We start from the raw sequence: 57,671 nt of genomic DNA on the forward strand, positions 1-57,671 counted from the left end.
GAACACCCCGCCCGCCCCCGCCGAACTTGCCCACGTGATTGAAACTCATCCCGTGCCGCTGCATCTGATTGCCTGTCTGAGCGAAAACCGCATGCCCGATTTTCCTTTGTCCAATGCACCGACCGAGTTGGAAGGTCGTCTGAAAACCCGCCTCGACCAAGCCGTAAAATGCCTTCAGTTCAACAACGTCAACTTTCTGGAAAACCTGCTGCCCGACATACATCTCTGGCTTGTCCCGCCGCACCGCGCCGACAGCCTGCACGAACATTTCGACCGTATCGAATGGCAGACCGAAGCCGTACCTCAAGCCGCGCCCAAGCCCGTCAAACCTTGGTTCAGACGACCTCAAGCCACCACTCCGCCCGAACACGCGCTGATTATCGGCGCGGGCATAGCCGGCGCCGCGACCGCGCGCAAACTGGCGGAACACGGCGTGCGCGTTACCGTTTTGGAAGCGGGCAAAGCGGCGCAAGGCGGCAGCGGCAACCGCCAAGGGCTGCTCTACGCCAAAATCTCGCCGCACGACACCGAGCAGACCGAACTGCTGTTGGCAGGCTACGGCTACACCCGCCGCCTGCTGCAAGACCTGTTGCCCGATTCCGACGCATGGGGCGGCGACGGCGTGTTGCACCTCAATTTCGACGAAGCCGAACGCAAACGCAATCAGGCATTGGGTTTGCAGCAACATCACGCCCACCTTTACCGCAGCGTGTCCGCCGACAAAGCCGCGCAAATCGCAGGCATAAACGTCTTTTCAGACGGCCTCTACTGGCCGCAGGGCGTATGGCTGAACCCGCCCGCCGTCGTCCGCGCCTTGCTGAATCATCCGCTGATTACGTTGCACGAAGACACGCCCTTATCCTCCGCCGAATACGACGGCGCAAACTGGACGGCACACACGCCGCGCGGCAGCTTCAGCGCACGCTGCATCATTTACTGCATGGGCGCGCACAGCCCGAACGCCGCCGACGCCAACGTCTCCGCCCTGCCGTTCCGCCAAATCCGCGGGCAAACCGGCGTAGCGGCGGCAAGCGGTTTTTCCAAACGCCTGCGCTGCGCCCTATCCGGCGAAAGCTACATCAGCCCGAGCTGGCAAGGGCAACACTGCTACGGCGCAACCTTCGTCCTCAACAGCGACGACGACGCTTGGCACCCGCACGAAGAAACCGCCAACCGCGCCGCCCTGCAACAACTCAACCCGCCATTGGCGCAATCATTGTTTGAGCAAAACCCGCTTCGCTCGGTTTCAGACGACCTCTCTGCACCGCCGCAAGGCCATGCCACCCTGCGCTGCGACAGTCCCGACCACCTGCCCGTCGTCGGCGCGCTTGGCAACATCGCCGCCATGCAGACCGCCTACGCCAAACTCGCGTTGGACAAAAACTACCGCCTCGACAACATCCCCTGTCCCTACCTGCCGAACGCCTACATCAACACCGCCCACGGCACGCGCGGTCTCGCCACCGCCCCCGTCTGCGCCGCCGCCATTGCCGCCGACATCCTTGGTTTGCCCCAGCCGCTGTCCCAACGCCTGCGTACCGCCCTGCACCCCAACCGCGCCGTCATCCGCGCCATCGTGCGGCAGCAGCCTTTGCTTTGATGCGCAAGAGGTCGTCTGAAAGCGGATAAAGCACGTTCGCCCAAACATGAAGACGAGTTTTCAGACGACCCCGGCACGACAACAACAAAGCACCCATAAAATCATAAAAATATTAACAACCTGTTTTCAAAAATATCTTTCTTAACTTTAAAACCCAAAATTTACATATAAATATCAACCTCTCCCCTTGTTCATTTATATATTTCGTTTAAAATACCGACCTAAACAACCACTATTCTATATAGATAAAATGCGTCATTACGGAACCATCATCCGCTGGAACGACAACCGGAGGTTCGGAGCCATCCGGGAAGAAAACATGGGCAAGGAAATATTCGCCCCGCTCTCCGCCTTCACCACGCTGCCGCACCCGCCCGCCGAAGGCCAGCGCGTATCATTTGAAATTATCAAAGGCAGACGCGGACGCGATGAAGCGGAAAACATCTGCTTCGCTTCCGACTGCATCGGCGAAGCCGACTTTTTCGGCCCCGAGCCCGAGCCTTTTAAAGCAGCCTTTTCCAAACTCCTGTGGATCATCCCCGTCATTGCCCTCTTTGCCGCAGGCGGATGGTTCGGCTGGAACTATTGGCAGGAATACCGCCGTCAGGCACAGGAAGCAACAGCGGCTGCACCGGTTACAATGGTGTCCGAAGTTGCCGAAAAGATGAAAGCCGAACGCAAGGCATGGAAAGACGCGGCAAGCGGGCGTACTGCTTTCAAACACGGTTCAACTGCTTCAACCGGCTCCGCTGCTACCACTGGCACTACCACTGCATTCAAATGCGACGGCCGTCAGCACTGTTCTCAAATGAATTCTTTGGAAGAGGCAGAATTTTTTATCAAAAACTGCCCAAATACCAAAATGGACGGTGATCATGACGGTATTCCGTGTGAAAACGACAGCCGTTGGCATTAATCGCCCACAATGCAAAAAGGTCGTCTGAAAATGTTTTTCAGACGACCTTTTTAAATCGGCTACAATATCGCGCAATACAAACCTACCCTACCACCATGTCCAAAAAAATCCTCATCATCACCCCAAGCTGGATCGGCGACTGCGTCATGACCCAGCCGCTTTACCGCCGCCTGCACGAACTCCATCCCGGCTGCACCATAGACGCATTCGCGCCCCAATGGTCGATGGCGGTATTCGAGCGTATGCCCGAAATCAGCCGCGTTATTGAAAACCCGTTCGGACACGGCGCGTTGGAACTGAAAAAACGCTGGCGAATCGGGCGCGAACTGGGCAAACAAGGTTACGACCAAGTCATCGTTCTGCCCGGCTCGCTCAAATCCGCCCTCATCGCCTTCGCCACCGGCATCAAACAACGCACCGGCTACGTCGGCGAATCACGCTATCTGCTGCTCAACGACATTCGCAAGCTCGACAAAGCCGCCCTACCCCTGATGGTTGACCGCTACACCGCCCTCGCCCATCCGACGCAGGCGGATTTCAACGGACATTCCGATAACCCGCGTTTCACCATTTCCCCCGAAAGCCGCGCCGCCGCCCTTGCCAAATACGGCTTGAACACTGACAAACCCGTTCTCGCATTCTGTCCGGGCGCGGAATACGGCCCCGCCAAACGCTGGCCCGCACGCCATTTCGCCGAACTCGGCAACCGCTATCTGGCAGAAGGCTGGCAGGTTTGGCTCTTTGGTTCGCAAAAAGATTTCGACATCGCCGAAGAAATCAACCGACTTTCAGACGGCCTCTGCACCAACCTCTGCGGCAAAACCAACCTTTCCGAAGCGATTGACCTGCTTTCCTGCGCCGACACCGTCGTCTGCAACGACAGCGGCCTGATGCACCTCGCCGCCGCACTCGACCGCAAACTTGTCGCCGCCTACGGCTCCTCCAGCCCCGACCACACCCCGCCCTTGAGCCAAAAAGCCAAAATCGTCAGCCTGCACCTCGAATGCTCGCCCTGCTTCAAACGCGAATGCCCGTTAGGACACACCGACTGCCTGAACAAACTCACGCCGGACATGGTTCAAAAAGCGGCGGAGGAATTGGCGGAAACGGAATCCAAGTAAATACGGCAAAAGGCCGTCTGAAACCTGCTTCCCAAAGCAGATTAAAATAAATGGCAATACCCATGCCGTCATTCCCGCGCAGGCGGGAATCCAGACCTTGATTTTTAGGAATGTTTAAAGATTGGTAAGGCTTGAAATCTCTGGATTCCCGCCTGCGCGGGAATGACGGCATAGAGGCTTCTTATTTTCCTTCATCCTATCTTTTCAAACAGAAGTAGCGTGGGCTTTGCCCACGAAATCTACCCATTCCCGATACGTTGTTTATCCACCATCGTTATTCCCGTCCCTGCCTATGCGGAAGTCTGAATAAATGCCCGACTAACTGTCTCCTGAAACCCACTTCCAAATTTTCAGACGACCTTTCCACCATTGACCTCGAAACTCCATACTGCCGTGAAACAAACCGCAAGTTAGCCGCCTCCACCCTGTTTTGTATTGAATTCCCGTTCAGACGACCTTATCATCAACCCATTCCCACTTTCCCCGCAGAAATACCATGCAAAACATTCAAGACTATGTCCGCCGCACTGCGTCCGCCGCCAAGCAGGCTTCCTATACTGTCGCTGCCGCCGAAACCGCGCAAAAAAACGCTGCGCTCCTGCGCACCGCCGAACTCATCAGACACCATCAAACCGCCATCCTCGCCGCCAACGCCCAAGACATGGAACAGGCCGCGCAGAAAGGTTTAAACGACGCCCTGCTCGACCGCCTGCGGCTGACCGAAAAAACCATAGACGCCATGTGCGAAGGTTTGCGCCAGATTGCCGCCCTACCCGACCCCGTCGGTGAAATGGACGAATTCCGCACCCGCGAAAACGGCCTGCAAATCGGCAAAATGCGCGTCCCGCTGGGCGTTGTCGGCATCATTTACGAATCCCGCCCCAACGTAACCGTCGATGCCGCCGCCCTCTGCCTCAAGTCCGGCAACGCCTGTGTCCTGCGCGGCGGCAGCGAAGCCTTCAACAGCAATATGGCGCTCTCCAAACTGATTACGCAGGCATTAGTTGAAAACGGCCTGCCCGCAGCAGCCGTCAGCCTGATTGAAAACACCGACCGCGAAAGCGTCGGCGCCATGCTGCAAAGTCCCAAGTTTATCGACGTCGTCATTCCGCGCGGCGGCAAGTCGCTGGTTTCCCGCATCGCTGCCGAAGCCCGTGTACCCGTTATCAAACACCTCGACGGCATCTGCCACGTCTATATCGACCGCGCCGCCGACACCGACAAAGCCGTCAACATCGCCTTCAACGCCAAAACCTCGCGCTACGGCACCTGCAACACCATGGAAACCCTGCTCGTCCACCAAAGCCGAGCCGCCGAAATCCTGCCCGTATTGGCAGAAAAATACGCCACCCGCAACGTCGAGCTGCGCGGCTGCCCGCGTACCCTGTCCATCCTGCCCCACATTCAGACGGCCTCCGAAGAAGACTGGGACACCGAATACCTCGCCCCCATCCTCTCCGTCAAAATCGTTGACAGCCTCGAAGAAGCCGTCGCCCACATCAACACCCACGGCAGCCACCACACCGACAGCATCGTAACCGAATCCTACTCCGACGCCCGCACCTTCCTGCGCACGGTCGACAGCGCCAGCGTCATGGTCAATGCCTCCACCCGCTTCGCCGACGGCTTCGAATACGGCCTCGGCGCGGAAATCGGCATTTCCACCGACAAAATCCACGTCCGCGGCCCCGTCGGTCTGCACGGGCTGACTTCGCAGAAATGGATAGTGTTGGGCGACGGGCAGGTACGTTCGTAATCCATCACTTTCTTGAGTGATAAAACGACAAAAGGTCGTCTGAAAAACAGTTTTCAGACGACCTTTTCAGTTTTACTTTCCCTATTATCGGCACACCAAATGTTTCACCTAATTATTTCTAATTTTAAATTAACATATTAAACAATATATTAAATTATTACATCTTCTCCGTTATTGTTTTCCCCGATACAATCGACATCATGCCATATAAGAAAAATCTATTTAATGTCAAATAGATATAAATTTATTATTCACTCTTCCCATCCATTTTTCCACAGGAGAACTATTATGGCTGATACATTGCTTTCTTTAAAAAACAACCAATCCGTCGTTATTACCGGTACGGACCGTAATGATACTTTATATGGTAGTACGGGACATACCATATTCTACGGTGGTTTAGGGAACGATACTTATTACAGTAAAAATGCGGGCGATACCATCATTGAGCGTGAAAACGAAGGTCGCGATCTAATCTATAGCAGCACCGACTTTACCTTACCGGAACATGTCGAAGATCTGGAGTTACAGGGCAACAGTATGTTAGGTATCGGCAATGATGCAGACAATGTTATATGGGGCAATTCCAACGGCAACCGTCTATATGGCAAAGGCGGCAATGATCTGATGCTTAGTGGAAATGGCAACGATTATCTATGGGGTGACGATGGTGATGACCGACTTGACGGACTAGGCGGCAACGACGTTCTGAATGGTGGAAGCGGAAACGATTTTCTATCTGGGCATGACGGGGAAGATATCTTATATGGCGGTACGGGTATCGACACCATGCTCGGAGGAAAGGGAAACGATACTTTCTATGTAGATAATGTAAAAGATACAGTCGTCGAAGACGCAGATGCAGGCTACGATACGATATACAGCAGTGTTACCTATACATTACCGAACCAAGTTGAAAAACTGATTTTAGAAGGTAAAGACAATATCTTCGGCTTTGGCAACAATGCCGATAACAGCCTTATCGGCAACAGCGGCAATAATCGCTTGAGCGGCGGGCGCGGTAGCGACACACTCTATGGCATGGAAGGTAACGACCTATTAATGGGTGGTGATGATCGCGACGAACTTTACGGCGGACAAGGTGATGACATCCTGCGCGGCGATGCAGGCAACGACCTGCTCGACGGAGGCTATGGCAACGATACTTTAGACGGCGGCAGCGGTGCAGACACTATGGCCGGCGGCTTGGGAAATGATGTCTATCATGTTGATAATGTAAACGATACGGTTATTGAGGAAACGAACGGCGGTATCGACACGATTTATAGCAGTGTTACCTATACCGCACCAACCCACGTTGAAAACCTAACGCTGACAGGCAACGACAATACCTTCGCATTCGGCAACAACGCCGATAATATTCTGACGGGAAACAGCGGCAATAACCGATTAAGCGGAGGACGCGGCAGCGACACGCTATACGGCAATGAAGGCAACGACCTGCTGATGGGTGGGGATGGTAACGACCATCTCTACGGCGGTAGCGGAGCTGACACCATGCGTGGCGATGATGGTCATGATAATTATTATGTGGACAATATCAATGATAAAGTGATTGAACGCTGGGGAGAAGGTGTCGATACGATATATAGTAGTGTTTCCTACACAATCCCAACCTACGTCGAACACCTGACCCTGACCGGCAGCAACAACACTTTCGGCATCGGCAATTACGACGACAATACCATTACCGGCAACAGCGGCCACAATCAATTAAACGGGGATGGCGGCAATGATACCCTTTACGGCATGAGTGGAGACGACCTGTTGTCGGGCGGCAGCGGAAACGACTATCTCTACGGCGGCGACGGGGATGACAGGCTGAATGGAGGAGACGGGATCGATTACCTCCACGGCGGCGACGGCAACGACTACCTCACAGGTGGTTCGGGCAGCGATACCATCGTTACAGGTGCAGGCAAAGATACCGTCGCTTTCTCCACCTCAGACATTCGCTACGGCAGTATAGACCGTATTACCGACTTCAACCCTTATATGGACAAGCTTGACCTGTCCGGTATGCGTTCCCTGCTAAGCGGCAGCGAAGCAAATGTGAGCTGGTCTGAACTGTTCGTCAAAAATCCTTATTATTACGACACCGGCCGTTCTTACCTCGTCTTCGACTCTGTATCTCAAACCCTCGCCTACCGAGCGGCAGGTGCAAGCAGCAATACCGTGTTCGCCAAATTTGACGACAGTCAGGCTGCTTGGCTGAGTGCATCTAATATCATTGGCTAAAAATTCACAGGGTAGAACTGAAAATTTGAAACAAATCTGCTTCTGAAACTCAAAGTAAAGATTCAAGATAAAATGCAAAATTTAAAATTTTCTATTATTTTCAATGGATTGAGTTATTTTTTTGACAAAATAAGACACCGCTGTTATTAACAGTGCAGTCTATCCTGAATTAACTTAATAAAACGTCGTCTGAAACCTTATTGCAGTTTTCAGACGACGTTTTCGTATTGTTTTATCTGGAATTTCTCTTAGTATAGTGGATTAACTTTAAACCAGTAGGCGTTGCCTCGCCTTGCCGTACTATTTGTACTGTCTGCGGCTTCGTCGCCTTGTCCTGATTTAAATTTAATCCACTATAAAATAGGCTTTAGCCTATGAAAAAACTTACAGCTTAAGCTGACTCATATTAAGACAACAACTGCCTTATATTTAGTAACCATGACTTACATGCTATTGAGCAACTATTCTCTAAACGTCGTCTGAAAAACTCTGCTTCGGTTTTTCAGACGACCTCTTCAATTCAAGATGCCCTTGTTTCAAATTTCAAAACTGTCCGCTTGGTCAGTTTTGCGTATCATGCCTGCGGCGACGGTGTGGTTGGTGGCTTCGTCTATCAGGATGAACGCGCCGAGTGCATGGTTTTCTTCGTAGGGCGCGGCGGCGATCGGCTGCTGGGTTTTGAGGCTGACGCTGCCGATGTCGTTGAGTTTGAGCGTGTCGGCGGATTCGACTCGGCTGAGGGTGTTCACGTCCCAAACGTAGGAAATCGCGCTGATTTTGACGGGGGTGGTTTGGGTGGTGTGTTTCAGCAGGTATTTGCGGCGCAGGTTGAGCGGGATCTCGTCGAACCAGCACAGCGCAGCTTGGAACTGCTGTTCGGGCGCGAAGGGGCTGTCGGCGGCGGCGATGCTGTTGCCGCGCGAGATGTCGAGGTCGGTGTCGAGCGCGACGGTCAGCACTTCGCCTGCTTCGGCAGATTCGGTTTTGCCGTTTGGATTGTAGATTTCGGCGATTTTGGCGGTGTGTCCGCTAGGCAGGACTTTGATTTCGTCTCCGGTTTTCAGACGACCTGCTTCCAGCCTGCCTTGATAGCCGCGGAAGTCGTCGCTGCTGCTGCCGTCTTGCCGTGCGACGCGCTGCACAGGGAAATGGGCGGCTTGGTCGGCGGCGTTTTGGCGGTTGACGGGCAGGTTTTCGAGCAGGGGTAACAGCGGTAAACCTTGATACCACGGGGTTTGGCTGCTGGCGTTGACGATGTTGTCGCCTTTTAATGCGCTGATGGGCAGGAAGTGGATTTGGGCGTGAAGGCCGATTTGTTCCGCCAGCTTGCGGTAGGCTGCGGCGATGGCTTGATATTTGGTTTCATCGAAGTCGAGTAGGTCGAGTTTGTTGACGGCGACGATGATGTTGGGGCAGCCCAAGAGTTTCAGAATCGCGCTGTGGCGTTTGGTCTGCGGCAGGAGGACGGGTTCGCCGCCAGAAAAATCGACGCGCGTTGCGTCTATCAGGACGATGGCGGCGTCGGCGGTCGATGCGCCCGTTACCATATTGCGGGTGTATTGTTCGTGTCCGGGCGTGTCGGCGATGATGAATTTGCGCTTGGGCGTGGCGAAATAGCGGTAGGCGACGTCGATGGTGATGCCTTGTTCGCGCTCGGCGGCAAGACCGTCGGTGAGACTGGCGAAGTCGGGCGTTTCGCCGTTTTCGGCGGCGCGGTTGAGTTTGTCGAGTTGGTCGGTCAGCAGGGTTTTGCTATCGTAGAGCAGGCGGCCGATAAGGGTGGATTTGCCGTCGTCGACGCTGCCGGCGGTGATGAAGCGCAAAAGTGGGGCGGTGGTTGCTGTCATGGTTCTTTCCTTAATTCTCGGATTGCTCGTTACTTTAATGAGGTCGTCTGAAAATGGGAAAGAATGCTTGGTTTTAAAAAAAGATGATTTCGTTATATTCGTAAAAGAAGCGGATCGAGATGAAAATACTGTAAGACCCTATTCCGTACAGACAGGCATGAGCGCTGTCAAAATATTCCCCTATCCGACAAAAAGGTCGTCTGAAAACCTGTACCGGTTTTTCAGACGACCTTTTGACTGCTAAATAAGTTTTATTTGATGAAATTAACGCTCGCTCAATGCCTGTTTCATACGGGTAATCGGTTTGATCAGGTATTGGAAGATGGTTTTTTCACCGGTTTTAATATCCACCGTAGCAACCATGCCCGGAATAATCGGCATGTCTTTACCGTTCTTGTCTTTCAGAGTGTTATTCTCAGTTTGGACGATGACTCGGTAGTAAACTTGGTTGGGGTCGAGTTTTAAGTCATTGGCGCGGCTTTGCATGGAGTTGCTGACGGTATCGGCGCCGACAAGGGTAACTTTGCCGTCCAGACCGCCATAGATGGAGTAGTCATATGCACTGACCTTGACCAGAGCGGGCTGTCCTGCGCGGATAAAGGCGATGTCTTGCGGACGGATATAGGCTTCGACAAGGAGTTTGTCGTCAACAGGGACGATTTGCATGATTTCTTCTCCCGGGTTGACTACGCCGCCAATGGTATTGATTTTGATGTTTTTGACGATGCCGCGCATGGGGGCGCGGATTTGGGAGCGGTCAACCGGATCGGCGCGCATTGCCATGTTTTCTTTGGATTGCGCCAGCTCGGACTCGGATTGGACAAGTTCGTTGTTGGCATCTGCTCTGTAGCGGTTGCGGCGTTCGGCAATTTGCAGGGTCAGATCGCTGGATTCGCGGCGCATTTTGAGGAGTTCGACTTCGGACATGACGCCTTGTGCCACCATAGGCGCAGTAATGGCGATTTCACGGTCGAGTGCGGCTTTACTTTGTACCAGGCTTTGTACGGCATCGGTCATAGCTTGGCGACGGGCATTATATGCGGCGGTTTCGCGGCGACGAAGTTCAGGGCTGACGTTTTTAGGGAAAGTAAGTTTACCGCCGTAGGCTTCGGCTTTCAGGCGGGCGATAGTGGCTTCGAGGTTTTGGACCTTGGCTTCGCTCTCGCGTAAAACAGCAAGGCTGCGGGTGTCATCGAGCTTCAGCAGAATTTGGTCTTTTTCGACCAAATCGCCTTCTTTAACCATCATTTGGGTAATCACGCCGGGGTCCAAACTTTGGATGACTTGTTCGCGGCTGCTGGGGATGACGTTGCCGTTGCCGCGGGTTACTTCTTCAACGGTGCTGTTGTATGCCCACACGACAAAGACGACGAGCAGCAGGAAAAACAGGATGATGACCCAAAATTGGCCGCTGTGTTTTTCTTTTTGTAAGGCTGCATTCAAATCGTTAATGAGATGCAGGTCTTTGGATTTAACGTTGTTTTCGCTCATAATGATGAATCTTCGGTATCTGTTTGTTGTTTTCAAAGAGGTCGTCTGAAACGCTTTCTACGTGTTTTCAGACGACCTTTTCCCTTTATGTCATGCTTGCGCCGCTTCGTTGGGGCGTTGGTTTTCCTGCGCTTGTTGTGCTGCTTTGACTTTGTTTTGCTCGTTTTGCATCAGTTTTTGCAAGACTAAATCGCGCGGACCGTCCATAACGACTTTTCCGTTTTCCATCACGATGATGCGGTTAACGATTTGCAGCACTTGCGGACGGTGGGTGACCAAGAGCATGGTGCGGTTGCGTCCCCATTGGGCGATAGCGTTCAATGCCATGCGTTCGGTACCTTGGTCAAGGCTTGTAGTTGGCTCGTCCAAAAGGACGACTTTGGGGTCACGCAGCGTCATGCGTGCCAGGGCAATGATTTGTTTTTGACCGCCAGACAGACCCAAGCCGTCTTCACCCAAAGGCATATCCAAGCCTCTTGGGTGGTTTCGGATGATTTGATCCAGACCGAAGCGTTTGAGTGCGGTCAGCAGGTCTTGGTCGGTTGAATAGCTGTCGGAACGCGCCAAGTCCATGTTTTCGCGCAATGTACCCAAGAAAAGGCGCGGAGATTGGCTAAACAGAAGGACTTGGTTACGCAGGAAGTTCGGATCGAGTTGACGCATATCGACGCCATCGAGGGTTACGTTACCTTTTTCGGTGTCGTACAGACCGCTCGCCAGCTTCAACATGGTACTTTTACCGCTGCCGATGCGTCCGAGGATACCGACTTTTTCACCGGGTCGGATGTTGATGCGCAACTCATCAACCGCGTTGTTGCTTTCGTTTTTGTATTTGAACGTTACGTTTTCAAAAGCGATATTGCCTTGAACGTTATCCAAAGTGATGTATTTGCGCTCCGGGCTGCGCTCGATCGGACGGGAAACAATGTCATTTACGCCTCTCAATGCCAACTTAGCCTGTTGGAAGCGGGTAGCGAGACCGGCAACTTGAGCCAATGGCGCCAACGCGCGACCGGACAGGATGACAGAGGCAATCAACGCACCCATGGTAATCCTTTCTGCGTGGTTGTCGGCATGAATCAGATAGGTACCGACAACGACCAAAAAGACGGTATTAAGTTGCTGCATAGCAACGGCGAAGTTGACCATGAAGTTGCTGGTATCTTTTACTTTGATCGATGAAGCGGAGGTTTTTGCGGTGTATTCATCCCAGCGTTGTTGCGCCCATGAAGTCGCGTTGTTGGTTTTCAAGGTTTCGATGCCTTCGATAGCTTCTACGGCAAGGCCTGAACGTTGCGAACTTTCTTTCATGGATTCGTTAATGTGGCGCGACAAGGGTCGTTGGACGATGAAACCGACAATAACGACAATCGGAATGATGGCCAAAGGAACCAAAGCCAATTTTCCGCCGACTATCGAAATAACAAAGATAAACAGCAATAGGAACGGCAAGTCCACCAAAGTCAACAGGCTCGCGCTGGTCATGAATTCGCGTACGGATTCAAATTCGCGCAGGTTGTTGGCGTATGAGCCGGACGAAGCGGGTCGGTCGGCGAGACGCAATGCCATCACGCGGCGGAACAAGGCGGAGCTGATAATCAGGTCGGCTTTTTTACCGGCGATGTCGGTCAAATGGCCGCGTATCATCTTGGCGGCAAATTCGAACAAAATGGCGAGGACAACACCGATACTCAAAACCCACAGGGTTTCATAGGCCTGGTTAGGAATGACGCGGTCGTACACGTTCATGACATACAACGAGCTGACCAAGGCGAGGAAGTTGATGATGACGGTCGCCAAAATCACTTGATAGTAATAGCTGCGGAAACGCCAAATGACTTTCCAAAACCATGCTTTTGGGAGGTGGTATTCAGGCAGTTCGGAACGCGTGTCCGCCGCCATTTTAGGCTTGATAAACCAACAGTAACCCAGATACAGACCGGAAAGTTGGTCATGATCGAGCTGTTGCTCCAAGCCATCTACCTGACGGATATGATATTTTCTGTTTCGACCCGAGCCTTCGATATTGGTAACGACGGCAGCTTCTTCGTTGTGAAGAATAATCATCACAGGAACGGCAAGCGAAGGAATGTCTTCCAGATTGCGCTTGGACAATGTGTTTTCAAAGCCGTGGCTGCGCAAGACTTCAACAAGGGAATGATAGTTGACATTGAGTTTTTTATCCCGCACCACCTCTGCCGTCAGCGCGGCTTCTGACACAGGTGCCCCTAAGAGACGGGTAACCAACACAATATGTTCAATGATTGCTTTCATGATAATTCGCGTAATGAGTAATGATGTTAAGATTTTATGTTATTGCTTCAAGCCCGCCCAATTCGCCATTTGCGCCTGCGCAGATAAATAATCTAACGCGGCATCGCGGAAGTCGTTGCGCGCTGAAATATTTTCCTGCTCGATGCTGGACAATTCGTTGTATGCGCCCAAAACGTCGGTCAGCGTACGGCGGGCAATTTTAAATTGCAGCTCATAGGTTTTAACCACGTCTTTTTGAGCGGCAATATGTTGCGTGGCAATATCGGCACGGCGTTCGCTCTCGCGCATGTCGATTTCGGCGGTTTGGGTTTTTTCGGTAATGTCACGCATAATCTGCTCGGATTTCGATTCGGCGGCAATCAGGGCATCGGCATTTTTCTGCACATTATGGCGCGCGGCAACGTCCAAGACATTCCATGCCACATTCAGATAAAGCTGTCTGTTGTCACGGTTCGCATTGCCTTCCAGATTTACGGCGGGCAGGCGTTCTGCCTTGGAAACGTCCAAATCTGCCTTCACGCTGTCACGTTCTGCCACCTGCGCCCGATAGGAAGGATTGGTGTTGTTATCGGCAGTTTTGAAACGGCGAACCAATGATTCCGCGCTGTCGTTGGCAAACGGATCTTCCAAATCTTCTGCCGTCAACTGCCGTCCGGTGTAGCGGGATAAGCGGCTCAGCGCCAATTCCATCGTACGTTGTTGTTGCGCGATCGATGATTCGACCTGCAACTGGCGCGCGCGCGCTTCGATGAGTTCGGAACGGCGACCGCTGTCGTATTTCACAATAATGTTCAAATCTTTCAGAAGATTATTGTGCCGAACCAGACTTTGACGGTTGATGCGCAGGATTTCTTTTGCGCGCAATGCGGTCAAATAAAGTTTGCCGATGTCGCTGCCCAAGCGTTCCTGATTTTCAAAATAGCGCTGATGATAGTATTGCTCTCTGTTTTTATCGCGTCGTACCGCCGCATTGATGGCACCCCATGAATAAACATTCACCGTTCCGCGTATGCCGACACCGTCACTCATATCGCTGCTGGAATATTTGTTTTTCTGCGCCAAGACTTTGGTACCGGTCAGCGTCAACACAGGATAATGCCGCGCACGGGTTGCCTTCGTCGAACTTTTTGCCGAATCTTCGGTCGCTTTCGCTTCCTTCACAATCGGGTCGGACACCATGGCATCCCTCAAAATAGCCTTCAATGGATATGCCTGCACTGTTGTCGCACACACCGCCGCACAAACTGCGGCAGCAAGCTTGCCAATGCGAAGGATGGATGACTCAGGACGATTCAAAAATGTTTTTTTCTTCATATTATTCACAGCAATACGGTTCGTCATTTATCTGATTGGCAGAGGCGCGGCCTTTTGCAAATCAATTCTTTGAGCATATTATCATTAATCGGAATCTCTGTTTTCAGATTGCGACAAAAGGTAGTTATATGCTCCCGAAAGTAACATGGATGATATTCCTACTATTGCTAAATCACGACACCGTATTAAAACGGACAAAAGGTCGTCTGAAAACGACCTCCTGTTTTACAGATGTCCAGCAATAATTTGCAGCATCTGCGCCAGCACTTTCGGATTGGCTGCCACGATATCGCCGCTTTCCAACCAGCCTTCGTTACCGGACATATCGGTAACGATACCGCCTGCTTCCTGCACAATCAGCGCGCCCGCGGCAATATCCCAAGGTTTGAGGTTGAACTCGAAGAAACCGTCCAAACGACCGGCTGCCACGGCACACAAATCCAACGAAGCCGCACCTTCTCTGCGCCCTCCGGCAGTTTTTGCCAAAAAGTCTTTCAAAATAGCCAGATACTTGTCCATCATACTTTGATCGACAACAGGAAAGCCAGTACCGATCAAGCAGCGGTTCAACTCAATACGGGAAGAAACGCGGATACGGCGGTCGTTGAGCAACGCACCTTTGCCGCGCGAAGCCATGTAAACGTCGTTGCGCTCAGGTGCGTACACCAAAGCTTCCTGCAACACACCTTTGTGCAGCAGCGCCATAGAAATCGCGTATTGGGGATGACCGTGTAAGAAGTTAGTCGTGCCGTCGAGCGGATCGATAATCCATTCGTATTCCGCAGAAGCTTTGCCGTGGGAGCCGCCTTCTTCGCAAGTGATTTTGTGATGCGGATAAGCTTCTTTAAGCGCATCCACCAAAATCATTTCAGAATTGCGGTCAACGTCGGAAACAAAATCGTTGAATGCCTTGCTGTCGATTTTGACGGCATCCAGATTGCCGCTTGCGCGGATCATCATCTGCCCGGCTTTGCGGGCGGCTTTGAAAGCGGTATTTAAAAACGGATTCATGGGTTTTCTTTCTAAATCAGGTAAAATACCGTCCGGCGCATCTGCACCGGACGCAACGTTTGTACGTTTCCGACGTTGTTAAAGAACATTTCAGACGACCCCTCAAGCCCAAAGGCGAAAGGTCGTCTGAAAACAAAAAGATGACGCATTATACCCGATTCCCGAACAAACCGAAAACAAAACATGACTTCAGCCAAGCCCGAATTGCCCGACTATCTCGGCAACATCCGCATCATCCTTACCCGCACCAGCCATCCCGCCAATATCGGTTCTGCCGCTCGCGCCATGAAGACCATGGGGCTGCACAAACTCACCATTGTCGCCCCGAATTTAATGTCCACGCCGATGACCGGGCAGCCGCCCGTTTTCAACCCCGAAAACCCGCAAGACTTCCAACTGCCGGAGGAAAGTTTCATCCTCGCTTCCGGCGCGGCTGACGTATTGCACAACGCCGTGATTGCCGCCACACTCGACGAAGCCCTCGCCGACACCACGCTCGCCTGCGCCCTTACCAGCCGCCGCCGCGAAATCACCGCCCCGCTGCAAACCCCGCGCGAACTGGTTCCCGAATTATTGCAGGCAGCACAACGCGGAGAACAAGTTGCCCTCGTTTTCGGCAATGAAACCTTCGGCTTGAGCATCGAAGAAGTACAGGCGTGCAACCGTCTGATGACCATCAACGGCAACCCCGACTATTTCTCGCTCAACCTCGCCCAAGCCGTTCAAGTCGTGTGTTACGAAATCTTCAGCCAGACCGATATGCCCATGACTCACTTGCAACAAGAAGACCACGCCGCTACACACGAGCAAATCAAAGGCATGGTCGCCCACATGGAAAGCGTCATGGAAGACATCGGCTTCTTCAACCGCCGCAACAGCAAACGCCTGATGCGCCGTATGCAAAACCTGTTCGGCCGTGCCAACACGCAAACCGAAGACATCGATATCCTGCGCGGCTTTTTCAATACCGTCAGCCATTGCCTGAAGAAGAAAGACTGAAAAAGGTCGTCTGAAAACCTGCAATTAAGTTTTCAGACGACCTCAGCCAAACTATCAACCAGATACAGCCATGAACTACGCCCTAGATGCCCTATGGTGGAAACTCACCACCCCGTCCGTCCGCGACCTCGCTGCCTTGCTGACCGCCCCCCCCCTTTGGCAAAGCGGTTGCGAATTGAGCGTCCGCAAACTATTGGGCGAACGCGGCTTCCGCTATCTTTTGGATTTGGACGGTAATCCCGCCCCCTTAGACAACTATCTCGCCGAACACGCTCCCTTCGGCAACCGACTCGGTATCTACGCCGAACGCCTGCTCGCATTTTGGTTTGCCCATGCGCCGCATACCGAATTGCACGCCTATAACCTGCCCGTGTTTTCAGACGACCTCACGCAAGGCGCCGCCGATTTCATCACCTCCATCAACGGCAAACCCTACCACATCGAACTGACCTGCAAATATTACGGCAGCGACAGCGGCAAATCCGCAGACATGTGCGGACTCAATGCCAAAGACACCCTCGCCGCCAAAGCCGCCAAACTGCCCCGCCAACTTGCCTTGCTTCAATCCCCCGAAGGCAGCGAAACCCTGCGGCAAAACCGCCTCCCCGCCGCGCCGCAACCCGCCTCCGTCATACGCGGCATCGGCTTTTTCCCAGTTGGCGCAGATTCCGCCGAAGCCCCGTTGAATCCATACTGCTGGCGCGGAATCTTCATCCGCGACTGGTCGGCATATCCGACCCACGACGGCGCACGCTACCACCTCATCGACCGCATGGCATACCTTGCCCCTGCCCGCGTCGCCGAAGCGCAAACCCTGTCTGAGCGAGATGTCCGCCAAATCGAAAGCGGCTTAATCGCCAAACTCGAATTGCGCCCCGACGGCTTTTGGCATGAAATCGAACGCATCATGAAAGTTGCTTGAGTCCAAAGCATCCACACCTACAAACCATATAGCAAACATACTTAACTTTAAATACAGCATGTCATCAAATTCCGTCATTCCCGGTAAGTTGCGTATCGAAAATAAAGTAATTTAACTATATTTTCCAAATTGCCGATACAAAAAGGTCGTCTGAAACCTTTTATCTAAAATAAAGGTTTCAGACGACCTTGTCCGTCAGACTGAGAAATGTCCTACCTTACTCTTTCTTACCGGCCAAACCGATTTCCTGAATTTTACCGCCGTCGTTGATTTTAGCCTTACCGGCAATTTCTTCGGCTTTACTGCCGAAAAGCTTCAGCTCGTAACTGCCTTTTTCCACACCATCCTTCATGGCTTTGCCGCTCAAGCCTGAGCCGTTGCCCATGGCTTGGATGTCGGTTTTCGCCAATTCGACGTTATAGCCGCTATGCATTCCGCTGATGCTGCCGCTGCCTTGTTTCTTCTCAAAATCAACCGTGTAAGACAAACGCCCGCTGCGGTCGTCGCCGTTGAACGCAATACCTTTGTAGTTTATTTGTCCCAATTTAGGCAGATTACCGAAAGCAATGTCCTGCCCCTGAATTTCGTTAACATGAAAATCGAATGCCTCGGAACGTGTGCCATCTTTCGGATTGGTTTTCTGCTTTGCCAAAGTGGTGGCAACGATGGAATGGTTTTGTTTATACACCAAGAAATCACCGCGTTCCAATTCGATAAGTTGTCCGTTTACATTGATTTTTTTCACATAGTCAAAGTCGGAAACACGGTCGTTTTTCAGATAACCCGTATCCAAAACCCCGCCTTTTTTCAGGGTTTGGGTTTTACCGCCCCTGTCGGTCAACTCCAGTACGCCGCCGTCGGGAACAGATTCGGAAACAGTCAGTTGCTTCCAATCTTTTGCATTAGGATCAAGCGGCTTGGTCAGTCCGTCCGCCAAGCTGCTGCCTGCGCTGCTGCAAGCGGACAAAATGCAGGTGGCAGCCAAAACCGCCAATAAAGATTTCGCTTTCATTCGTTTCCTTTCATTCTCATGATTCATGACTATTGTGTCTCCGTATTTCGGTGGCAATGTCTGCAAACAAAATCCGTCCGAATCTTCGGATACACTCCGTAAGTTATACTATAACGGTTTTATGATGATATTCATGACTCAAATCAAAATAAATATACTGCATTATATCAGGCCTCTTTACTGCTTTTCTTACCATTGCTCCCGCCCTGACCGGCAAATACCTTATGTGCTTATTTTTCCACTACAATCCGCTACAAAGCAAACAGGTCGTCTGAAATTTGACGCCACTCTGCCCAAGTGTTATTAATAATTCCTATTCACAAACAAACAGGAATAAATATGAAAAAAGTTGGTAATAAAGTGGTCGTTGTGGGCTTGGGTGCGGTCGGTGTCAGCTACGCCTATTCCATGCTCAACCAAGCCTTGTGTGACGACATGGTTTTAATCGACATCAACCGCATGCGCGCGGAAGGTGAAGCGCGCGACTTCCGCCACGGAATGCCTTATGCCGCTTCGCCCGCGCGTATTTACGTCGGCGATTACGATGATTGTTCGGATGCAGACATCGTGTGTATTTGCGCGGGCGCGGCGCAGGCTCCCGGCGAAACCCGTTTGGACTTAATCGACAAAAACCTGCGCATCTTCCACGACATCATTTCAAAAGTCATGGCTTCCGGCTTTGACGGTATCTTCTTGGTTGCCTCCAATCCTGTGGACGTACTGTCTTATGCCGTCCTGCGCTTTTCAGGCCTGCCTAAAGAACGTGTTATCGGCTCGGGCACCATCCTTGACTCCGCCCGTTTCCGCGTTTGTCTGGGCAACGAATTCGACGTCGCGCCTTGGAGTGTCGATGCCATGATGATCGGCGAACACGGCGACAGTATCATTGCGCTTTGGAGCACCGCCAACATCGCCGGTATGTCGGTTCAGAAGATGTTGGAACAATCAGAAGACGGACAGGCGCGTATGGACAAAATCTATAACACCGTGCGCAATGCCGCCTACGAAGTCATCGCCGCCAAAGGCTCGACCAGCCACGGCATCGGCATGGGTTTGAGCCGTATCTCCAACGCCATCCTGCACAATCAAGGCGTCGTATTGCCCGTTTCCACCTTGCTTGAGGGCGAGTTCGGACAAAACGGCGTGTATATCGGCGTACCGACCGTCGTCAACCGCCAAGGTGCAGTCCGCATCATCGACCTGCAACTTTCAGACGACGAAGCCGAACGCTTTGCCCGCTCGGCGGATCTGTTGAAAAGCTATCAACGCAAAGTCGATGAAATGGTCGGGTAAATAGAATAGCGTCTGAATAAAACGTCGTCTGAAAACTGGAAATTTGGTTTTCAGACGACGTTTGCTATGTAGGGCGAAGTTAATCCGTCAATAGTCTAAATTCAAATATAGTGGATTAACTTTAAACCAGTACGGCGTTGCCTAGCCTTAGCTCAAAGAGAACGATTCTCTAAGGTGCTGAAGCACCAAGTGAATCGGTTCCGTACTATCTGTACTGTCTGCGGCTTCGTCGCCTTGTCCTGATTTAAAGTTAATCCACTATAAACAGCAAGAGAGCATTGAATACACAAAAGTGCGGTCAGATTTTCAAAAGTTTTTGCAAACCCTCTTTCAAACACAACCGCTTTCATCATCAAGCCCTGCCCGTACTCAAACCCGCTTTGCCGTTTTCCCACAAGGTTTTCAGTAAAACTTTCCACGCCGACAATTTGGGATCGGGCTGTTTGCCTTGCCCGATCAAGTCCATTTGCGTCATATACCAGTTCATTTCCAGCATCGCGCCTGCTTTTTTATCAACCAACGCCACGCCTGTTTGAATGCGGTCGGTTTGCACGGTTTGGTAGGTGCCGTTTTGCATTTTGTTTGCCAAGTCAGGGACTAAGGCAAACGGGCGGGCGACGCCGACTAAATCCAAATGGCCGCTGGATAAGGCGTCTTCCATGGCATTCTGCGAACGGAAGCCGCCGGTGATAATCAGTGGGGCTTGGCTGACTGCACGGGCTTTTTCGGCGTAATCGATGAAGAAGGCTTCGCGTTTGCGGGTGCTGTCTTTGGCGGCGAGCATGTGTGGGCTTTCATAGTTTCCACCAGAAACTTCAATAAAATCAATGCCCATTTCCGACAGTTTTTGTACCACTTGCACCGATTCGCTTTCGTCAAAACCGCCTTTTTGGAAATCCGCCGAATTGAGTTTTACGCCTACCAAGAAATCTTTGCCCACGGCAGCGCGAATAGCGGTGTAGGTTTCCAAAAGGAAGCGCATACGGTTTTCCAAACTGCCGCCCCATTGGTCTTGGCGGCGGTTGTGGTGCGGCGAGAGGAATTGGCTGATGAGATAGCCGTGCGCGGCGTGAATTTGTACGCCTGAAAAGCCTGCCTGTTCGGCAATTTTGGCGGTTTGCACGAATTGCTAAATCAGCCCGTTGATTTCATCGGCAGTCAATTCGCGCGGCGGATTGATAAAGCCGTCCATGCCCACCAACGGCACGGCGCTCGGCGCAAGCGGCGTTTTATTGACCATCGCAGGCGACTGTTTGCCCGCATGGTTGATTTGCATGATAAGCAACGTGTCGTTTTGCGTGCCGGCTTTCGCCCATTTTTTCAGCATTTCAAGGCTGCGGTCGTCTGAAATCACCACATCGTTTATCGAACCTTTACCGCTTTCGGCGACCATCACATTGCCCGTAACCAAAACGCCCGCGTCGACTTCTGCCCAAGTGCCGTACAGGCGGACGAGTTTTTCAGACGGCTGGTCGTTTTGGGCAAGTTGGTCTTCCATGGCGGATTTGAAGATACGGTTTTTGGCGGTTTTACCGTTTGGAAAAGTGAATGGCGTGAATAACATAATCGTTCCTTTAAGTTGATAAGTTTAAAAATGTAAACGTATTTGGGTAAAAATAAAGGGTTAACGGATAACCCTATTTTGAAAGCGGGCAATTTTGAGCCATCAAATCGGCAAGCTGTTTCAATTTCGCCACCGCATCCGCCATGGCGATACTGTAAAACCGCTCTTTGCCAACCTGCTCCACCGCCACCGCACCGGCTTGCAACATAATTTTCAAATGATGCGACACCGCAGGACGCGACAGATGCAGATGCTCGGTCAGCTCATTCACATTCATCCTGCCGTGTTCCCACAGCACGCGCAGGATTTGATGGCGGTTTTCATCGCTCAACACGGTAAAAATGGGAATGCACTCGCGCATTAAATTCATGGTTTGGTGTGGCATATTTGACCTTTTTAAGTTTATACATTTAAAAATGTAGACTCATTTTAAAGGAAATAATGGGGAGTATCAAAGGATGGTCGTTTCTTTGAATTGTAATGTTTCCGTCAGTGAGCAGAAATTTTAGGGTTTCAAAGCGGTTTTTCATAAGATTACTGCTTAATTTTCCTTAAATTATCAACCAAGTCATGAACTTCGGTAGATGGATTCAGCTCGCCATCTTTTTCGGCTTCTGCAAGGGCTTTTTTTGAGTTTGCTATTGCTGTTTCTATATAAGGTAACAAAACCCTATAAACACCTTGCTGCGCCTTATTGTAATTCATTGAAAATTTCTCGTCCCATTCTTTATTAAGTAAAGTAACACAATTATCACCAGCACTTTTATCGCCTGTTTTCACAATAGGTGCGCGAGAATATTTAAAATGGCAAAGATACCAATATTCAAAACTTGGGTAAGATACAATCAAATTTATATTGTGTTCCTTCGCCAACTTTTGTGCATAATCAAAGGTTTGATGTGCATCTCTATCAATGACACAATAAACTTCATCAAATTCTAAATGTTGACTTTGCTTATCTTTTTCTTCAATAGCAGTTTCAACCACTGATTTAGGATCAGAACCACGTCCAGAATAAACTTGAACATTTACCGAAGAAAGGTTTTTAGTAGAAATCAAGTCTTCAAAATAAAGTTTTTCCGTTTTCTTACCTTCGCAAACGATCAAAATGGTTTTATAAGCTTCTCGTTTTGGTGCTTTACGGGATAAATCTCGAGCTTTACGTTTTGCCATAGCTTTAATTCTCCCAAAAAGAGAAATGGAAATTAAAGTCCTGGAAAATAGGTTTTGCCCCATATTTACCGCTCAAATAATATTCTTCAATATCTTCACGATTGATATGCGGTTTAAAATCCGTTAATGGATAAAGCGTTGTTGATCTATCCTTATTTTTTTCACAAAACCAAATTTGATCCCGACGTAATAGATTTTTCCTTAACACAGATGTTTCATGTGTTGTAAAAATGAGCTGGGCATTTCTTTTGTTAATTGGGGAATTGAATAGTTTAACTAAAAACCTAACCAGATCTGGATGTAGGCTTTTATTTAATTCATCAATAACCAAAGTATCGCCATTATGCAAAACCGCCAGAATCAATCCTGAAAACTCAAATAATTTTTGGGTGCCATCTGATTCGTCTCCTAAATTTATTTTTTGTGGTTTATTTTCATTATCCAAATACACAAAAAAAGTCTCATGTTGGGCACTAAGATGTTGTTGTATATCTTTTAATATTTCCTCTTTAATGACATTAGGGATATCATCAGGAAGTCCCTCAAAATTTACTTTGGGTTTTTCAAAAACAATATCATCTAATTCGATACCTGCAGAACGCAACAACTGAATCATGATTTTTTTATCTTTTGCAGACTTTTTACATTGCCTTTTTGCCATCTCATTGCTGATTCTATCTGTGCTAATAATTGGAATTCTATTGATGAGGCTATGAAAAATAGGTTTGATTTGTTCACTATTTAAATGTGCTGCACTAGATAAGAATAGCTGATCCGGTCTAGTTTGATTTCTCCAACTCACTCTTTCGCCTTTGAAATAATCAGACATTTTCCAATCGTAGCTTTCGGTCTGTTGGTTATACTCACGGGAATACCAGTTTTGTTCGCGACCTTTTGGATAGACACTTAACCATTCTTCATGGATTTTTTTGTCATCAGCAATAAAGCCATAATCCACTCTAGTAGGTTGCAAACTACCTTCATCATTGAGTAAATCCACAACAAATGAAATGTCATAATGTGTTGGATTGTTTTTGTATGTTTCATCAAAAAGAAAAGATTCAGTTCTGATTGGTTCTTTCTCTTTCTTATTGAAGGAATTCGAAAGAATTTGAATCATTGAGTATAATGCCTTGATTACATTGGATTTGCCTGAAGCGTTAGCTCCATAAATAACGGCAGATTTTAATAAAGACGGTGTAGCGGGCGCATTACTGTCAAAATAGTTGTCCGGCATTTCCGTTCCTGAATCACGAACCAACGAAAGCGTCTGTTCTTGTTTGATTGAACGATAATTTTCAACAGAAAATTGGATTAACATAATAAAACCTTTTTTATTGCAATTTTAGGTAAAAAATACCTAATTTCTCATATTTTATCACCTTATTGCTTTCCTCTCAACTGTTCTAAATATTAAACCCAGAACACATTGGTCTACACTCCAAAATTCAGACAGCCTTTTCCCCGAGCTATTTAGAGCAAAAATAAACGTTAGTTAATGGAGAGCTTAATTCAAGCTCTCGAAAATCCTTACTTTCATAGATATTGACATTAGTGTAATAGACAATGGAAACCCATAAATTTATTATTTAGTAATTAAAAAGCATACAACGGCACATTCACTAGCCAATCCTGTTCCCGATAATCCGCCATGGAAAATCGAATTGCTTGTTCTGGCTGAAATTGTTCTACATACACTTTCAAACTTTTCGCTTTTAAATTTTCTTCTGCTTTGACTTCAATCGGAATCATAGCTTGCTTACGTTGCACAACAAAATCGACCTCTGCCGTGCCTTTTTCAGTTGCCCAATAAAAAACAGGGTTGTCTTGGGTGGCAATCAGTTGTTGCAGCACATATTGTTTGGTCATTACGCCTTTGGATTCGGTGAAAATTCGGTAAACATGTCGTCTGAAAACCAAATTTCCAGTTTTCAGACGACGTTTTCTGTTCACAAAACTCAGCGTTATTTCTCTGATTTCAACACCCGCTGACGGCGCGTTTCGCTCAACACCATGCCTGCGCTGACGGAGACGTTCATGCTTTCGACCGTGCCGAACATGGGTATCGATACCAGCATGTCGCAATGTTCGCGCGTCAGGCGGCGCATGCCTTCGCCTTCGTTGCCCATCACCCATGCCGCGCTGTCGGGCAGGTCGCAGTGATAGAGGTCGGCGTCACCGCCCATGTCGGTGCCGATGATCCAGATGCCGTATTCTTTCAGCTCGCGCAGGGTGCGGGCGAGGTTGGTTACGGTGATGTAGGGGACGGTTTCCGCCGCGCCGCAGGCGACTTTGCTGACGGTGGCGTTCAGTCCCGCGCTTTTGTCTTTCGGCGCGATGACGGCGTGTACGCCCATTGCGTCGGCGGTACGCAGGCACGCGCCGAGGTTGTGCGGGTCGGTAATGCCGTCGAGTATCAGCAAGAGCGGCGGTTCGCTCAGGTTTTCCAATACGTCTTCAAGGTGGACGTGGTTTTTGGAAGCGTCGATAAATCCGACTACGCCCTGATGCCGCGCACCTTTGCTAATGGCGTTGAGGCGGTCGGCGTCTGCGAAGTGTACGCGCACGTTTTCGTTTGCCGCTTTTTCCAACACGTCGCGCGTGCGGGCATCGTTTTTGCCTTCTTGGACGTAGAGTTCGGTAATCGATTTCGGGTTTTGCCACAGGCGGGCGTTGACGGCGTGGAAGCCGTAGATGAGTCTTTGGTTTGCCATGATTTTGCTTTATAAAAAATTTCAGACGACATTATAACAAGATAAGGTCGTCTGAAAGGGAAAGGTCGTCCCGTCAGGAGGCTGCGCACTCTGAAAACAAGTGTAACCGATTTCACTCAAATGCGACCGCCTACCGCATCAAATACCCCAACAGCCCGGAACTGCCGACGCCGTTCAACACGGTAACCAACATGGAAAACCTGCTTGCGGCAAGCACGGTCAGCGCAATGGCAATCAGCTCGTGCGGCTTGTCGGACACGAAATAAGGCGCGATGACGGAAATCAACACGCAACCCGGCGCGGCTTCCATCACGATTTGTGCGCGGCGGCTTAAGGTGCGGTTGCGCAAGGCGAAAAAACCAATAAGACGGGTGGAATACGTTACCGCCAGCATACTGGCAAACAACAGGAACGACTGCCAAGACAGCAAATCCTTCATTCCTTCTCTCCCCAAAGATAGGCGGCAAGCAGGCCGGAAATCGCGCCCATCGGCACATACCAATGCCCATCCACCGACAAATAAGTCCCGCACGCCACAATCAGGCTGACAAACCAAGGGCGTGCCGCCTTAAAGCTTTTCCACATTCCGCGCAGCAGCACCAAAAACACGGCGGGAAACGCCATGCCGAAGCCCCATGCCGCCACATCGCCGAACATCGGCCCGACCGCCGCACCAAACGCCGCAAAACCCGTCCAAGTGGTATAAAGGATAAAGCACACGCCAGCATAAAACGGCATATTGAACGCCGGCAGCCCCATCGCCTTGCGCTTTTGAATTTCCGCAAACGCCATCGCCCAACTTTCGTCGCACATAAAAAACAGCGCGGGCATGGCTTTTCTCAACGGCATATCCCGCATATAAGGCGCGATTGCCGCCCCCATCAGAATATGGCGCGAATTAATCATGAAGGTAACAGTGGCAATCAGCAGAATCGGCAATGGGTTTGCCCACAGGTTGACCGCTGCAAATTCCGAGCCTCCGGCGAAATTCATGCCCGTCATCATCAGCATTTCCAGCCAACTCATGCCCTTCTGACCACCCTGCATACCCAATATCAACGCCCACGGCAAAAGCCCGATGAGCATGGGTGAGGTTTCTTTGATGCCGCGTAGAAATTCGGATTGAGGGGAATTGGGGTGTGTCATTTTGTTGAGGAGATTAAAGAGGGTTTAGGGTTTGAAGATGAAGAATGAGGGGAGGTATTATACACAGTCGGGTAAACTTAAAAAGGTCGTCTGAAACGGGCTTCGATAAAGCAAAAATCATCGCCGCAAGACTTTAACACTTTTTAATCCTTGACAGGCATTTCACTATGAAAATATGCTAAATTTTTGATTAAAAACATCATTATTCATTAAGATGAACATTACGTTCAGCTTCGCATAGCAACCGCCTGGTCAAGATGTTTCACACAAACAACAAAGTAAGCTACAATCCCAAGCATTTCCTTCCCTTTAGAAGCAAACCCTATTGCGCCCTACAAATAAAAGGTTTCCTTATGTTACAAGGCAGTTTGGTTGCCCTGATTACCCCCATGAATCAAGACGGCAGCATCCATTACGAACAACTCCGCGATTTGATCGACTGGCATATCGAAAACGGTACTGACGGCATCGTCGCCGTCGGCACGACAGGTGAATCCGCCACACTCTCCGTCGAAGAGCATCTAAGCGTAATCGAAGAAACGGTCAAACACGTCAACAAGCGAGTCCCCGTTATCGCCGGCACCGGCGCCAACAATACCCTCGAAGCCATCGCGCTCTCCCGCGCCGCTGAAAAAGCCGGTGCAGACTACACCCTTTCCGTCGTTCCCTATTACAACAAGCCCTCCCAAGAAGGCATTTACCAACATTTCAAAACCATCGCCGAATCCACTTCGATTCCGATGATTATCTACAACGTACCCGGCCGCACCGTCGTCAGCATGACCAACGACACCATCCTGCGCCTCGCCAAAATCCCGAACATCGTCGGCGTCAAAGAAGCCAGCGGCAATATCAGCAACAATCTCGAATTAATCAAACACGCGCCCGAAGGTTTCACCATCCTTTCCGGCGATGACCCCACCGGCCTGCCCTTCATGCTCTGCGGCGGACACGGCGTCGTCACCGTTGCCGCCAATGTCGCCCCCAAACTCTTCGCCGACATGTGCCGCGCCGCCCTTGCAGGCGATATTGCGACCGCCCGTCAATTAAATGACCGCCTGATTCCGATTTATAACACTATGTTCTGCGAACCAAGCCCTGCCGCGCCCAAATGGGGCGTATCCGCGTTGGGCAAATGCGACCCTTATGTCCGCCTGCCGCTCGTTCCCCTGAGCGAAACAGGACAGGCAAAAGTCCGCGCCGCATTGCAAGAATCCGGACAACTCACCGCATAAACCGCAAAGGTCGTCTGAAAACCGTTTTCAGACGACCTGCCGTTAATCCATCACATCCCACAGGAAACCAATATGGCCTATATGAAACCTGTCGTCGTAGCAATCGCCCTGATCAGTATGACCGCTTGTTCAGGCAACAAAAAAGACCTGCCCAAGCTGGATTACCAAACCCAGACCCGCAAAATCGTCAAATTAGAAGTACCGCCTGATTTGAACAATCCCGATCAAGGCAACCTCTATCAAGTACCTGCGGGCAGCGGTGCCGTCCGCGCCAGCGATCTGAGCCGCCGCACATCAGCAACCCAACAAGCCGCCAACTCCGAAGTCCTCAAATCCGTCAAAGGCGTCCGTTTGGAGCGCGACGGCAACCAACGCTGGGTTGAAGTCCAAGGTAAATCTCCTGCCGAAATTTGGCCTTTGCTGAAAGCATTCTGGCAAGAAAACGGCTTCGACATCAAATCCGAAGAACCCGGTATCGGTCAAATGGAAACCGAGTGGGCTGAAAACCGCGCGAAAATTCCGCAAGACGGCCTGCGCCGCCTCCTGGACAAAGTCGGCTTAGGCGGCATCTATTCCACCAGCGAGCGCGATAAATTTATCATCCGTATCGAACAAAGCAAAAACGGCACGACCGACGTTTTCTTCGCCCACAAAGGTATGAAAGAAGTTTACGCAGACAAAAACAAAGATACGACCACATGGCAGCCTGCCGCTAACGACCCCAACCTTGAAGCCGCCTTCCTCGCACGCTTCATGCAATATATGGGCGTCGATCAGCAACAAGCCGAAAACGCGCTGACCCAAAGCGTTGCCAAACGCAGCGGCAACGAATTGGCGCGAATCGACGGCAACACCCTGCTCGTCTCCGGCGACTACGGCCGCAACTGGCGCCGCACCGCGCTCGCCCTCGACCGCATCGGCTTGAATGTCTTAGGTCAAAACATCGAACGCCACGCCTTCTTGGTTCAACAGGCACCTAACGAAAGCGAAGCCGTTTCCACGAAAAAACCGGGCTTCTTCAGCCGTATGTTTGGCAAAGGCAAAAAAGTTGAGAAACCGGCAGCCTACCCCGAAATCATCGTATTCGTCGAACCTGTGAACGGCGGTTCACGAATCCGCCTTCTCAACAAAGACGGCAGCGCATACAACGGCAGCGATGCCTCTACGCTCATCAGCCGTCTGCATACCGAATTGCGCTAACCCGCTTCTCAAAACCTCCTGTCCACAGGAGGTTTTTTTGCGCTTATCAAAAGCGACAAGCAAAATACAGTCATTCCCCAAATAGACCTGTCAATTTATGATTCAAGTATAAAATGAAGACATCAGATTGATTTTAAAGATGATTGACGCTTAAACATCAGCTAAGCGAAAGGTCGTCTAAAAATTGGATTCCCGTTTTCAGACGACCTCTTTTTAAACTCAGGCTTACCGTTTGATGATATTGCCGAATATCTTGCCCATATCGTTTAAGAAACGGGGTTCGCGCTGTATCAGGTAAACAATCAAAGGGATATTGCCGATGGCGACGATCAGGTAAAGCAGGGAAATGCTGTCGAACAACATCAGCAGTACCGCGCTTAAAATGGAAGCGGACACCATAAATACGCCGTTGATGAGGTTGTTGGCGGCGACGGCGTGGGCGCGGAAGGATTCGCTGCTGGCGGTTTGCAGCCAAGTGTAGAGCGGGACGGAGAAGAAGCCGCCGAAGAAGCCGATCAGCGTCATGACAAGCATAACGGGATACGCGATGCCTTGCGAGAGAAACCAAGTGATGCCGTTGAGTTCGGTAAAGCGTTGTCCGTTGGTCAGCCATACCAAAATCAAGCCGCTCACGGTCAAACCCATCGTACCGACAGTTACCAAGCCCAAGAGCAGGCGTTCGTGGCTGAGTTTGGCGCACAACACCGAGCCGGCGGCGATGCCGATGGAGAATAGGGCGAGCATGAGGTTGAAGACGTTGTCGTTGCCGCCCAGATGGATTTGCGTGAAGGTCGGCAGTTGGGTGGTGTAAACCGAGCCGATAAACCAAAACCACGAAATGCCGATGATGGAAGTGAAAACTGAATCATATTGCGCGGTTTCGCGCAGGAGCGCGTGTGTGCCTTTGACGATGTTCCATTCGATTTTGGTGTTGGGGGCTTTGGCGGGGACGCCGGGCATGAAGAGGCTGGTCAGCGTACCGCCGATGGCGACGAGCAATACTAAGATGCCGACGACGGAGGGTGGCAGACCTGCGACGGATGTGCCCAAAATCTGACCGAACAAAATGGCGATGAACGTTCCCGATTCGATCAGGCTGTTGCCCATAATCAGCTCTTTGTCGTTGAGATAATCGGGCAGGATGGCGTATTTCAGCGGGCCGAACAGCGTCGATTGCGCGCCCATGCAAAACAGGCAGACCAAGAGCAGCGGGGCAGATTGGATATAGAAGCCGAACGCCGCCACCGCCATAATCACGATTTCCAATACTTTGATCCAGCGCGCCAAGACGGCTTTGTCGAATTTGGTGCTCAATTGTCCCGACAGCGCGGAAAACAGGAAATACGGCAGGATAAACAGCAACGCGCCCAAGTTCAGCATTTGGCTGGTGGGCAGGAAGTCGTTTTTGCCCAAACCGTAAAAGCTGATCATCACAAACAGCGCGGTTTTGAACATATTGTCGTTGAATGCGCCCAGAAACTGCGTGCCGAATAGTGGGGCAAAACGGCGGCTGGTCGGGAAATTCAGATTGTCTTTTTTGAGGCTCATTTTTCGGATTCTTGTTCTTCTTCTGCTGTTTCGTCTTCAAGCAGTTTGTCGGTGGAATCGTCGTCCATCAGGATGCGGTGTGCCGGCCCTTCGAGATCGTCAAACTGTCCGTTTTTGCCCGACCACCAAAAAAAATAGCCGATGGCAAACGCCAAAATGATGCTGATGGGCACCAAAATAAACATACTTTCCATCACATCGCTCCGGTCAAATCGGTTAAGACGAAAGTCTGTCCCGATACGGTCAGATATTCGTTGCGCAGCGAGCCGACAAGGGTGTCGTCGAAAAACAGTTCGATACGGTCTTTCACGACGCGCCAATATTGCGGAGTCTCCGTTTGCTCGAAAGGAGCCAAAGCCTCCGCTGCCACGCCTTCTTCACTTTGCAGCTTGACGGCAAAACGCCCGCTCTGTGGTTGCGCTTCGGATTCGTCATCCGGCAGCATGATGAAAAAGCCCACATGGGCGCCTTGTTGCGTATGGATACTGAAATAGTGCATATCAAAGAATCTTAAAAGGCTGCCGCTGTTTTCAGACGACATAGTGAATACAAAAACTGTCTAAATGTAACAGTTTGACACGCCCCTGCAAAGGGCTTTGCGCCCCCGCGCTTGACAGATCGTCTGAAAACAAACCGTTTCCCTTTAAACATCAATATCTTCCTTTATCGCCTCCGGCATGTTCCAAGTCAAACATTAAGCCAAGCAGCCGACCCCGTTTTTTGCTAGAATAGCGCGGTTTACATTCATCAACCGATTTCAGACGACCCCGCCGAATCAGCGGCGGCAGAAGCCACACGGAAAGCAACATTCATAAAGTTTCCGCCATTCCGAATGTAACGATAATTTTTTCTTTCATAGATTTTACGCCACCAACCGATACGGCACGCCGCGCAGACGCTCGGCGCCGCCCTCAAGCGCATCCACTATGCCTGCGGGAGATGTTTGGCGGTATATTGACGACAAAGAACAGATTGCCGATACTGCCCACAAAGGTCGTCTGAAACCTTCAGGAGCCACAACAAATGACCCAAAAACTTATCTTAGTTTTGAACTGCGGCAGCTCATCCCTCAAAGGTGCCGTACTGGATAACGAAAGCGGCGAAGTCCTGCTCAGCTGCCTTGCCGAAAAACTCAACCTGCCCGATGCTTACATCACGTTCAAAGTAAACGGCGAAAAACACAAAGTCGACCTGTCTGCCAAGCCTGACCACACCGGCGCAGTTGAAGCCCTGATGGAAGAACTCAAAGCCCACGGCCTCGACAGCCGCATCGGTGCCATCGGTCACCGCGTCGTCAGCGGCGGCGAGTTGTACAGCGAATCCATCCTCGTTGACGACGAAGTTATCGCCGGCATCGAAAAATGTATTCCGCTCGCTCCGCTGCACAATCCTGCGCACCTTTTGGGTCTGCGTGCTGCACAAAGCATTTTCAAAGGTTTGCCCAACGTCGTCGTATTCGACACCGCCTTCCACCAAACCATGCCGGAACATGCCTACACCTACGCTATTCCGCATGAACTGTATGAAAAATACGGCTTGCGTCGCTACGGCGCACACGGTACCAGCTACCGCTACGTTTCCGATGAAACCGCCCGTTTCCTCGGTAAAGACAAAAAAGACCTGCGCATGGTGATTGCCCACTTGGGTAACGGCGCATCTATCGCCGCAGTTGCCAACGGTGAATGTAAAGATACCAGCATGGGTCTGACCCCGCTGGAAGGTTTGGTAATGGGTACACGCAGCGGCGATGTCGATCCTTCAGTTTTCAGCTTCTTGGCTGAAAATGCCAACATGACCATCACCCAAATCACCGACATGCTGAACAAAAAATCAGGTCTGCTCGGCATTTCAGGTTTGTCCAATGACTGCCGTACCATCGAAGAAGAAGCCGCCAACGGCCACGCAGGTGCCAAACTGGCTCTGGAAATCTTCATCTACCGCCTCGCCAAATACATCGGCAGCATGGCTGTCGCAGCCGGCGGTCTTGACGCACTCGTCTTCACCGGCGGTATCGGCGAAAACTCCGACATCATTCGCGAACGCGTACTCGGCTACTTGGGCTTCCTCGGTCTGAAAGCCGACCACGAAGCCAACCTGAAAGCCCGCTTCGGTAACGCAGGCGTGATTACGACTGCCGACAGCGCAGCCGTCGCCGTTGTGATTCCGACCAACGAAGAATTGATGATTGCACACGACACCGCCCGTCTGAGCGGCCTGTAATACAGCGCATCATCCGATAAAAAACCTGCCCGAAGCGGCAGGTTTTTTTGTTGCCGACTGTTTTTGACGGCCTATTCAGACGACTTAATTTTGAAAGTGTTGTAAATAAAATAATAAAAATCAGATGTATAAAATTTCAATAAGAAAAATTTGAATAAATATAGAAAATCTTATTCAAACTATAAAAAATCTTAGTTATAATCAGCATATCTAAAGTTAGCCGCCGATGTGCGATCGATTTACTAAGGAATACTACCATGCTGTTGGCACTTTCCCTGCGCGATTTTGTCATTGTTGAAAACCTCAATCTGGATTTCCAAAGCGGTTTTACTGTTTTGACCGGCGAAACAGGCGCGGGCAAATCGATTACGTTGGACGCAATCGGGCTTCTGTTGGGCGACAAAGCCGATTACAGCCAAGTCCGCAGCGGCGCGAAGGAAGCGCAGTTGTCGGCATTGTTTGACATCAGCCTTTTGCCCGATCTCAAAGCCCAATTGCAAGAGCAGGGTTTTCTAGACGAAGACGCGGAAGAACTCAGCATCCGCCGCATCATCGATGCCAAAGGGAAAAGCCGCAGCTTTATCAACAATCAGGCAGCCACGCTAGCGCAGCTCAAAGCCGTCGGCGGACAGCTTATCGACATTCACGGGCAAAACGCCCACCATTCCCTCAATCAAGAATCCGCCCAGCGCGAATTGTTGGACGCATTTGCGGGCAGCAAAGAGCAGGCGGAAACCGTCAGACAGCTTTATCAAAACTGGGTCAACGCTAAAAAAGCCCTCCAAGAAGCGCAGGAACACGCCGAGACCATCATTATCGAGCGTGAGCGTTTGGAATGGCAGTTCAACGAATTGAACCAGTTGGACGTTAAACAAGGCGAATGGGAAGCCCTCAGCCAAAGCCACGACAGCCTTGCCCATTCCGCCGAATTGCTGCAAGCCGCCGAAGAAGTCGGTGACTACATTGATGGTGACAACGGCATCCAACGTCAAATTTATCAATGCCAAAAACTGTTGACCAATCTGCAAAACATTGAGCCGCGTTTCGCCGAGAGCCTGAATATGCTGGCGAGCATTGAAGCCGAATTGGGCGAAATCAGTGCCAATATGCGCGACGTCGCAGGCCGCAGCGATATCGATCCCAACGAATTGGCGGCGCAGGAACAGCGCATGGGCGAGCTGATGGGGATGGCGCGGAAATACCGCATCGAGCCTGAAGCCTTGCCGCAAAAGCTGGCTGAAATCGACGAGCGTCTGCAAAGCCTGCAAGCCGCCGCCGATTTGGAAGCGTTGACGCAAACCGTTGCCCGCAATCTTGCCGAATATCAGGAAGCCGCCCACGTTCTTTCCGCCATGCGCCATCAGGCGGCGGGCAGATTGGGCGAGGAAACGACCGGAAATATGCAGCATCTCGCCATGAAAGGCGCGCGTTTCGACATCGTCCTGCTGCCGTCTTCCCCCACTGCGCACGGTTTGGAGCAGGTACAGTTTCAAGTTGCCGCCAACAAAGGCAATCCGTCCCGTCCGCTGAACAAAGTCGCGTCCGGCGGCGAACTTGCCCGCATCAGCCTTGCCTTGCAGGTAGTCACCAGCCAATACACGCAAGTTCCCACGCTGATTTTTGACGAAGTCGATACCGGTATCGGCGGCGGCGTGGCGGAAATGGTCGGCAAAGCCCTGCGCGCTTTGGGCAAAAAGCACCAAGTGCTCGCCGTGACCCACCTTCCGCAAGTCGCTTCCTGCGGTGAAAACCATTGGCAGGTTCGCAAACACAGCGAAGGCGAACAAACCGTCAGCGAAATCAGCGTGTTGGATCACCAGCAGCGCATCGAAGAAATCGCCCGTATGCTTGGCGGAGAAATCATTACCGATACGACCCGCAGCCATGCCGCAGAGTTAATCAGTCTTGCCGCCGCTTAAACGCAGAATCGAAGAGGTCGTCTGAAAAGGCAGTTTGTGTGCAACCCAATTCACAAACCGTTTTTCAGACGACCTCTTTGCCAAACTGCCCGCGCCCTTTCAGACGACCTCAATACAAGGTATGATTACGTCGTTTGTTTATAAGGAAGTTCCCATGAAAGTCCTGTTTATTGCCGATCCGATGGCAAGTTTCAAAACCTATAAAGACACCACCTATGCGATGATGCGCGAGATGGCAAAACGCGGCTGGCAGCTTTTCCATACCTTGAGCGGCGAGTTGTCCGTGCAGCAAGGATTGGTGACTGCTCAGGCTGCGCCGTTTGAGTTTCTCGGCGCGAAAAACGATGATGATCATGAGTGGTTTAAAGCGGCAGACAAAGTTCAGACGACCTTGAAAGACTTCGATGCCGTCATTATGCGCACCGACCCGCCGTTTGATATGCAATATCTCTACGCCACCCAATTCCTGACGCTGGCGGAACAGCAGGGCGCGAAGGTCTTTAACAGCGGACAGGCGATGCGCGACTTCAATGAAAAATTGGCGATTTTGAACTTCAGCCAGTTCACTGCGCCTACGTTGGTAACGACCCGTTCCGCCGATGTCCGCGCATTTTTGAAAGAACACGGCGACATCATCATCAAACCGCTCGACGGCATGGGCGGCATGGGCATTTTCCGTCTGACCGAAAAAGACCCCAATATCGGCAGCATCCTCGAAACCCTGATGCAGCTTGATTCCCGCACTATCATGGCGCAACGCTATATCCCCGAAATCGTCCACGGCGACAAACGCATCCTGATTATCGGTGGCGAAGTCGTCCCCTATGCTTTGGCGCGTATTCCGCAAAACGGCGAAACACGCGGCAACCTTGCAGCAGGCGGGCGCGGCGTGGCGCAGGAATTAAGCGAACGCGACCGGGAAATTGCCGAAACCCTCGCCCCCGAACTCAAACGCCGCGGCATCTTGCTTGCGGGTTTGGACGTCATCGGCAGCAATCTGACCGAAGTCAACGTTACCAGCCCGACCGGTTTCCAAGAAATCATGAAACAAAAAAACTTCGACGTCGCCGCGATGTTTGCCGACGCTGTCGAGGCTTGGTCTAAACAATAATCCCAAAAGGTCGTCTGAAACTCGAATCTGTTTTAGCAAAATCTGCTTTGCTCATTTTGGCGAAACCCGCTTCGCTCGTTTTGGCAAAACTCTCTGCACTCGTTTTCAGACGACTTCCTTTTATTTATATAAACATTTACACAAACATTATTGATGAAACCATCTTCTTACGCTGCCGATAAAAAAGGCAAAAGCGGCATCAAACGCATCATCAACGCATTCGGCTATTCCAAAGACGGGCTTGCCGCCGCCTACCGCTATGAAAGCGCGTTCCGCCAAGTATTGTGGCTGAACCTGATTTTGATTGTCTTGACCTTCATCCTCAATTTCGACTCCGCGACCAAAATGCTGCTGATTATCGCGTCGTTTGTTTCGCTGATTACCGAATTGTTCAACACCGCCGTCGAAGCTGCCGTCGATCACACGTCCACTGAAAAACACGAGTTGGCAAAACGCGCCAAAGATGCCAGCTCCGCCGCGCAATTACTCGCTTTGACGATGTTGGGCATCGTGTGGGCGATTGCATTGTGGCGCGGGTATGTTTGAATTTACTTTAAGATGATTTATACTCACTAAGTATTAATTCTCATGAATTAATTTGAATCATTTTGTTTAATCTGAGTCAAAGCATTCAGACGACCTTTGCCTGTAAGATAAAAAACAGTATTATCAACATGCAATGTCGCGCGGAAGGATTTTCGCCGCAACAAACCCACTCATTTCATCATAAAGGAGCAATACATGAAAAAATTATTGGTAACCCTGATTGCAGCAGGCTTGGTATCTACCGCATCCGCAGCCGGCATTAAAGTTGAAGACGGCTGGGCGCGTTCTACTGTCGAAGGCATGAAAATGGGCGGCGCGTTCATGAAAATCCACAACGATGAAGCCAAACAAGACTTCTTGGTTGGCGGCAGCAGCCCGGTTGCCGATCGCGTTGAAGTGCATACCCATGTCAACGACAACGGCGTAATGCGTATGCGCGAAGTTAAAGGCGGCATCCCGCTGGAAGCAAAAGGAGTAACCGAGCTGAAACCAGGCAGCTACCACGTTATGTTCATGGGTCTGAAAAAAACGCTGAAAGAAGGCGAAAAAGTACCTGTTACCCTGAAATTCAAAAACGCCAAACCTCAAACCGTACAACTGGAAGTGAAAACCGCACCGCAATCCGGCATGGACCACGGTCACGGCCATGACCACGGTGGCGCGCATCAACACTAATCGTTCATAGTTTGAATTCAAAAGGTCGTCTGAATATTTTCAGACGACCTTTTTGTTATTTTGATTGAGCAAATTCAATCATTTCTTGCAGTATGAAATTCATCCGAAAGCCATTTCTCTTTTAGGGCCTTCCTTATCCCTTCATCAAAATGTGCTAAAATCCGCCTTTAAAAACTGCTGTTTCCTACCCATATCCCCTTCATGGACATTACTCAACAACCTTCAAACATCATCGTCGGGCTCTCCGGCGGTGTCGATTCCTCCGTAACCGCCGCCTTGCTCAAACAGCAGGGTTATCAAGTGCGCGGTGTGTTTATGCAAAACTGGGAAGACGACGACAATGACGAATATTGCAGCATCAAGCAAGACTCTTTCGATGCCATTGCCGTCGCCGACATCATCAGTATAGACATCGACATCGTCAATTTTGCCGCCCAATACAAAGACAACGTATTCGCCTATTTCCTCAAAGAATACAGCGCGGGGCGCACGCCGAATCCGGATGTGTTGTGCAACGCCGAAATCAAATTCAAATGCTTTTTGGACTATGCCATAGAGCAGGGCGCGGATACCATTGCCACCGGACACTATGCGCGCAAAGAAGTCCGCAACGGCGTGCATTACCTGCTCAAAGGTTTGGATCAAAACAAAGACCAAAGCTATTTCCTCTACCGCCTCAAGCCTTTCCAACTCGAGCGCGCGATTTTCCCGTTGGGCGATTTGGAAAAACCTGAAGTCCGCCGCCTTGCCGCCGAATTCAATTTGCCGACTGCCGCCAAAAAAGACAGTACCGGCATCTGCTTCATCGGCGAACGTCCGTTCCGCGAGTTCTTGCAAAAATACCTGCCGACCAACAACGGTAAAATGGTGACGCCCGAAGGAAAAATCGTCGGCGAACACGTCGGGCTGATGTTCTACACGCTCGGACAGCGCAAAGGATTGGGCATCGGCGGAGCGGGCGAACCGTGGTTTGTCGCCGCGAAGGATTTGACGAAAAACGAACTCATCGTCGTGCAAGGTCATGACCATCCGCTGCTCTACACCCGCAGCCTCGTCATGAACGATTTGAGTTTCACCCTGCCCGAACGCCCGAAAGAAGGGCGCTACACCTGCAAAACCCGCTACCGCATGGCAGACGCGCCCTGCGAATTGCGTTATCTGGATGATGAAACGGTCGAGCTGGTGTTCGACGAACCGCAATGGGCGGTAACGCCCGGTCAATCCGCTGTGCTGTACGACGGCGATGTCTGCTTGGGCGGCGGCATTATCATGTCCACCGACAAGCCCGTCATTATTACCGCTTGAATAAAAAAGACAAAAGGTCGTCTGAAAACCATTACGGCAGGTTTGTTCCTGCCTTTTCAGACGACCCCAAGACAATCATAAAACCAACGAAACAAGACTGATTTATATGGAAAAACTCTGGCTCAACAGCTACGAACAAGGCGTCAATGCCGAAATCGACATCACGCAATACAGCTCTATCAGCGACGTATTCCGTCAAAGCGTTGAAAAATTCGCGCATCAACCCGCGTTTCAAAACATGGGCAAAACGCTCACTTACGCCGAGGTCGGCAAGCTGGCGGAAAATTTCGCTTCCTATCTGCAAAACGTCCTGAAGCTGCCGCGCGGCGAGCGCGTGGCGATTATGCTGCCCAACCTGCTGCAATACCCGATTGCACTTTTTGGCATCCTGCAAGCGGGGCTGGTGGCGGTAAACACCAACCCGCTCTACACCCCGCGCGAGCTGGAGCATCAGTTGAAAGACAGCGGCGCGACCACCATCATCGTTTTGGAAAATTTTGCCAACACGTTGGAGCTGGTGCTGCCGCGCACGCAAATCAAACACGTCATCGTCGCTTCTGTCGGAGAAATGTTCGGCTTCTTCAAAGGCACGCTGATGAATTTCGTGCTGCGCAAAATCAAAAAAATGGTGCCCGAATACCGTATTGCCGGCGCTATCCCTTTTCAGACGACCCTGAAAGAAGGTGCGGCGCATACCTTCCGCCCCGTTACCCTGACCCGCGAAGATACCGCGCTGTTGCAATACACGGGCGGCACGACCGGCGTCGCCAAAGGCGCCATCCTCAGCCACGGCAACATCTGCGCCAATATGCTTCAGGCGAAAGAATGGATTAAAAACCAACTGCGCGAAGGTAAAGAAACCGTCATTGCCGCGCTGCCGCTTTACCACATCTTCGCCCTGACGGTGAACCTGATGATTTTCACCAACGCCGGTTCCAAAATCATCCTGATTACCAACCCGCGCGACATGAAAGGCTTTATCGGCGAACTCAAAAAAGAGCGCATCAGCGTCTTCATCGGCGTGAACACCTTGTTTAACGGCATGGTCAACCAACTCGATTTCGCCACCGTCGATTTCTCCAATCTGCGCCTGACTTTGGGCGGCGGCATGGCGACTCAAAAAGCCGTCGCCGAAAAATGGAAAAAAATTACCGGTACGCCCATCGTCGAAGCCTACGGTCTGACCGAAGCCAGCCCCGGCGTGTGCTGCAACCCGCTCAATATCGAAGCATACAGCGGCGGCATCGGATTGCCCGTTCCTTCCACCGAAATTGAATTGCGCGATGCAAACGGCAAAGAAGTCTCCATCGGACAGCCGGGCGAACTTTGGGTGCGCGGTCCGCAAGTGATGCAAGGCTATTGGAACCGTCCCGAAGAAACCGCGAAAACCATTGATTCGCGCGGCTTTTTGGAAACCGGCGACATCGCCGTCATGGACGAAAAAGGCTGGTTGAAACTCGTTGACCGCAAAAAAGACCTCATCGTCGTTTCCGGCTTTAATGTTTATCCGAACGAAATCGAAGAAGTCGTGTCGCACAACGATAAAGTCATGGAAGTCGCCTGTATCGGCGTGCCTAACGAAAAAACAGGCGAAGCACTCAAAGTCTTCGTCGTCAAAAAAGACCCGAGCCTGACCAAAGAGGAACTCATCGCATTCTGCCGCTCCGAGCTGACGGCTTATAAAGTGCCGAAAGACATCGAGTTCCGCGACGAGTTGCCCAAGTCCAACGTCGGCAAAATCCTGCGCCGCGAGCTTCGCGAACAAGCGCAAAACAAATAACACCGAAAGGTCGTCTGAAAAGCATCCCGCACCTTTCAGACGACCTTTAATCATCATGGAAACCAGCACATGACCCATACCGTCCATCTTCAATTTGAAGACATCGACAATACCGTCCTCCAACGTCTCTGCGGCGCGCTCGACGGCAATCTTGAAGCCCTAGGCAAAGCCCTCGACATCCAAATCAGCCGCCGCTTCGAACACTTCACCTTCATGGGCGAACTCGCCCACGCCGGCCGCCGCGCCTTGCTCGCGCTTGCCGAAGCCGCCGAACAAGGCGATTTGGACGACAACGCCATCCGCCTCGCCGCCGTCGAAGCCAAAACTGCCGACGACAAACACGAAGAAAAGCATCACGATCAACAATATTATTTCCGCACCAAACGCGGCAGCATAGGCGGGCGCACCCCGCGTCAAAACGGCTACATCCGCGCGCTGTTGAACCACGACGTCGTCTTCGGACTCGGTCCAGCCGGTACGGGTAAAACCTATCTCGCCGTCGCCGCAGCCGTTGATGCCATGGAAAAACACCAAATCGAACGCATTGTCCTCGTCCGCCCCGCCGTCGAAGCAGGCGAAAAACTCGGCTTTCTGCCCGGCGATTTGGCACAAAAAGTCGACCCCTATCTGCGCCCGCTCTACGACGCACTCTACGACCTGATGGGCTTCGACCGCGTGACCAAACTGATGGAAAAAGGCCTGATCGAAATCGCCCCGCTCGCCTATATGCGCGGCCGCACGCTCAACGGAGCGTATGTGATTTTGGACGAAGCGCAAAACACCACGCCCGAACAGATGAAAATGTTCCTGACCCGTATCGGCTTCGGCGCAAAAGCCGTCATCACCGGCGACATCAGCCAAATCGACCTCCCGCGCAACATCAAATCCGGCCTGAAAGATGCCCGTGAAAAACTGCGCGACGTAGAAGGGCTGTATTTCCACACCTTCACCAGCGAAGACGTCGTCCGCCATCCGCTGGTGCAAAAAATTGTGGAAGCGTATGAAGCGGCAGAAGAGCAGGCTGAAAAAAATAATACCGCCGAACGATGAACGATGAAGTTCAAAAAGGTCGTCTGAAAACCGGAAACATGGTTTTCAGACGACCTTTGTGGTATTCGCGCGTCTTGATGATTTTGCGAAAGTATCTTCTGGATTTTAAGAAAGACTTAAACCCTATCAGGCAGCAAAACAGTCTCAGCTTTGCCGCCCTTCTCCCCTAGCTTCGGACTACTTTGCGCACTTGGGGAATGGCGTGCAGGTTGTGAATAATTTGGTTGATTTGCGCCAAGTCCTTCACTTTGATGATGAACTTGAATTCGACAAAGCCTTCCGTACCTGCCAGCGCTTTGTTGGGGGTTTCGACGGACTCGATATCCGCGCCGGAATTGGAGATGGCTTGCGCCATAAGGGCGAGCAGGCCGTGGGCATCTTCGGACTGGATGCTGAGTCCGGTGCGGTAGGTATGGCTGCCTATGCCTTCCCAGTTCGCATCAAGCTGCTGTTCGGGGTCGGATTTGAGCAGGGTCGGACAGGTATCGCGGTGGATAATCATGCCTTTGTCTTTGACCAAAAGGGCGCGGACGGAATCGCCCGGAACGGGGTGGCAACACTCGGCAAAATGGATGCGGCCGGTTTCTTGGTCGTTGACTTTGATGGGGCTGAGTTTGACTTCGCTGCCGAAGTGCTGCCCTGCCAGCTCGGCGATGTGCATGGCGACATACACGGGCAGGGTGTGGCCCATGCCGACGTTGTAGAGGACTTCTTCAAACGAGGTTTGTTTGTCGTTGAGGTCGGCGAGGTATTTTTCTTTGAGGTCGTCTGAAAGCAATACGTCTTTGGGCAACAGGCTGGACAGGGCTTTTTGCAGGAGGTTTTCGCCGAGGATGATGGCATCGTGGCGGTTGAGGTTTTTGACGTATTGGCGGATGGCGCTGCGCGCGCGACTGGAAACGGTGAAATTCAGCCATGCCGGATTGGGCTTGGCGTGTTCGGAAGTGATGATTTCAACGGAGTCGCCGGTTTTGAGTTTGGTACGCAGGGGCATCATGGTGTTGTTGATGCGGGCGGCGACGGTTTTGTGTCCGATGTCGGTGTGGACGGCGTAGGCGAAGTCTATGGGTGTCGAACCCTTAGGCAGCGTGAGAATTTTGCCTTTAGGCGTCAGGATATAGACTTCGTTGGGGAACAGATCGACTTTGACGTGCTCAAGGAACTCGATAGCGTTCGCGCTGCTGGCTTGCAAATCAAGGATGTTTTTCAGCCATTGGTTAGTATGGAGGACAGCTTGATCGACGGTATTTTCGCCGGATTTGTATATCCAGTGGCCGGCGATGCCTCCTTCGGCTACAGCGTCCATTTCGCGCGTGCGGATTTGGACTTCAATGGGCAATCCGTAAGGACCGACCAAAGTTGTGTGCAGGCTTTGGTAGCCGTTGCTTTTGGGGATGGCGATATAGTCTTTGAAGCGGCCGGGCTTGGGCTGGTAGAGATTGTGCAGCGCGCCGAGGGCGGCATAACAGGCGGGGATGCTGTTGACGATGACGCGGAAGCCGTAAATGTCCATGACTTCGGCAAAGCGCAATTTTTTCGCCAACATTTTTTGATGGATACTGTACAGGTTTTTTTCCCGCCCTTTGATTTTGGCTTCGATGTTCACGCCGACCAAACGCTGGCTGAAGGCACGCAAAACTTTGCCGACGACGTCGCGGCGGTTTTTGCGGCTGTTGTCCATCGCTTTTTTAAGGGTTTCGTAGCGGTTCGGGTGGAGGTTTTGAAACGATAAATCCTGAAGCTCTTGGTAGGCGTTGTTCAAGCCGATGCGGTTGGCGATTTGGGCGTAGATTTCGAGGGTTTCTTTGGCGATGCGGCGGCGTTTGTCGGGACGCATGGAGCCGAGCGTGCGCATATTGTGCAGGCGGTCGGCGAGTTTGACGACGATCACGCGCACGTCTTTGGTCATGGCGAGGATGAGCTTGCGGAAACTTTCCGCCTGATGCTCGGCATGATCTTCAAATTTGAGTTTTTCGAGTTTAGAAAGCCCGTCCACCATCTCGGAGATGGTTTCGCCGAATTCTGCAGCCATTTCGATTTTGGATACGCCCGTGTCTTCGAGTACGTCGTGCATCACGCCCGCGCACAAGCCTTGTATGTCCATGTGCCACAATGCAAGTTGCGTGGCGACGGCAAGGGGGTGGGTAATGTAGGGTTCGCCGCTTTTACGGGTTTGTCCGTCATGGGCGTGAAAGGCGTAGGCGACGGCTTTTTCAAGCTCGGCCTGTTCGGATGGGCTGAGATAGGAGGCGGTACGGAACAAAAGTTCGCGGGCTTCGGCAGTCAGCGCGTCGTAGGGGGCAGTGGGCTGGGGGGCGGGCATTTCAGACGGCCTTCGGTGTGTGTTTTGTTTTGAGCCGTCAGACTGTATCGGTCGGATGTGTCGCGCCGATACAATCCGCGCGGCGGTTGGGCAGGTTTTGCCTGCCGGTATTATTTGTTGCGTGTCAGCAGTTCGGTACCGATTTGACCGGCGGCGATTTCGCGCAGGGCGGTAACGGTCGGTTTGTTGTTGCGGATGTCGTCAACCATAGGGGCGTTGCCGTTTTCAAGCTGGCGCGCGCGGCGGGCGGCGACAAGGGTCAGGTCGAAATGATTAGGGATTTTGCCAGTGCAGTCTTCAGTGGTGATACGGGCCATTTGTTTGCTTTCTTTCTATTAATTTGTGATGGAATGTAAATGCGTATTTTCGCTGTTTTTCAGGAATTTTCCAACAGGTTTGAGATAAATCCTTGCTGGGAAGATTTTTTCAGACGACCTGCTTTGATGATGTGAAGCAAATCAGCTTCCGCCCTGTCTAAATCATCGTTGACGACGATATAGTCAAACAGGACGGATTGTTCGATTTCGTGGCGCGCTTTGGAGAGGCGGGTTTGAATGACTTCCTCGCTGTCGGTGCCGCGCCCGATAAGGCGTTCGGCAAGGACTTCGAACGAAGGCGGCAGAATGAAGATGCTGCTGGCTTCGGGCAGCGATTTGCGCACCTGCGCCGCACCTTGCACATCGATTTCCAAAATCACGTCGTAACCCTCTTCGCTAAGGGAATTGACCCCCGCGATACTGGTTCCGTAATAATTGCCGAAAACGTTTGCGTGTTCGAGGAAGGCTTTTTGCTCAATTAAGGATTCAAATTCTTCTTTGGGAACAAAATGATAATGCACACCATGCTGCTCGCCTTCGCGCGGCTGGCGGGTGGTGTGCGATACGGAGACGCGCAAATCGCCGTTGTTTTTCAAAAGACGGGAAACCAGCGTGGTCTTGCCAGTGCCGGAAGCGGCGGAGATGATAAAAATATTGCCTTTTTTATGGGGTTTCATGATTTTGGTACCGATGGGATTATCCGTTGATTGTAGCATACGGGGCGTGTAATTTCATGTTCAGACGACCTTTTAGCCCCGATGGATTTGGCAACCGGCAGTCTGACGGCTACAATATCGTGTTAAAAACTTTTCATTTGGGAACACGCAAAATGTTGGTTCATCCTGAGGCGATGGGCGTCGCCGCATTGGCGGACAAAATCCGCAAAATCGAAAACTGGCCGCAAAAAGGCATTTTATTTCACGACATTACACCGGTGCTTCAAAGCGCGGAATATTTCCGCCTTTTGGTGGACTTGCTGGTTTACCGCTATATGGGTCAGAAAATCGATGTCGTGGCAGGCTTGGACGCACGCGGCTTCATCATCGGCGCGGCGTTGGCGTATCAGTTGAACGTCGGCTTCGTCCCCATCCGCAAAAAAGGCAAGCTGCCTTTTGATACGATTTCGCAAAGCTACGCATTGGAATACGGCGAGGCGACGGTCGAAATCCACAAAGATGCGGTCAAACCCGGCGCGCGCGTGCTGCTGGTCGATGATTTGGTCGCAACCGGCGGCACCATGCTCGCAGGCGTGGAATTAATCCGCAAACTCGGCGGCGAAGTCGTTGAAGCGGCGGCGATTTTGGAATTTACGGACTTGATCGGCGGCAGCAAAATCCGCGAAAACGGCGTTCCCCTGTTTACCCTGCTGCAAAACGAAGGCTGCATGTAAACTTTGCCCATGCCTCAAAGGTCGTCTGAAACAGCCATCCCGCTTTTCAGACGACCTTTTTGTTGTCCCTGATTACGCGGTTAATGTAAATATCGGTTTCAGATTCGGATAATGCCGCCAAATCGTTTAGAATACGGTTCTAATTGATTCTAATAAAGATACGGCAAGTAATGAACGCACAACGCATATTTTCCCTCTCGCTCAGCCTGATTGCCGCAGCCGTCTTGTCGGCGTGCGTCTCTGAAAACGACACCTCATCCAAAGAGCCTGCCTCTTCCCTGACCGAACCCGCCTCCATCCCCGCCCGCCGCGCGGAAGGCGAATCCAAAGTATTGTCCGATTACGGCCAATATCAAGGCGCGCTGGACGCTGCCAAACGCGGCGACGATATGTGGGTGCAACAATTCTTGGCTCAGGCGGGCGACAGCGCGATGGCTGAAACCGTCCGCAACGAATGGCTCAAAAGCCTCGGCGCGCGCGGACAATGGGATATGTTCCGCCAAGAAAACAAAAAGCTGAATGCGGCGGGTCGGGTGCAGGAAGTGCAATGTTATGCCGAACTGAGCAGCGGCAGCTACAATATGGCGGCAGAGCTTGTGCGCCTTACCAACAAGCTGCCTGCGGGCTGTACCCGCTTGGTCGAAAGCGCGGCATCGGCAGGTCGTCTGAACAACAACGACGCATGGCGCCGCGTGCGCGGATTGTTGAGCAACAGCCAAACCAGCGACGCACGCAGCTTGGCAGCCGCATTGGGCAGCCCGTTTGAGGGCGGCTCGCAAGGTGCGCGCGAATACAGCCTTTTGAACGTCATCGGCAAAGACGCGCGCAAATCCTCCTCCGCAGCTTCTACGCTGTCCGGCATGGAATCCGGCTTAAGCCGAGAACAAAGCAGCTTCGCATGGGGCGTATTGGGACTCTACCAAGCGCAAAATCAAATCATGCAGACCGCGTTGAGCTACTACAACCGCGTTTCCGACCGCAAACAACTGACCGACGAGCAGTTTGAATGGTACGCCCGCGCCGCCCTGCGCCTGAAACGCTGGAACGAATTGTCCGGCATCATCCAACAAATGCCCGACAATCTGCAAAAAGACCCGACTTGGCAATACTGGCTGGGCCGCAGCTACGCCGCACAAGGCAACCAAAGCCGTGCTAAAGAAATGTACGAAAAAGCCGCCGCAAGCGGACGCAATTTCTACGCCGTCTTAGCAGGCGAAGAACTCGGCCGCCGCGTCAATACCAAAAACAACGTTTCCGACGCCGATAAAAAAGACGTCCGCCGCATGGCAGACGACGGAGCCATCAAACGCGCGCTGGTTCTGTTTAAAAACAGCCAAAGCAGCAACGATGCCAAAATGCGCCGTCAGGCGCAGGCAGAATGGCGTTTCGCCACCCGCGACTTCAACGAGGACAACCTCCTGACTGCCGCGCAGGTCGCCTTTGAAAACCAGTTTTACGATATGGCGATCAACAGCGCCGACCGGACCGAGCGCAAACTCAACTACAACCTGCGCTACCTCTCTCCGTTTAAAGAGACCACCGTCCGCTACGCCTCGCAAGCAGGCATCGATCCGGCTTGGGTTTACGGTCTGATCCGCCAAGAAAGCCGCTTCGTCATGGGCGCGCAATCCAGCGTCGGCGCACAGGGCCTGATGCAGGTTATGCCCGCCACCGCCCGCGAAATCGCCGGCAAAATCGGCATGAGCAGCAGCGAACTCTACACCATGGACGGTAACATCCGCATGGGTACATGGTATATGGCAGATGCCAAACGCCGCCTGCAAAACAACGAAGTGATGGCAACTGCAGGCTACAACGCCGGTCCCGGTCGCGCACGCAACTGGCAGGCTTCTACGCCTCTGGAAGGCGCGATTTACGCCGAAACCATCCCCTTCACTGAAACCCGCGACTACGTCAAAAAAGTCATGACCAACGCGACCTACTACGCATCCCTGTTCAACGAACCGCAAACTTCGTTGAAACAGCGTATGGGAACCGTTCCGGGTCGTTATTGATTGACGCGGCTGCATACTATCGGATTGTTCGATAGGTGCGAAAGCTAAAAGGTCGTCTGAAAAACCTGAATCAGGTTTTTCAGACGACCTTTTGTATAAACCGGGTCTGACAAGGAGTTTATCGCAGGGATAGTCGGTTAGGATGAGCTACTTGCTATCCGTTGCTGTTCTTAGCCCCGATTGCACGAGGTGATATGACTGCTTTTGGTTTCATGGGGAAATAAAGAAAACCCGCCGAATAATCGACGGGTTTTCGTATGGTGGCGGAGTAAGAGGGATTCGAACCCTCGATGCAGGTTGACCCCACATGCTTCCTTAGCAGGGAAGTGCCTTCAGCCTCTCAGCCATTACTCCTAAGGAAGTGCGTAATATACTGGTTTGGTTCGGACGTGTCAAGCCGAGCCTGAGTGTATTTTTTAACCGTATGAAATCATTTGTATAAAATATAAAGAAACGTAAAATTGTAGCCCGTATGCGGCGGCTGGTACAATTCATGCTTGGTTTCAGGATGTGATGAAAATGAATGATTTGATTGTATTGAACAAGCCTTATGGCGTGATTTGCCAGTTTTCGGCGCATGAAAAGTATGGGTGTTTGAAAGATTATGTGGCGCTGCCGGACTTTTATCCGGCGGGACGTTTGGATACGGACAGCGAGGGTTTGCTGCTGTTGACGAACGACGGACGTTTGCAGGCACGGATTGCGGATCCTAAGTTTAAACTGGAGAAAACTTATTGGGCGCAGGTGGAAGGTTCGCCCGACGAAGCGAAGCTGGATATGCTGCAGCGCGGGGTCGATTTGGGGGATTTTGTCACGCGTCCGGCAAAGGTTCGCGTATTAGAGGCGGGCGAAGCGGATGTTTTGTGGCCGCGCGTGCCGCCTATCCGCGTGCGTAAATCCGTGCCTGATTTTTGGGTGGAAATTCGGATTTCGGAAGGCAAAAACCGGCAGGTCAGGCGGATGACGGCTAAGGCAGGCTTTCCGTGTCTGCGTTTGGTCAGAGTGGCGATAGGTCGTCTGAATCTATTTGATTTGGGCTTGGCGCTTGGGCAATGGACGTTTGCGCCGCATAAGCCTTGATGAATGGCTGTTTATTAAATTAATTGGCTGAAATTGATTGGCTGAAGATTAAAAAAGGTCGTCTGAAAACCTTGTGATACGGTTTTCAGACGACCTTTGCCATTAGAGATTAATGATGCGTATGACCGATTTGGAAGGTCATGGTGGTGTAGTTCGCCTGTTTTTGGCACACGCTTTGATCGGGGAAATCGGCTTTGTGTTCTACGCTGGCTTTCCAGAAGCCTTGGCGCAGGGGAATGATGCTGACTTCGCCTTTATCATCCGTAGTATCGGAGAAGGCTTGGGCTTCGGTTTTGTGGGTTTTGCTGCGGTCGCTGGTGTCAAAACCGTCGAATGTGGCGGTAACGGTGGCGTTGGGCAGCGGCTCGCCGTTGAAAAGGACACGGACTTTGAAGCGTTCGCCGACGTGGACGTTGGCGGGATTATCCAGCGGGACGATTTCTAAATGTTGTCCGACTTGCTTGGTGATGACAGCAGTGTCTGCACTTTCGTGTCCGACGTTGACGATGTTTTTACCGAACATTCGGGTTTGTTCGCAATAGCTGGCGTCAGGCATTTCTTTGATGCTCGCCTGTTTCCAGCCTGCGCTGTTTTTGGACCAGAAGGTCGGCTGGTATTCGGCGATAACGAGGTAGCTGCCGTCTTTAACGGGCTGTTTGCTGCGGTATTGGTAGTTGAACGTCCCTTTTTGAATCAGATTTTCTTTGCCTTTTTCGGTAACGAGCTGCATGGGTTTGCTGAAAATGTGCAAGCGGTCTTTGGCGATGGGTTCGAGTTCGGGGAACTCGCCATAGCCCAATTCGGCTTGCAGATATTCGCCGCCGTGCGTATGGGCGGTTTCGACCCAGACGCGGTGTGCGTGGGCGGTTGTGCTGAACAGGAGTGCGGATGCGATGAACAATGCGGTTTTTTTCATGGTTTCTCCAAATGTATCGGGTAGAAAATTTGATTGGTTATAATATAACAATTTTATTTATAACGAAACGGTTTCATAAAAAAAGGTCGTCTGAAACAGGATTTCTGTTTTCAGACGACCTTCGCTTATCTGGTGTTTAAGCGTTAACCGGCTTTAGAAGCAATCTGAGGTTTTCGTTTTTCACTTGCAACAGCAAATCGATATTGGGATGCTTGCCCGGATTGGCTTGCGCATCGGCAACGTGTTCGGCAAACCAGTCCAGACCCTGCGTGGCGGCGGCGGCATCGAGTTTGCCACCGAAATTCAATGCCAAAGCGTTATACAGCTTGAGCGAGCCTTGCTTGCCGGGGGCATTGGGGATGTGATGGACGGCTTTGCCTTGTGCGTCGAGGATGTCGAGTCCGCTCAAATGACCGATGTCAGGCATGGCAGCGAGGTTGTCTTGGAAGCTCATGGGTGTCCTTTCTAACACGGGATTTTCAACGAAAAATACCTTGTATAGTGGATTAACTTTAAACCAGGACGGCGTTACCTCGCCTTAGCTCAAAGAGAACGATTCTCTAAGGTGCTGAAGCACCAAGTGAATCGGTTCCGTACTATCTGTACTGTCTGCGGCTTCGTCGCCTTGTCCTGATTTTTGTTAATCCACTATAAAAAGGTCGTCTGAAACCCATACATTCAGTTTCAGACGACCTCAAATCACGAATCAGCGCGTACCGAAAATCTTATCGCCTGCATCGCCCAAACCGGGGATGATGTAGCCGTTTTCGTTCAGATGGCTATCGAGGGCGGCAGTGTAAATAGTTACGTCGGGATGCGCTTCATTGACGGCTTTGACGCCTTCGGGCGCGGCAACGAGTACCAACGCTTTGATATTTTTGCAGCCTTTCGCCTTCAGCAAATCAATGGTGGCAACCATAGAGCCGCCGGTCGCGAGCATGGGGTCGATAATCAGCGCGGGACGTTCGTCCATGCTGTCCACGAATTTTTCAAAATAAGAAACGGGCTTGAGCGTTTCTTCGTCGCGCTGCAATCCGACTACGCTGATTTTAGCGGTCGGAATCAGGTCGAGTACGCCGTCGAGCATACCCAAACCGGCACGCAAAATCGGTACGACGGTCAAGGTTTTGCCCTTGATGCGGTCGCCTTCGATTTGACCGCACCAGCCGTCGATAATGTATTTTTCAATTTCAAAATCACGGCTAGCTTCATAAGCCATAAGGCGCGCCAGCTCGGTAGTGAGGGTGCGGAATTTGTAAGTGCTGCAATCGGCCTCGCGCATGAGCGTGAGTTTGTGGCGGACAAGGGGATGATTGATAACGGTTACGTTCATTTGGCAGGCCTCGGATTGTTTTTGAATGGGCGTGATTATACTTTTTTTTGAATACTCGGAAAAGCAGGCAGAACACGGAAAAAGGTCGTCTGAAAAAGTTTTCAGACGACCTTTTGCTATCTTTCATCAGGCTTTCAGCAAATCTTGCAATTCGCCGGCTTCGTACATTTCCATCAAAATATCAGAACCGCCGACAAATTCGCCGTTGACGTAAAGTTGTGGGATGGTCGGCCAATCGCTGTATTCCTTAATACCTTGGCGGACGGCATCGTTTTCCAAAACATTAACGGTTACATAATCAGTACAACCTGCGGCATTAAGAATTTGAACTGCGCGGGATGAGAAACCGCATTGCGGGAACTGCTTCGTGCCTTTCATAAACAAAACAACGCGGTGGGTGGTAACAACTTCTTTAATTTGGTCATGAATAGAGGTCATGGTGTGGTATTCCTTATTGGCATAGTCGGTTAATCGGGAGTTGCGCCATTATACGCAAATTAATGCGACTGGTGTCGGATGTTTAAAAAAGGTTTCCGAAACCCCTATACTGTTTTTCAGACAATCCACCAGCTTGACAGAAACTACCTAATCAAAGATAATCCCGCAATTCATTTGCAGCCGCATCGACGGCATACCCGGCGCCAAGCCGACTTGTTAGGAGGTGATGTTTACATCACGGCGCGTATCCCGCCGGTCGCAAGACACCCGAGATACAAACAACCACTTTTTTACAAACCGCCCCTTTTTACTTTTATCCCTTTCGGCGGTTTGAAACCAGAATTCAATTTAAAGGAAATAAAATGCCTGCAATCCGCGTTAAAGAGAACGAACCCTTCGAAGTAGCCATGCGCCGTTTCAAACGTGCCGTAGAAAAAACCGGTCTGTTGACCGAGCTGCGTGCCCGTGAAGCTTACGAAAAACCGACTACCGAGCGTAAACGCAAAAAAGCCGCAGCCGTAAAACGCCTGCAAAAACGCCTGCGCAGCCAACAACTGCCTCCTAAAATGTACTAAACATCAGTTGCAGGTCTGCCCTGTGATGCCGAAACACACCGCAAGGCTTGACCTGCGGTGTGTTTGTTTTTCAGACGACCCTATCTTCCGCCTCGAATCTTCCGCTTTGTGAACAAAAATCCACTTGGAAAATTAAATGTCGACAGCCCCTAGGATAATAGGTCGTCTGAAAAATAGAGAATCCTCTAAGGCAGTATTTGAAACACAATTTTCACTTTTTTCCTGAAAGTCATTCCATGAGCCTGAAAGCACAATTAACCGAAGACATGAAAACCGCGATGCGTGCCAAAGATCAAACTGCTTTAAGCACTATCCGCCTGATCAATGCCGCCATCAAACAATTCGAAGTGGACGAGCGTACCGAAGCTGATGACGGCAAAGTGATTGCCATCATCACCAAAATGGTCAAACAGCGCAAAGACAGTGCCAACATCTACACCGAAGCAGGCCGTCAGGACTTGGCAGACAAAGAAAATGCCGAAATCGAAATCCTGCACCGCTACCTGCCGCAAATGATGTCTGCCGAAGAAATCCGTACCGCCGTCGAAACCGTGATTGCCATGACCGGAGCTTCCGGTATGGCTGATATGGGCAAAGCAATGGGCGTATTGAAAACCCAGTTGGCAGGCAAAGCCGATATGGGCGAAGTCAACAAAATCCTCAAAGCTGCGCTGACTTCATAATTGAAGCTCGACCGCTTTAAGCAGATTCAAGAAAAACAAAAAAGGTCGTCTGAAACCGATATTTCGGGTTTCAGACGACCTTTTTTCCTTCTACCGAACTGTTTTTTTTAAACCGCTTCAGCTTCTTCCGCGAGGAAACCGCGCAGTTTTTGCATGGCTTTGGCTTCGATTTGGCGGATGCGCTCGGCGGATACACCGTATTCGGCTGCCAGTTCGTGCAGAGTCAATCCGCCATCGTCTTGCAGCCAGCGGCTTTCTACGATGCGACGGCTGCGGTCGTCCAGTTGCGCCAATGCGTTTTGCAGACCTTCGGTTTGCAGGGCGTAGTGGGCTTGTTTGGACAGTTGGCGGCTGGGTTCGGCATCGTGGTCGGCAAGCCAGTCGATGGGGGCGAAGCTGTCTTCGTCATCGTTGTTGTCTGCCATGATGGCGATGTCGTGTCCGGTCATGCGTTGTTCCATTTCCATGACTTCGGACAATTTGACGCCCAAATCGTCGGCGATGTCTTGCGCTTCTTTCGGAGACAAGGCATTCAGGTTTTTACGCATACTGCGCAGGTTGAAGAACAGTTTGCGTTGCGGCTTGGTGGTCGCTACGCGCACCAGTCGCCAGTTGCGCAGGATAAATTCGTGGATTTCGGCCTTAATCCAGTGTACGGCGAATGAAAACAGGCGTGCGCCACGGCTGGGCTCGTAACGTTTGACCGCTTTCATCAGTCCGATGTTGCCTTCTTGGATCAAGTCGGCCTGGTTCAGGCCATAGCCGTCGTAGCCTCGTGCGATGGATACGACGACGCGCAAATGGGAAAGAATGAGTTGTTTGGCGGCGTTAAGGTCGCCTTTTTGCTGACGCTCCGCGAGTTGGCTTTCTTCTTCGGGCGTCAGCATGGGAATGCTGTTAACAGTGTGAATGTATTGCTCAAGGCTGCCGTTGCCGCTGTGAATGACGGGTAATGCAAAGGCGTTGTTCATAAGAGGTGCTTTCCTTTATATGATGCAGAGACTGTTGTTTACTTGTTGTTTGCCGTGCAGTATATCACTGCCTGTTGCCCTATCGTATGCTGTCAAATGCCTTTTTCTGTAAAAGACTGTTCGATAGGTGAATTTTCATCTTTTATAAAACTCGATTGATTTTGAAAATTTGACTGGTTTACTGGGAATAAGTTCAGTATATTACAAACATTCTTGTATGTAAATAATAAATTTTAAGAAAAACGGCCTTATAAAAAGACCGTTTCTTCAAACTCAATCTGCTTTTTTCCTGATTAAAAACAGTGCGATGGCAATGATTGACAATACTCCGATCAGCCACAGCGAACCACCTGCTTTCATATAAGGGGTTTCGCCGACATAGCCTTTGACATGTCCTTCCAAGACGGCATCGGTATTGGGTTCGCTCTCGGCGATGATACTGCCTTTGGGAGAAATAATGGCGGTTGCGCCGGTATTGGTGGCACGGACCATATAGCGTCCAAGCTCCATCGCGCGGGCTTGGGATTGCTGGAGCTGTTGGTACATCGCGTTGGAATCGCCGTACCACGCCATATTGCTGACGTTGGCAAGCAGTGTGGCGTTTTTGGCGGTGGCGATGAGTTCGTCGCCGAAGCCGTCTTCATAGCAGATATTGAAGGCGACTTTTTGCCCTTTCATGGTTAAGGGAGCCTGTGCTGCCCCGCCGCGACGGAAATCGGCAAGCGGCATATTCATCAGCTTATACAACGGCTCGGTCAGAAAAGGCAGCGGTTTGTATTCACCAAAGGGAACCAAATGATTCTTGGCGTAATACGGGAGGTCGTCTGAAACATCATCGTAGTCGCTCAAATTGATTACGGCGTTTTCGTATCCGCTGCCATCCGCAGTGTATTGACCGATACCGACAGCCAATGCGCTGCCGTTCGTGCGCGCCTGTTCGGCAAACTGGGTCAGGATGTTTTCCGGCAAATCCTGACGCATCACGGGCAGAGCAGTTTCAGGCAGGATAACGATGTCGGCGGATGTTTTGCTGATTTGACCGTAGTATTTTTGAATGGTGGGGACAACTTGTTCTTCATCCCATTTCAGGCTCTGCTCGATATTGCCCTGCACAAGCGCGACGGTACTGGTGCTGCCGTCGGGTTTGGTAAAGTCGGCTTGCTGGGCGATAAAGCCGACGGTACACAACATGACAATCATGCACATCGGCAGCAGGCGTTGTTTCAGACGACCCGTATTGTCAATCAGCAACACCAGCCACGCGCTGACAAATGCCGTCGCAAGCGTAACCAGATGAATACCGCCCAAAGGTGCAAAGCCGGCAAGCGGGCTTTCTTTGACGATTTGCGAATAGCCGAGCGCACCCCAGCCGAAGCCGGTCAACAAGCGTTCGCGGGCAAATTCCGCCAGCGTCCACAAAATCGGCAAAACGATGCCGACCTTAACCCAGCGCGGCAGATGAAATTTCTTCCACAGCCAAAAACAGGCGGCAGGATACAGCGCAAGAAACGCAGGCAGCAGGAAAGTCAGCGGAATCGCGTATAAATTAGGCAAGCCGGAAACATCGTGCAGCGCGGTATGTATCCAGTAAAACTGCGTCGTATAGGCAATCAGCCCAAACAGATAGGCGGTAGAAACAGCGAAGCGCGGGCGCAGTTCAATCAGTCGGATCAGCGCGCCAAACAGCAAAGGCATCAGCCAAAAATGGTAATACGGCGCGAAAGTCAACGGCGTAGCGGCGGCAATCAGGATCACCAGCGGCCAGTACAGCACAGGATGCTGCCAATATTGTTCGAGTTTGCGGAAAATGTTCATTGCAGAGAAAAGAAAATAAGAGGTCGTCTGAAAATACAGATTCAACAAAGTTGAACCATTTTCAGACGACGTATCGGTTGTTTAGTGTTTTTGAAACAGCTTCATCAAAGGCAACGCTACGGCGCAGGCGATGGCACCGGCAATCAGCCCGACGGCAAGGTTGGCGATATGCTCCATCAAGCCGCTGTCCCAATGATGCGCGTGTAAGAAATCATGCAAAAAGCCCAAGTTGTGCGCAATCAGACCGCCGCCGACAAGGAACATGGCAAGCGTACCCACCACGCTCAAACCGCGCATAAACCAGGGCATAAAGGCAATCAGACCCTGTCCGACCGTTTGGATGCCCGTACTTTTCTGACGCATCAGCAGCATACCGAAATCGTCAAGCTTGACGATGACGCCGACCAAACCGTACACAAAAACCGTCATACCGACACCGATTGCCGCCATGACCAGCGAACGGGTCATCAGGTCGTATTTTTCGACCACGCCCAAAGCAATAATAATGATCTCGGCAGACAGGATAAAATCCGTACGGATCGCACCTTTAATCTTGGTTTTTTCGTCCAACGTTTCAACGGCAGCTTTCTCGTCGTCATGCGCTTCGTGGCGGTGTAGAAACTTATGCAGCAGCTTTTCCACGCCCTCGAAACACAAATAAATCCCGCCTATCATCAGCAAAGGCGTAATCAGCTTCGGCAAAAAGGCGGACAGCAACAAAGCCAGCGGCACCAAAATCAGCTTGTTCACCAAAGAACCTTTCGCCACCGCCCAAATAATCGGCAGCTCGCGTTCCGCCGACACGCCGGTAACCTGATTCGCATTAAGAGCCAAATCATCGCCAACCACGCCCGCCGTTTTCTTGGCGGCCATTTTGGTCATCAGGGCAACGTCGTCCAAGACAGCGGTAATATCGTCCAAAAGGGTGAAAAGCGAGGCAAAGGCCATGATATATTTCCGAAAAAAGGGTCAGATTAAAGAAGCCGGCTATTATAACCGAGAAAGTATGACAACAAAGGCTTTCAGACGACCTTTAATGGAAATTAACGGAATTTGGTGGGAAAGTTGAAGCATTTTGGAAGGCAACTGCCCGATATGGGCAACAATTCAAATCATCACGGCTTCCATAACAGTAAAACAACCGCCCTGCCCTTTTTCAGATGACCTTTCCATACAGAAAACAATCAGAAATGTCATGCAGTTTCGCCAGAAACAGACAGTCAATGCTATACTTGCCAACTTATTGTCGATGAAAACCGGCTTGAAACAGCCGTTACGGAAACGAGAAATCAAGATGAGCAGAATCCAGCAAACCTTTGCCGCGCTTGACGGCGCAAAAGCCCTGATTCCCTATATCACCGTAGGCGATCCCAATCTCGACACCACGCTTGCGCTGATGCACAGTTTGGTTGAAAACGGCGCCGACATCCTCGAATTGGGCGTTCCTTTTTCCGACCCGATGGCGGACGGTCCGACCATCCAGCGCGCTGCCGAGCGCGCGTTGGCAAACAAAGTTTCCCTCAACGACGTATTGAATATCGTACGCCGCTTCCGCGAAACAAACGGCAACACGCCTGTCGTTCTGATGGGTTATCTGAACCCGATTCACAAAATAGGTTATCAGGCATTTACCCAAGCGGCGGCTGAGGCCGGCGTGGACGGCGTGCTGACCGTCGATTCACCTGTTGAAACGATCACCCCGCTGCACGATGCACTCAAAGCGCGCGGCATCGACTGCATTTTCCTGATTGCCCCGACCACGACCGAAGAGCGCATCCAAACCATCGCCCGCGTTGCCGGCGGCTTTGTCTATTACGTTTCGCTCAAAGGCGTTACCGGTGCGGCAAGTTTGGATACCGAAGAAGTTTCGCGTAAAATAGAGCTTTTGCGCAAGTATATCGATATCCCGATCGGCGTCGGCTTCGGCATCAGCAATGCCGAAAGCGCGCGCAAAATCGGTGCCGTTGCCGATGCCGTCATCGTCGGCAGCCGCATCGTCAAAGAAATTGAAAACAACGTAGGCCGTGAAGCAGAAGCCGTCGGCGCGTTGGCGAAAGAATTAAAAGACGCAATCCGTTAAGACCTTTCCGACAATACGCGCAAAGGTCGTCTGAATCCCGAATTTCAAGGAGTCATCCATGAGTTGGTTAGACAAAATCCTACCGCCCAAAATCAAAAACCGCAGCAAAGACGAAGGCTCGTCCAACGTTCCCGAAGGTCTGTGGCACAAATGCCCGTCCTGTTCGGCAACCATCTACTCGACCGAGCTTCAGCAAAACGACCGAGTTTGCCCAAAATGTAACCACCACAATCCGCTTTCCGCACGCGAACGCCTCAATTTGCTTTTGGACGAAGAAGGTCGCGAAGAAATCGCTGCCAATATTAAACCAACCGACCCGCTGAAATTCAAAGACAGCAAAAAATACCCTGAACGCTTGGCCGCCGCGCGCAAAGCCACCGGCGAAGATGATGCGTTGGTCGTGATGAAAGGCTTTATGAACGGCCTGCCCGTCGTGATTGCCGCATTCGAATTCCGCTTTATCGGCGGCTCTATGGGTTCCGTCGTCGGCGAACGCTTCGTCCAAGGCGTGCGCCGTGCCGTAGCTGACAACTGCTCTTTCATCTGCGTTGCCGCATCAGGCGGTGCGCGTATGCAGGAAGGTGTCAACTCATTGATGCAGATGACCAAAACCAGCGCGGCATTGCATCTTTTGACTGAAAAACACCTGCCGTTTATCTCCGTCCTGACCGACCCGACCATGGGCGGCGTATCCGCCAGCTTCGCCTTCCTTGGCGATGTCGTGCTTGCCGAAC

50 protein-coding genes, 1 tRNA gene and 2 pseudogenes (1 of these 53 running past the window's edge) are annotated in these 57,671 nt (G+C 51.3%); 25 read left to right on the forward strand and 28 right to left on the reverse strand.

Annotation, left to right across the window (positions count from 1 at the left end; genetic code table 11):
- The first annotated feature begins 34 nt into the window (after positions 1-34).
- The 5 genes from mnmC to DBY90_RS06555 all read left to right on the forward strand — a co-directional run bounded on the left by mnmC (position 35) and on the right by DBY90_RS06555 (position 7,652).
- A complete protein-coding gene (gene mnmC / locus DBY90_RS06530) occupies positions 35-1,600 on the forward strand; it encodes an FAD-dependent 5-carboxymethylaminomethyl-2-thiouridine(34) oxidoreductase MnmC (protein WP_234405112.1) in 1,566 nt (521 codons plus the stop codon).
- A gap of 250 nt (positions 1,601-1,850) precedes the next feature.
- Positions 1,851-2,516, forward strand: a complete 666-nt coding sequence (locus tag DBY90_RS06535) for an excalibur calcium-binding domain-containing protein (protein ID WP_070492811.1) — start codon at positions 1,851-1,853, stop codon at positions 2,514-2,516.
- A gap of 95 nt (positions 2,517-2,611) precedes the next feature.
- Entirely contained in the window at positions 2,612-3,637 is a 1,026-nt protein-coding gene (waaF, locus tag DBY90_RS06540; RefSeq protein ID WP_070492812.1) for a lipopolysaccharide heptosyltransferase II, read from the forward strand.
- Positions 3,638-4,133: 496 nt separating this feature from the next.
- A complete protein-coding gene (locus tag DBY90_RS06550) occupies positions 4,134-5,393 on the forward strand; it encodes a glutamate-5-semialdehyde dehydrogenase (protein ID WP_070492814.1) in 1,260 nt (419 codons plus the stop codon).
- Positions 5,394-5,681: 288 nt separating this feature from the next.
- Complete coding sequence (locus tag DBY90_RS06555; protein WP_107986862.1) at positions 5,682-7,652, forward strand: calcium-binding protein; 1,971 nt, start codon at positions 5,682-5,684, stop codon at positions 7,650-7,652.
- Positions 7,653-8,188: 536 nt separating this feature from the next.
- Here DBY90_RS06555 and DBY90_RS06560 read toward each other — a convergent pair.
- The 5 genes from DBY90_RS06560 to DBY90_RS06590 form a co-directional block, all read right to left on the reverse strand.
- On the reverse strand, positions 8,189-9,499 hold the full coding sequence (locus DBY90_RS06560) for a sulfate adenylyltransferase subunit 1 (RefSeq protein WP_070492816.1): 1,311 nt from the start codon (positions 9,497-9,499) through the stop codon (positions 8,189-8,191).
- A 264-nt stretch (positions 9,500-9,763) separates the two neighbouring features.
- A complete protein-coding gene (locus DBY90_RS06570; protein ID WP_003740672.1) occupies positions 9,764-10,990 on the reverse strand; it encodes an HlyD family type I secretion periplasmic adaptor subunit in 1,227 nt (408 codons plus the stop codon).
- Positions 10,991-11,080: 90 nt separating this feature from the next.
- The gene (locus DBY90_RS06575) at positions 11,081-13,264 is read right to left on the reverse strand and encodes a type I secretion system permease/ATPase (protein ID WP_070492819.1); all 2,184 of its coding nucleotides are present in this window, start codon (positions 13,262-13,264) and stop codon (positions 11,081-11,083) included.
- A 39-nt stretch (positions 13,265-13,303) separates the two neighbouring features.
- Entirely contained in the window at positions 13,304-14,605 is a 1,302-nt protein-coding gene (locus DBY90_RS06580) for a TolC family protein (protein ID WP_083286761.1), read from the reverse strand.
- Between the two features lie 198 nt (positions 14,606-14,803).
- Positions 14,804-15,589: an inositol monophosphatase family protein gene (locus tag DBY90_RS06590; protein WP_070492820.1), complete on the reverse strand. Its 786-nt coding sequence runs from the start codon at positions 15,587-15,589 to the stop codon at positions 14,804-14,806.
- 183 nt (positions 15,590-15,772) lie between these two features.
- Here DBY90_RS06590 and DBY90_RS06595 point away from each other — a divergent pair, with 183 nt between their 5' ends.
- On the forward strand, positions 15,773-16,588 hold the full coding sequence (locus DBY90_RS06595; protein WP_070492822.1) for an RNA methyltransferase: 816 nt from the start codon (positions 15,773-15,775) through the stop codon (positions 16,586-16,588).
- A gap of 70 nt (positions 16,589-16,658) precedes the next feature.
- Positions 16,659-17,510: a DUF1853 family protein gene (locus DBY90_RS06600; RefSeq protein ID WP_070492824.1), complete on the forward strand. Its 852-nt coding sequence runs from the start codon at positions 16,659-16,661 to the stop codon at positions 17,508-17,510.
- Positions 17,511-17,727: 217 nt separating this feature from the next.
- Here the strand turns inward: DBY90_RS06600 and DBY90_RS06605 are convergent, their stop codons facing one another.
- On the reverse strand, positions 17,728-18,522 hold the full coding sequence (locus DBY90_RS06605; protein ID WP_107986864.1) for a factor H-binding protein: 795 nt from the start codon (positions 18,520-18,522) through the stop codon (positions 17,728-17,730).
- 339 nt (positions 18,523-18,861) lie between these two features.
- On the opposite strand from DBY90_RS06605, the gene DBY90_RS06610 reads away from it, so the two are divergent.
- Positions 18,862-19,815 (forward strand): L-lactate dehydrogenase, encoded by a 954-nt coding sequence (locus tag DBY90_RS06610; RefSeq protein ID WP_107986866.1) that lies wholly within the window; start codon positions 18,862-18,864, stop codon positions 19,813-19,815.
- Positions 19,816-20,167: 352 nt separating this feature from the next.
- Here the strand turns inward: DBY90_RS06610 and DBY90_RS06620 are convergent.
- From DBY90_RS06620 to DBY90_RS06655, 8 genes and pseudogenes are all read right to left on the reverse strand, one after another.
- Positions 20,168-21,379: pseudogene (locus DBY90_RS06620) on the reverse strand (NADH:flavin oxidoreductase/NADH oxidase family protein).
- Positions 21,380-21,452: 73 nt separating this feature from the next.
- Positions 21,453-21,764: an ArsR/SmtB family transcription factor gene (locus DBY90_RS06625; RefSeq protein ID WP_049229110.1), complete on the reverse strand. Its 312-nt coding sequence runs from the start codon at positions 21,762-21,764 to the stop codon at positions 21,453-21,455.
- Between the two features lie 149 nt (positions 21,765-21,913).
- Positions 21,914-22,552 (reverse strand): RloB family protein, encoded by a 639-nt coding sequence (locus DBY90_RS06630; RefSeq protein WP_049229109.1) that lies wholly within the window; start codon positions 22,550-22,552, stop codon positions 21,914-21,916.
- 4 nt (positions 22,553-22,556) lie between these two features.
- Complete coding sequence (locus DBY90_RS06635) at positions 22,557-23,873, reverse strand: AAA family ATPase (protein ID WP_049229107.1); 1,317 nt, start codon at positions 23,871-23,873, stop codon at positions 22,557-22,559.
- Between the two features lie 275 nt (positions 23,874-24,148).
- Positions 24,149-24,448 (reverse strand): annotated as a pseudogene (locus DBY90_RS06640) (DUF4143 domain-containing protein); the annotation flags it as partial.
- 68 nt (positions 24,449-24,516) lie between these two features.
- Complete coding sequence (rlmB, locus tag DBY90_RS06645; RefSeq protein WP_049229104.1) at positions 24,517-25,266, reverse strand: 23S rRNA (guanosine(2251)-2'-O)-methyltransferase RlmB; 750 nt, start codon at positions 25,264-25,266, stop codon at positions 24,517-24,519.
- Between the two features lie 130 nt (positions 25,267-25,396).
- Positions 25,397-25,705 carry an AzlD family protein gene (locus DBY90_RS06650; RefSeq protein WP_070492840.1) on the reverse strand — a complete coding sequence of 103 codons (309 nt, stop codon included), beginning with the start codon at positions 25,703-25,705 and terminating at the stop codon, positions 25,397-25,399.
- Complete coding sequence (locus DBY90_RS06655) at positions 25,702-26,412, reverse strand: AzlC family ABC transporter permease (RefSeq protein ID WP_070492842.1); 711 nt, start codon at positions 26,410-26,412, stop codon at positions 25,702-25,704. The genes DBY90_RS06650 and DBY90_RS06655 overlap by 4 nt, the downstream gene beginning before the upstream one ends.
- A gap of 353 nt (positions 26,413-26,765) precedes the next feature.
- On the opposite strand from DBY90_RS06655, the gene dapA reads away from it, so the two are divergent.
- Both dapA and bamC read left to right on the forward strand, forming a co-directional pair.
- Positions 26,766-27,647, forward strand: a complete 882-nt coding sequence (gene dapA / locus DBY90_RS06660; protein ID WP_070492844.1) for a 4-hydroxy-tetrahydrodipicolinate synthase — start codon at positions 26,766-26,768, stop codon at positions 27,645-27,647.
- Positions 27,648-27,719: 72 nt separating this feature from the next.
- Positions 27,720-28,847: an outer membrane protein assembly factor BamC gene (gene bamC / locus DBY90_RS06665; RefSeq protein ID WP_107986868.1), complete on the forward strand. Its 1,128-nt coding sequence runs from the start codon at positions 27,720-27,722 to the stop codon at positions 28,845-28,847.
- 225 nt (positions 28,848-29,072) lie between these two features.
- On the opposite strand, the gene DBY90_RS06670 is transcribed toward bamC, so the two are convergent.
- From DBY90_RS06670 to DBY90_RS06680, 3 genes are read right to left on the reverse strand one after another with little or no spacing between them, the layout of a single operon-like run.
- Positions 29,073-30,395 carry an MFS transporter gene (locus DBY90_RS06670; RefSeq protein WP_107986870.1) on the reverse strand — a complete coding sequence of 441 codons (1,323 nt, stop codon included), beginning with the start codon at positions 30,393-30,395 and terminating at the stop codon, positions 29,073-29,075.
- Entirely contained in the window at positions 30,392-30,589 is a 198-nt protein-coding gene (gene ccoS, locus DBY90_RS06675) for a cbb3-type cytochrome oxidase assembly protein CcoS (protein ID WP_199904701.1), read from the reverse strand. Before ccoS ends, DBY90_RS06670 begins: the two co-directional genes overlap by 4 nt.
- Positions 30,589-30,894, reverse strand: coding sequence for an HLGFF motif protein (locus DBY90_RS06680; RefSeq protein ID WP_070492850.1), 306 nt, complete (start codon positions 30,892-30,894; stop codon positions 30,589-30,591). Before DBY90_RS06680 ends, ccoS begins: the two co-directional genes overlap by 1 nt.
- Before the next feature lie 524 nt (positions 30,895-31,418).
- Here DBY90_RS06680 and DBY90_RS06685 point away from each other — a divergent pair.
- The 8 genes from DBY90_RS06685 (at position 31,419) to DBY90_RS06725 (ending at position 41,001) form a co-directional block, all read left to right on the forward strand.
- Positions 31,419-32,615: an acetate kinase gene (locus tag DBY90_RS06685; RefSeq protein WP_070492852.1), complete on the forward strand. Its 1,197-nt coding sequence runs from the start codon at positions 31,419-31,421 to the stop codon at positions 32,613-32,615.
- A gap of 257 nt (positions 32,616-32,872) precedes the next feature.
- Positions 32,873-34,534: a DNA repair protein RecN gene (gene recN, locus DBY90_RS06690; protein ID WP_070492854.1), complete on the forward strand. Its 1,662-nt coding sequence runs from the start codon at positions 32,873-32,875 to the stop codon at positions 34,532-34,534.
- A 154-nt stretch (positions 34,535-34,688) separates the two neighbouring features.
- Entirely contained in the window at positions 34,689-35,645 is a 957-nt protein-coding gene (gshB, locus tag DBY90_RS06695) for a glutathione synthase (protein WP_070492856.1), read from the forward strand.
- Positions 35,646-35,798: 153 nt separating this feature from the next.
- Positions 35,799-36,191, forward strand: a complete 393-nt coding sequence (locus tag DBY90_RS06705; protein WP_070492859.1) for a diacylglycerol kinase — start codon at positions 35,799-35,801, stop codon at positions 36,189-36,191.
- Positions 36,192-36,386: 195 nt separating this feature from the next.
- Positions 36,387-36,866 carry a copper chaperone PCu(A)C gene (locus DBY90_RS06710; RefSeq protein WP_070492861.1) on the forward strand — a complete coding sequence of 160 codons (480 nt, stop codon included), beginning with the start codon at positions 36,387-36,389 and terminating at the stop codon, positions 36,864-36,866.
- A 201-nt stretch (positions 36,867-37,067) separates the two neighbouring features.
- A complete protein-coding gene (gene mnmA / locus DBY90_RS06715) occupies positions 37,068-38,171 on the forward strand; it encodes a tRNA 2-thiouridine(34) synthase MnmA (RefSeq protein WP_070492863.1) in 1,104 nt (367 codons plus the stop codon).
- 106 nt (positions 38,172-38,277) lie between these two features.
- Positions 38,278-39,951: an AMP-binding protein gene (locus DBY90_RS06720; protein WP_070492865.1), complete on the forward strand. Its 1,674-nt coding sequence runs from the start codon at positions 38,278-38,280 to the stop codon at positions 39,949-39,951.
- 69 nt (positions 39,952-40,020) lie between these two features.
- Entirely contained in the window at positions 40,021-41,001 is a 981-nt protein-coding gene (locus tag DBY90_RS06725) for a PhoH family protein (RefSeq protein ID WP_070492867.1), read from the forward strand.
- A gap of 166 nt (positions 41,002-41,167) precedes the next feature.
- On the opposite strand, the gene DBY90_RS06730 is transcribed toward DBY90_RS06725, so the two are convergent.
- The 3 genes from DBY90_RS06730 to gmk form a co-directional block, all read right to left on the reverse strand.
- Positions 41,168-43,324, reverse strand: coding sequence for a RelA/SpoT family protein (locus DBY90_RS06730; protein WP_107986876.1), 2,157 nt, complete (start codon positions 43,322-43,324; stop codon positions 41,168-41,170).
- Between the two features lie 110 nt (positions 43,325-43,434).
- Positions 43,435-43,641 carry a DNA-directed RNA polymerase subunit omega gene (gene rpoZ / locus DBY90_RS06735; RefSeq protein ID WP_003740638.1) on the reverse strand — a complete coding sequence of 69 codons (207 nt, stop codon included), beginning with the start codon at positions 43,639-43,641 and terminating at the stop codon, positions 43,435-43,437.
- Between the two features lie 59 nt (positions 43,642-43,700).
- Entirely contained in the window at positions 43,701-44,318 is a 618-nt protein-coding gene (gene gmk, locus DBY90_RS06740; protein ID WP_070680915.1) for a guanylate kinase, read from the reverse strand.
- Between the two features lie 152 nt (positions 44,319-44,470).
- Here gmk and DBY90_RS06745 point away from each other — a divergent pair, with 152 nt between their 5' ends.
- Both DBY90_RS06745 and DBY90_RS06750 read left to right on the forward strand, forming a co-directional pair.
- Positions 44,471-45,031, forward strand: a complete 561-nt coding sequence (locus tag DBY90_RS06745) for an adenine phosphoribosyltransferase (RefSeq protein ID WP_009311093.1) — start codon at positions 44,471-44,473, stop codon at positions 45,029-45,031.
- Positions 45,032-45,201: 170 nt separating this feature from the next.
- A complete protein-coding gene (locus DBY90_RS06750) occupies positions 45,202-47,046 on the forward strand; it encodes a lytic transglycosylase domain-containing protein (RefSeq protein ID WP_107986878.1) in 1,845 nt (614 codons plus the stop codon).
- Positions 47,047-47,307: 261 nt separating this feature from the next.
- On the opposite strand, the gene DBY90_RS06755 is transcribed toward DBY90_RS06750, so the two are convergent.
- Positions 47,308-47,400: transfer RNA gene (locus tag DBY90_RS06755), tRNA-Ser, on the reverse strand.
- A 165-nt stretch (positions 47,401-47,565) separates the two neighbouring features.
- On the opposite strand from DBY90_RS06755, the gene DBY90_RS06760 reads away from it, so the two are divergent.
- Positions 47,566-48,126 (forward strand): pseudouridine synthase, encoded by a 561-nt coding sequence (locus tag DBY90_RS06760; RefSeq protein ID WP_107825749.1) that lies wholly within the window; start codon positions 47,566-47,568, stop codon positions 48,124-48,126.
- Positions 48,127-48,235: 109 nt separating this feature from the next.
- Here DBY90_RS06760 and DBY90_RS06765 read toward each other — a convergent pair whose 3' ends face one another.
- From DBY90_RS06765 to grxD, 4 genes are all read right to left on the reverse strand, one after another.
- Positions 48,236-49,042: a DUF4198 domain-containing protein gene (locus tag DBY90_RS06765; RefSeq protein WP_070491707.1), complete on the reverse strand. Its 807-nt coding sequence runs from the start codon at positions 49,040-49,042 to the stop codon at positions 48,236-48,238.
- Between the two features lie 136 nt (positions 49,043-49,178).
- A complete protein-coding gene (locus DBY90_RS06775; RefSeq protein WP_070491709.1) occupies positions 49,179-49,496 on the reverse strand; it encodes a DUF2322 family protein in 318 nt (105 codons plus the stop codon).
- A gap of 252 nt (positions 49,497-49,748) precedes the next feature.
- The gene (upp, locus tag DBY90_RS06780) at positions 49,749-50,375 is read right to left on the reverse strand and encodes a uracil phosphoribosyltransferase (RefSeq protein WP_003744890.1); all 627 of its coding nucleotides are present in this window, start codon (positions 50,373-50,375) and stop codon (positions 49,749-49,751) included.
- Between the two features lie 126 nt (positions 50,376-50,501).
- Positions 50,502-50,813 (reverse strand): Grx4 family monothiol glutaredoxin, encoded by a 312-nt coding sequence (gene grxD / locus DBY90_RS06785; protein ID WP_016688349.1) that lies wholly within the window; start codon positions 50,811-50,813, stop codon positions 50,502-50,504.
- Positions 50,814-51,175: 362 nt separating this feature from the next.
- Here grxD and rpsU point away from each other — a divergent pair, with 362 nt between their 5' ends.
- Together rpsU and DBY90_RS06795 are read left to right on the forward strand one after the other, a co-directional pair.
- Entirely contained in the window at positions 51,176-51,388 is a 213-nt protein-coding gene (rpsU, locus tag DBY90_RS06790; RefSeq protein WP_002214819.1) for a 30S ribosomal protein S21, read from the forward strand.
- A 236-nt stretch (positions 51,389-51,624) separates the two neighbouring features.
- On the forward strand, positions 51,625-52,071 hold the full coding sequence (locus DBY90_RS06795; RefSeq protein ID WP_070491713.1) for a GatB/YqeY domain-containing protein: 447 nt from the start codon (positions 51,625-51,627) through the stop codon (positions 52,069-52,071).
- Between the two features lie 107 nt (positions 52,072-52,178).
- Here DBY90_RS06795 and rpoH read toward each other — a convergent pair whose 3' ends face one another.
- The 3 genes from rpoH to DBY90_RS06810 form a co-directional block, all read right to left on the reverse strand.
- Positions 52,179-53,042: an RNA polymerase sigma factor RpoH gene (rpoH, locus tag DBY90_RS06800; protein ID WP_003744881.1), complete on the reverse strand. Its 864-nt coding sequence runs from the start codon at positions 53,040-53,042 to the stop codon at positions 52,179-52,181.
- Positions 53,043-53,315: 273 nt separating this feature from the next.
- Positions 53,316-54,857 (reverse strand): apolipoprotein N-acyltransferase, encoded by a 1,542-nt coding sequence (gene lnt, locus DBY90_RS06805; protein ID WP_070491716.1) that lies wholly within the window; start codon positions 54,855-54,857, stop codon positions 53,316-53,318.
- Between the two features lie 81 nt (positions 54,858-54,938).
- Positions 54,939-55,805, reverse strand: a complete 867-nt coding sequence (locus tag DBY90_RS06810) for a DUF808 domain-containing protein (protein WP_107986880.1) — start codon at positions 55,803-55,805, stop codon at positions 54,939-54,941.
- Between the two features lie 346 nt (positions 55,806-56,151).
- Between DBY90_RS06810 and trpA the strand changes: the two genes are divergently transcribed.
- The gene (gene trpA, locus DBY90_RS06820; RefSeq protein WP_070491720.1) at positions 56,152-56,937 is read left to right on the forward strand and encodes a tryptophan synthase subunit alpha; all 786 of its coding nucleotides are present in this window, start codon (positions 56,152-56,154) and stop codon (positions 56,935-56,937) included.
- A gap of 58 nt (positions 56,938-56,995) precedes the next feature.
- A protein-coding gene (gene accD / locus DBY90_RS06825) for an acetyl-CoA carboxylase, carboxyltransferase subunit beta (protein WP_070491722.1) crosses the window boundary here: on the forward strand, positions 56,996-57,671 show its 5' portion. Its footprint extends 200 nt past the window's final position; 676 of the gene's 876 nt are visible here — the first part of the coding sequence; it begins with the start codon at positions 56,996-56,998; its stop codon lies off the right edge, out of view.

Source organism: Neisseria mucosa (assembly GCF_003044445.1).
Lineage (GTDB): Bacteria > Pseudomonadota > Gammaproteobacteria > Burkholderiales > Neisseriaceae > Neisseria > Neisseria mucosa_A.

Bases quoted from the DNA above. Each gene is read 5' to 3' on its own strand.
- bamC (WP_107986868.1), top strand. From the start codon at position 27,720: ATGGCCTATATGAAACCTGTCGTCGTAGCAATCGCCCTGATCAGTATG.
- dapA (WP_070492844.1), top strand. From the start codon at position 26,766: ATGTTACAAGGCAGTTTGGTTGCCCTGATTACCCCCATGAATCAAGAC.
- DBY90_RS06725 (WP_070492867.1), top strand. From the start codon at position 40,021: ATGACCCATACCGTCCATCTTCAATTTGAAGACATCGACAATACCGTC.
- DBY90_RS06610 (WP_107986866.1), top strand. From the start codon at position 18,862: ATGAAAAAAGTTGGTAATAAAGTGGTCGTTGTGGGCTTGGGTGCGGTC.
- recN (WP_070492854.1), top strand. From the start codon at position 32,873: ATGCTGTTGGCACTTTCCCTGCGCGATTTTGTCATTGTTGAAAACCTC.
- gshB (WP_070492856.1), top strand. From the start codon at position 34,689: ATGAAAGTCCTGTTTATTGCCGATCCGATGGCAAGTTTCAAAACCTAT.
- DBY90_RS06655 (WP_070492842.1), bottom strand. From the start codon at position 26,412: ATGACACACCCCAATTCCCCTCAATCCGAATTTCTACGCGGCATCAAA.
- grxD (WP_016688349.1), bottom strand. From the start codon at position 50,813: ATGACCTCTATTCATGACCAAATTAAAGAAGTTGTTACCACCCACCGC.
- upp (WP_003744890.1), bottom strand. From the start codon at position 50,375: ATGAACGTAACCGTTATCAATCATCCCCTTGTCCGCCACAAACTCACG.
- DBY90_RS06575 (WP_070492819.1), bottom strand. From the start codon at position 13,264: ATGAAAGCAATCATTGAACATATTGTGTTGGTTACCCGTCTCTTAGGG.
- DBY90_RS06635 (WP_049229107.1), bottom strand. From the start codon at position 23,873: ATGTTAATCCAATTTTCTGTTGAAAATTATCGTTCAATCAAACAAGAA.
- DBY90_RS06760 (WP_107825749.1), top strand. From the start codon at position 47,566: ATGAATGATTTGATTGTATTGAACAAGCCTTATGGCGTGATTTGCCAG.
- DBY90_RS06630 (WP_049229109.1), bottom strand. From the start codon at position 22,552: ATGGCAAAACGTAAAGCTCGAGATTTATCCCGTAAAGCACCAAAACGA.
- lnt (WP_070491716.1), bottom strand. From the start codon at position 54,857: ATGAACATTTTCCGCAAACTCGAACAATATTGGCAGCATCCTGTGCTG.
- DBY90_RS06580 (WP_083286761.1), bottom strand. From the start codon at position 14,605: ATGACGAACCGTATTGCTGTGAATAATATGAAGAAAAAAACATTTTTG.
- gmk (WP_070680915.1), bottom strand. From the start codon at position 44,318: ATGAAACCCCATAAAAAAGGCAATATTTTTATCATCTCCGCCGCTTCC.
- DBY90_RS06670 (WP_107986870.1), bottom strand. From the start codon at position 30,395: ATGAGCCTCAAAAAAGACAATCTGAATTTCCCGACCAGCCGCCGTTTT.
- DBY90_RS06680 (WP_070492850.1), bottom strand. From the start codon at position 30,894: ATGCACTATTTCAGTATCCATACGCAACAAGGCGCCCATGTGGGCTTT.
- DBY90_RS06600 (WP_070492824.1), top strand. From the start codon at position 16,659: ATGAACTACGCCCTAGATGCCCTATGGTGGAAACTCACCACCCCGTCC.
- DBY90_RS06650 (WP_070492840.1), bottom strand. From the start codon at position 25,705: ATGAAGGATTTGCTGTCTTGGCAGTCGTTCCTGTTGTTTGCCAGTATG.
- DBY90_RS06745 (WP_009311093.1), top strand. From the start codon at position 44,471: ATGTTGGTTCATCCTGAGGCGATGGGCGTCGCCGCATTGGCGGACAAA.
- DBY90_RS06555 (WP_107986862.1), top strand. From the start codon at position 5,682: ATGGCTGATACATTGCTTTCTTTAAAAAACAACCAATCCGTCGTTATT.
- DBY90_RS06710 (WP_070492861.1), top strand. From the start codon at position 36,387: ATGAAAAAATTATTGGTAACCCTGATTGCAGCAGGCTTGGTATCTACC.
- DBY90_RS06765 (WP_070491707.1), bottom strand. From the start codon at position 49,042: ATGAAAAAAACCGCATTGTTCATCGCATCCGCACTCCTGTTCAGCACA.
- rpoZ (WP_003740638.1), bottom strand. From the start codon at position 43,641: ATGGCCCGTATCACCACTGAAGACTGCACTGGCAAAATCCCTAATCAT.
- DBY90_RS06605 (WP_107986864.1), bottom strand. From the start codon at position 18,522: ATGAAAGCGAAATCTTTATTGGCGGTTTTGGCTGCCACCTGCATTTTG.
- DBY90_RS06550 (WP_070492814.1), top strand. From the start codon at position 4,134: ATGCAAAACATTCAAGACTATGTCCGCCGCACTGCGTCCGCCGCCAAG.
- rpsU (WP_002214819.1), top strand. From the start codon at position 51,176: ATGCCTGCAATCCGCGTTAAAGAGAACGAACCCTTCGAAGTAGCCATG.
- rpoH (WP_003744881.1), bottom strand. From the start codon at position 53,042: ATGAACAACGCCTTTGCATTACCCGTCATTCACAGCGGCAACGGCAGC.
- DBY90_RS06795 (WP_070491713.1), top strand. From the start codon at position 51,625: ATGAGCCTGAAAGCACAATTAACCGAAGACATGAAAACCGCGATGCGT.
- rlmB (WP_049229104.1), bottom strand. From the start codon at position 25,266: ATGGCAAACCAAAGACTCATCTACGGCTTCCACGCCGTCAACGCCCGC.
- DBY90_RS06595 (WP_070492822.1), top strand. From the start codon at position 15,773: ATGACTTCAGCCAAGCCCGAATTGCCCGACTATCTCGGCAACATCCGC.
- DBY90_RS06535 (WP_070492811.1), top strand. From the start codon at position 1,851: ATGCGTCATTACGGAACCATCATCCGCTGGAACGACAACCGGAGGTTC.
- DBY90_RS06720 (WP_070492865.1), top strand. From the start codon at position 38,278: ATGGAAAAACTCTGGCTCAACAGCTACGAACAAGGCGTCAATGCCGAA.
- DBY90_RS06560 (WP_070492816.1), bottom strand. From the start codon at position 9,499: ATGACAGCAACCACCGCCCCACTTTTGCGCTTCATCACCGCCGGCAGC.
- ccoS (WP_199904701.1), bottom strand. From the start codon at position 30,589: ATGGAAAGTATGTTTATTTTGGTGCCCATCAGCATCATTTTGGCGTTT.
- DBY90_RS06625 (WP_049229110.1), bottom strand. From the start codon at position 21,764: ATGCCACACCAAACCATGAATTTAATGCGCGAGTGCATTCCCATTTTT.
- DBY90_RS06685 (WP_070492852.1), top strand. From the start codon at position 31,419: ATGACCCAAAAACTTATCTTAGTTTTGAACTGCGGCAGCTCATCCCTC.
- DBY90_RS06775 (WP_070491709.1), bottom strand. From the start codon at position 49,496: ATGAGCTTCCAAGACAACCTCGCTGCCATGCCTGACATCGGTCATTTG.
- DBY90_RS06705 (WP_070492859.1), top strand. From the start codon at position 35,799: ATGAAACCATCTTCTTACGCTGCCGATAAAAAAGGCAAAAGCGGCATC.
- DBY90_RS06570 (WP_003740672.1), bottom strand. From the start codon at position 10,990: ATGAGCGAAAACAACGTTAAATCCAAAGACCTGCATCTCATTAACGAT.
- mnmA (WP_070492863.1), top strand. From the start codon at position 37,068: ATGGACATTACTCAACAACCTTCAAACATCATCGTCGGGCTCTCCGGC.
- DBY90_RS06810 (WP_107986880.1), bottom strand. From the start codon at position 55,805: ATGGCCTTTGCCTCGCTTTTCACCCTTTTGGACGATATTACCGCTGTC.
- waaF (WP_070492812.1), top strand. From the start codon at position 2,612: ATGTCCAAAAAAATCCTCATCATCACCCCAAGCTGGATCGGCGACTGC.
- DBY90_RS06590 (WP_070492820.1), bottom strand. From the start codon at position 15,589: ATGAATCCGTTTTTAAATACCGCTTTCAAAGCCGCCCGCAAAGCCGGG.
- DBY90_RS06750 (WP_107986878.1), top strand. From the start codon at position 45,202: ATGAACGCACAACGCATATTTTCCCTCTCGCTCAGCCTGATTGCCGCA.
- trpA (WP_070491720.1), top strand. From the start codon at position 56,152: ATGAGCAGAATCCAGCAAACCTTTGCCGCGCTTGACGGCGCAAAAGCC.
- DBY90_RS06730 (WP_107986876.1), bottom strand. From the start codon at position 43,324: ATGCCCGCCCCCCAGCCCACTGCCCCCTACGACGCGCTGACTGCCGAA.